Here is a 57,671-nt window from a genome sequence, read left to right on the forward strand (position 1 = left end):
ATTCTGTCACACAGGTCGTCATAGGCATCACAGATGGGCATCGGCTGCATCACCATGCCCGCGCCGCCGCCGTACGGATAATCGTCCACATGCCGGTGCTTGTCCGTCGAGTATTCCCTGATATCTATGGCTTCAATCGAAATCAGGCCATTCTCCGCGGCTCTGCCGATGATGCTGGTGTGAAGGCCGTCTAACACCATGTCGGGAAATAAAGTCAGTATATGGAAGTTCATGTTTTCCTCCTTATAAGTCCAGAAGTCCGTCCATAATATGGACCGTAATCACTCCCGCCTCTAAATCCACGTTCCGGATGCACTCCCGGATGGCGGGCAAAAGGACTTCCTTCCCTTCCGCCGTCTTCACCTCGTACACATCGTTAGCGCCAGTCTTAATGACATCCGTCAGGGTGCCGAACGGTTCCCCGTCCTCAGTCACCACCTTTAAACCGATCAGGTCAACAATAAAATTCTCATCCGGCCCCAGCTTCACCGCCTGGTCTCTCGTGACAAGAATGTCTTTTCCCTTGTACTTCTCTATATCTTCAATTGTGTCATATCCCTTAAACTTCAGTATAACCATATTTTTAAAGAATTTAACACCCTCAATTTCCAGTTTCAGCTGTTCTTTTCCCGTATCCAGAATCACTTGCTTCAGCTTTTTAAAACGTGCCGCGTCATCTGTCGTTGGGAAAACCTTGACCTCCCCTTTGACACCGTGTGTAGAGGAAATAACGCCAACTCTCAGTACCTGTTCCATCATTTTTCTCCCTTGCAAATAACACTTTGCCATGATATAGAAAAGACCGTCTTCCTGACAGGCCGGCGGTCTTCGTTTACGTATTGGCTACTGAATTTCTACAATAACCTTCTTGTCTTCTTTGGAAGCTGCTGCTTTTACTACAGAACGGATAGCCTTAGCGATCCTGCCCTGCTTGCCGATGACTTTACCCATATCGGAAGGCGCTACCGTAAGTTCAAGGACGATTTCGTCGTCTTTCACAGACTCGGTAACAGCAACCTCGTCTGGATTATCAACCAGTGCTTTCGCAATTACTTCTACTAATTCTTTCATATGCTTCACCACTTTCCCCCAAACGGTTGTAAGGGGGACTTTCCTATTAAACTACTGGATGCCGGCGATTTTCAAAAGCTTGCTTACCTTCTCAGTTGGCTGAGCACCTGTTGCTAACCACTTCTTAGCGGACTCTTCGTTGAACTTGATTACGCTCGGATCTGTGTTCGGATCGTAATAACCAACCTCTTCAATGAACTTGCCATCTCTTGGGGATCTGGAATCTGCAACTACAATTCTATAGAAAGGAGCCTTCTTCTGTCCCATTCTCTTTAATCTCATCTTTACTGCCATGTGATTCACCTCCTTGAATATTTGTGTTTTCGCATACTGCGTATCTATAGTCAATGCAGTAAAACTGCCTTGCTAACTTCTCTGATCCAATTAAAACGGCATCTTGAACTTGCCGAATAATCCGCCCTTCTTCTTACCGCCGCCCATCATGCCGGGAAGCTGCTTCATCATCTTCTTCATCTGGTCGAACTGCTTAACGATCCGGTTGACTTCACTGATATCAACACCGGCGCCTCTGGCGACCCTCTGTTTTCTGGAAGCGTTCTTCATGAGGTCCGGATTCGTCCGTTCCTTGTCCGTCATAGACAGGATGATGGCTTCCACGCGGTCCATGGCCTTTTCGTCCACTTCCACGTCCTTCATCTGTCCCATACCAGGCATCATGTTCATAATGCTCGACATGCCGCCCATCTTTTTGATCTGGTTCATCTGATCCAGGAAATCGTTGTAATCAAATTCGGCCTTCCGCAGCTTCTGAGACAGCTCTTTCGCCTTCTCCTCATCCACCTGGCTCTCCGCCTTCTCGATCAGAGAAAGGATATCGCCCATTCCGAGGATTCTCGAAGCCATACGGTCCGGATAAAACTGCTCCAAATCGGACAGCTTTTCTCCCATACCGATGTACAGAATCGGCTTTCCGGTTACAGACCGGATCGAAAGTGCCGCGCCGCCTCTGGTATCGCCATCCAGCTTGGTTAAGATAACTCCGTCAATACCGATCTTGTCATTGAACATACCGGCCACATTGACCGCGTCCTGACCTGTCATGGCATCGACTACAAGAATCGTCTGATGAACCTCCACGGCTTCCTTAATCTCCACCAGCTCGTTCATCATGTCTTCATCGATATGAAGACGTCCGGCCGTATCCAGGATTACTACATTCTGATCGTTCTTTGACGCATGTTCCACCGCCGCCTTCGCGATGTCCGCAGGCTTGTGGTTTTCTCCCATGGAGAACACCGGAACGCCCTGCTTCTCACCGTTGATCTGCAGCTGCTTAATGGCAGCCGGCCGGTAGACGTCACACGCCGCCAGAAGAGGTTTTCTTCCCTTGGCCTTTAATTTGCCGGCTATCTTGGCTGTGGTCGTGGTTTTACCCGCGCCCTGGAGACCTGCCATCATGATGATCGTGATCTCATTCGCCGGTTTTAAGTGAATCTCAGTGGTCTCGGAACCCATCAGCTTGACAAGCTCCTCGTTCACTATCTTTATTACCATCTGTCCCGGAGTTAAGCTGTTCATGACATCCTGTCCAACCGCCCGCTCCTGTACAGCGCTGATAAACTGTTTTACTACCCGGAAGCTTACGTCGGCCTCTAACAGAGCCATCTTCACTTCCTTTAAGGCTGCCTTTACGTCCGCTTCTGTCAAGCGTCCCTTGCCCCTTAAATTTTTAAATACATTCTGTAATTTATCGGATAAGCTCTCAAAAGCCATCTAATGTCCTCCTGATCTACCCTTTCTAATGAGCCTCCAGGTCGATGATTTCGCCCGATATCTCTTCGATGCGCCGGAGCAGATTCCTGTCGCCCGTTCTGGAAAATTCTCCTGCCAGACTCTGGATCTCTCTGGCCAGACGTTTCGTATTTCCGAATTTTTCCATCAAATGAAGTTTCTCTTCATAATCTTCCAGAATCCTGTCACACCGCTTCACCAGGTCATGGACTCCCTGACGGCTGATGCCCTGTTCCTCCGCGATCTCGCTTAAGGATAAGTCATACAGCACCACGTCCTCGTAAACCTGTCTCTGGTGTTCTGTCAGAAGCGCGCCGTAAAAATCATACAGCAGGCCCTGTCTTGCAATCTTTTCCATATCATCACCTGTGCTATCATACACTACTTTTTTATGGGTGTCAAGTATTTTTTCTTTACACCCTGTTTTTTTCTTTACGCCCCGCGCAACAGCCTTTATGGCTGATTTCTGATCACGCGTCCCACGTAACAATCACTGGAAACGGAGTGGATATACCATTTAGGAGTGTCTCCGAACAACCGTCTGATTTCCGGTATCACGGTTTCCTCCCATAAGCAGAGAATCCGTTTTAAATCCTCTGCGTACAATTCCAGATCCGTTAAGGAGCGGCAGATCCTGTCTCGAAAAAGCATCTGGCTGATCGAAAAATTATAACCTGCGCAGTCCAGGGCCACCTGGAGATGATTCTTCTGAAACCAGGGCCGCACGTTAAGTGCAAAATTCCCATGCTCTGTAATCTTTCCAAAATCACAGAGGCCGCCAATATCCGGATGTCTCCAGATGTATCCCATGTTTTCCAGAACTTTTTTGAAAAACCGGCTGCAGGGCGGAACTTTAAAACCAGCTTCCTCTACCTCGGAGGCACAGAGGTATGCGCCCATCCCATAAGGAATACGGCTGGGCATGGAAAGCCGGCCAAACTCCCTGCTCCGCTCCTCCAGAAACCGGTTCATTTCCATAGACGCCTGACAGATACGCTCCATTCTCTCAGGAGAAAAACAGCAGACCATCTGCCGCAGCCCTGCCTGTCCGCCGTACCGTTTCACAAATCGGCAGACTATCTCATCCGCTCTGGACAGGCCATTGGGGGAAATGCCCTCCATACCGGACGGCGGAGTTACCTCAAACCGCAGATGAACCGGATTGCAGGAGGTTCCCCAGTCGAAACGCCGGTCAAGAACGATGCAGTCGGACTGGTAATACGTACAGTCCGCACTGTAATTATTTCCAACGGAATCCAGCGCACAGTCTGCATCTGCCAGCAGGTCCGAAAGCGCCGGGACAGGATTCGTGTTTCCGAACCACGGAATGGAATCCAGAATGACAGCCGCGCTGTAAAACGAATACGGCCTCGGAATCTTCTTCGTCACCGCAGTAAACAGCTCCGGAGTCAGCTCTTCATCCGTTTCCGGAATCCGGTATGCCAGTCCTTTTACAGCCGGGAAATTAGACGTAGTCGTGATATGCGGTTTTGCTAAACCACCCGGCCTTAAATACTTACCTGTCTGCGGAAATGCTTTCCCCATCTTTCCTGTGGCCGTCCGTGCAAAGACAGGGGCAGCCGTGTCCGGCACATCCTGAAACGCAAACATCATCCGCCCGGGAGCGAGCCCCTGTTCCTCCAGGAATTCCAGAAGGCACTTCACCGTCTCCTGATAGGGGACCTGTTTTTTTAAATCCACTGTCACAGACAGAAACGTCCGTATCTGGTCCTGCTTCGCCATCACAGAGCCTCCCGCCTTATTCTGCCAGGGCCGCATCATAGGCCCTCTTCGTCTTTTCGTCAAACAATACCCATAAAATCAGATCGAAGGCATCCGGATACTCTTCAATCCGGCGTCTCACTTCCCTCACCGCCGTCACCGCCGCCAGATCCACAGGGAAACGGTAAATTCCGGTGGAGATGGACGGAAATGCAATCCTTCTGATTCCGTTCTGTTTCGCCACTTCCAGGGAGGTTCTGTAACAGGATGCCAGAAGCTCGGCTTCCCCTTTCGATCCCCCGTTCCAGACCGGTCCCACCGTGTGAATAATATGGCCGCAGGAAAGGCGGTATCCACGCGTAAGCTTCGCCTGTCCCGTCTTACAGCCGCCCAGCAGCCTGCACTCGAACAAAAGATCCTTTCCGGCCGCCCGATGGATCGCTCCATCCACGCCTCCGCCTCCCAGAAGAGACGAATTGGCTGCATTGACAATCGCATCCAGGCCTTCCACCTTCGTAATATCCCCCAGCATGGTCGTGACTTCCGTATTCGCCGTCATGTGCGCCTCCTTCTATTCCTTCACCGGCAGCGTCACAAGCCGCCAGGAATACACGGTATTTCCATGGGCGCTTAAGGGTCTGGCCTCCTTTTCACTGTAGAGCGGATCCATGCATAAGTAGCCATCGTCACCGCTTCCCAGCAGCAGCACCCAGTGCCAGTATCCGTCTCCCAGATTCTTAACCCTGACAAGCGGATACTGCTGTTGATCCAGAGCCGCCTCAATCGCCTGTTCATCTACCGTTTTATAAACCGTTACCGTGGCTTCCGGATATACGGAAGAGATATTTCCCCAGATTACGTCCCCGGATGCGTTGTAAACGCCCTGTTCCGTAAAGAGCCGGTTCAGCTCTCCCGGTGTCACGGACTCTCCATACAGATCAAAAAGTGTGGCCAGACAGGTAACGAGACAGCCGGAGCTGCCCATGGTAAAGCGGGATTCTCCCAGCGGGTCAGCCGCCCACTCCTCATCCTTTTGCAGATAATAGACCGCCTCCGGCAGCGGATGTACCTTTGTGCTCTGAATCGTTGTGCCTTCCCCGCCTCCGCCTCTGTGCCTCCATACCAGAAGTGCTGCCGCAGCCAGGACGAGAATGGCCGCGCCGGTCAGTATCCATATTATTTTCTTTCGTCTGTCCATTCTATTCTCCTGAGCATGAAATACTCATCGCTCTCCTACCACGCGGCACGGAAGCCCCGTCATGCCCTTAAAACGCACAGGGAACGTATAAATGGTGGCCTCCGCGGCCATTTCTCCCTCCAGGAGCCTGGATAAACCGCATAAATTCTCCACCACAAAGGTATTCCGGTCCGCGCAGTACTGATCCTTCGGCGTATGTTCCGCACCGCGCCGGATTCCTGCGCAGTCGATACCGATGATGGATACGCCCCGGTCCAGCAGCCGGTCGATCAGTTCATCCGAAAGCTGCGGATGCTCCTTAAAGTAAACCGGGGTTCCATATCCGGTCCGCTCCAGAAATCCTGTGAAAAATGCCACAAACATTCCCGCCTCCACCCGGTCCAGGAAGATATCTCCGGACTCGATATCACGGCCGGAGATCTGGCTGACATCGAAGACCAGTCCTTTTCGCTTCACGTATTCCAGCGGAAACTCCCGGTCCATCACATCAAAATGAGTCCCAAGATGACCCGTCAGCGCCTTCTTCTCATTGCCCTGGGCATCCGCCGCAGCCTTTGGCGTGACTTCCACCGTCAAATCAATCAGCATGTGCAGTTCCTCCCTGTCCATATTTTCCCGTCAGATCTGCCGGGAACTTCTCTGCAAGAAACTTCTTTATAAGATGGTACAGTTTTCTGCTGTGCACCACATAGCTGCCGTGGTTTTCCCCCGGAAGAATGACGAGTCGGCTGTCCGGTATCTTCGAAGCCAGATAGCGGGTATGCTCTTCCTTGATCATATCGTTCTCTCCGGCCAGAATAAGCACCGGCTCTGCAATCCGTTTTAACTCTTCCTCTGTGATCTGCGGCTCCACCAACATCATCCGGATCTTCGGATCCCTGTCGAAATGGCTGATCAGGCGGAACAGCTGAAACCATTTTTCCTTTATTCCCTGTGGATAGGCATTGCCGCCGCAGAGAATCAGCTTCGACAGCAGGCCGGGATTCTGCTCAGCCACCAGCATTCCGATGATCGCACCGTCGCTGAAGCCGCAGAACACCGGTTTTCGGATGTCCAGCTTCCGAATGAACGAAGCCACATCGTCCGCCATGTTCTGATAGCCCAGCGTCTCCACCGCCGAGCTCTTTCCGTGCCCCCGCGAATCCAGGGCGTAAACGGTATAATCGCAGCTTAGCAGCGCGGCTGTCTCATCAAAAATGGAATGATCTTCCCCATTCCCGTGAACGAGGATCACGGCCGGACCATGGCCCGAAACGCGGTAATATAATTTGACGCCATTGACATGTAGTTCCATCTGATCCCCTCCTCTTTCTATATGATAGCATGTCTGAAAAAATACTCCGCTTATCCCCTGGCCGGAACGATCTCAATCCAGTATCCATCCGGATCGCTGATAAAATAGATTCCCATACCCGTATTTTCAAAGCAGATAACGCCCATTGCTTTGTGTTTCTCATAGAGCGCGTCGAACTCATCCGTGGCAAACGCCAGGTGGAACTCACATTCTCCTAAATCGTACGGTTCCTTCCTGTCCGTCAAATACGTCAGTTCCAGTGTGAAATCACTTTTGCCGTCTCCTAAGTAAACCAGTTTAAAGGAACCGTCGGAGGCCTCCTTCTCACGAACCGGCATGAGGCCCAATGCCTCTTTATAGAATGCAAGACTCTTTTCCAGATCGAGAACGTTGAAGTTAAAATGGTTAAATGCTGTCATATTCTTTTCTCCTTATCCTATTGATTCTGTCTTTCCTGTGCATGTTTTTCCAATCCCGCAATTCTTCCGGCGAAAAAGCCTCTGCGGGATAAAATCAGTATATCACACGAAGCTATTATTCTCTATATATTTGCGCCCATTATTTCAGATTTCAGATTGGACTGCACAACAAAAGCCGTCCCCGGAAGGCTTTTACCCCTGTCCGTCTGACGGCTATAGAAACAAATGCTCCAATTTCAGTTCATGTATCAGGTTCACAATTTCCTTTGTTCTCGTGCAGTTGAATTTTCTCAGCAGGCTCTTGATCTGAGTCTTTACCGTAACCAGTTCAACAACACGAAGTTCGGCAATCTGCCCCACTTTGTAATTCTGCAGCAGCAGGCGCACCAGTTCCCGTTCGACAGGAGTCAGCTGTCCTACATTGGTAATGAAAAACAACAGGCTCTGCTCGCTTCGCCTCAGCCTGGAATACTCGCTCATCAGCATTTTCTGAATTTTGGCCTCCATCACCGGCTTACCGGAAAAGGCACTGCGTATGTGGAAAAGCAGTTCTTCATCCGGGCATCCCTTGACGATATAATCCACAGCTCCAGCCCCCATCGCCGTGTAGATCATCTGATTCGTGTCATGGGCCGTCAAAAATATAATCTGTGCCTCCGGCTTTTCATTCCGTATCTGTTCGGCCGCCTCAATTCCGGAAGTCAAATACTCCATCTCTATATCCATCAGAATCAGATCAAATTCCATCTTCCGCGCCAGCTTTACAATCTCTTCTTTTCCGCCGGCACTGCCTGCTGCCTCCATGTCCTCCTGAGAATCAAGGAATTCACAGAGGTCTTCACGAAGGAGGTCAAAATCCTCTGCGACCAGAATTCTTATTTTCCTTTCCACGGCTTCCACCTCTCTTTCCTGTATCTTCCGTTCCGTAGCTTGGCAGCATGATAAAAAAACTGGTACCCGTCTCCGGATGGCTTTCGATCCTAAGGGTGCCGTAGTGGCTCTTTACAATATTCCGTACATAATAGAGGCCCATCCCCCAGTTATAGCTCGTATTTTTGCTGGTATAAAACGGTTCATAGATCTTCAGCCGGTCGGTTCTGGAAATCCCCTTTCCGTTATCATGAACCTCCAGCACGGTATAAAGGCGCTGTCTCCGGATTGTCAGCCGCAGATCTGCCACAGACTCTCGTCCGGCTTCCGCGATCGCCTCCTGCCCGTTGCAGAGCAGATTATAGACCGCCTCGGCCAGGTGCTCCTTATCTGCCAGTATCAGCCCCTCATCGCAGAGCGCTACTGCGGCAGCCCTGTCCGGATATTTTTGATGAAAACGGCCCATGGCCGCCTCCGCAATCTCACGCACGGAGACAGGTGTCAGCAGAATGGAGTTTGTGCGGATAGCGCGGTACAAATCTTCCATCCGTGTCACCATCGACTCATTGAGCTGATTCAGCTGGGCCGCAACACCCCTGATTTTTTCCAGATCCGGAGAATCCTCCTTAAGCGCCTGCCCCAGTTTCTTATTCAGAATCCGGTTTGCCAGCAGCTGGTTCTTCATACTGTGCACAAACACAGAGGCCCCAAGGCTCGTCTGATCAAATCTGCTCTGCAGCGATACGGTTTCCCGGTTCTCCGCAGAACGGATACGGGGAGAGCTTTCCTTATCCTGATGATAGGTAATCTGTGTATAGCGCAAAAGATTGACGGAACCCAATATGACAAAAAATACAGAGCAGAGAATCAGAGCCGCCCAGGAGATGGAATACATGATTCCCGCCGTATAGCTTCCCCGCCAGATCCACAAAAACTCCAGGCTGTAATACTGGTAAATCTGCGCGGGGTCCTGTAATCCATAGATAATATACAGGAATGCCATACTGATATACGAAAGCAGGATATACCGGAAGTTCTTCTTAAAATACGGAATGGAAATACTGCGGTACTCATGAAGCAGCAGACAGAGCGCCAGCAGAAGGCAGGCCATAATCCACACCATCGCCATCACTCCCATGAAGCGCTGCAGCTTCCACCGCCCCCTCACTCCCATCCGAAAGACTGCCGGATAATAATAGACCAGCCAGATCACCACAAAGTAAACCAGAACCCTTAATTTTCTGATGTGTCTGCGCACCAGGGTGCTCATGGAGTAGTTCAGGGCAATCAGGAGCAGAACGCAGGGAAAGCAGCACCTTCCCACTGCTGCTGCATAGCCCTGCACGTCAAGGGTAATGGGAAGGTACTGCAAATACTGCTGAATATTCGGAAGCAGAAACAAAAGAATCTGCTGGTTCCGCGAGAAGCCGCCGATCTTGGCCGTATAGATCACGATTCCCGCGAGCATGGAGATAAAGCTTCCGCACAGCGCCAGAATAAGAAGAGATATCTTATCCCGGCGCAGCCCTACGACAATCAGTGCTACCGCGCCAATTAAGGCCATCATAATGATTAGCATCGTTTATTCTCCGTTTACTTATGCAGGGATTCGTACGCTTCTTTGGCAAACTGAGGGCAGAACCATTCCTCTACCGGCACGGTTTTCTCCACCTTGCCGTCCTGTACATATAAATTCTGAAGCGCATCATACCATTTTGCCGCCGTTTTGTCGGTCATAACCTGGTAACAGTAATCCGCATCGAACAGATCGATGTCGTTCATCTCCGCCACAACACCATCGAGCGGCGCATCGATAAACTCAGCTACGTTTTCCGCCGTTTCCTCCGGGTGTTCCTTGCGGTAGTCCATCGCCTTCAGCATGGCCCTTGAAAATCGTACCATGACATCCGGATGCGCGTCCATATATTTAGGCGTTACCACCCAGTGGCCCGGGAATGCAAACTGGTCTCTGAAATCGCCGATCGTGGTCAGTCTTACAACATTCTCTTCCCCCATGGTCTTTCGAACTTCACTGGTCTGCGGCGGCCAGAGTGTACAGGCGTCCACCTTCTTGGCCACAATTGCAGCCACCATGCCAGCTGCGTCCATATTGACGATTCTGACATCATCACGGCTTAAGCCTGCTTTCTCCAAAGCCAGCTTTAAGACCGTTTCCCCCGATGTCCCCGGCGCTGTGGCAATGGTTTTTCCCTTTAAATCCTCCAGCGATGTGATGCCGGATTCCTTATACGTTAAAAGTTCATCTCCATTTCCCAAAAACTCCGTCAAAAAGACATTTACCTGACGCTGTACGGCCAAAAACGTGGCGCCGTGGCCAATATAACCGATATCCACATCTCCGGCCACCATGGCAGCAATCTCCTGCGGACCAGCCGTAAATTTAACCGGCTCCACTATGAGCCCTTCTTCTTCAAAAAAGCCGTTCTTCTCCGCGGTGATATAAAGGTTGTTTCCCCCAAAATTCGGATGGTACGCGACTCTCAGCTTTACCGTCTCCGGTTTTGCTGTTTCCTGGCCTTTTGCCGCTTCTGCAGCGGCTGCTTCTGTCGTCGGATTCGCTTCTGCCTGCTGCTTTGCCTCTGTCATTGCTTCCGGCGCCTTCGTCTCCGCATTCTGCTGCGGTCCGCCATTTCCGGAGCATCCCGCCAGTAATCCGCAGAGCATCACGGTCAGAAGACCGATTGGTAATTTTTTCATATTCTTTCCTCCTTCTCCATCTTAGCTTTCTCGTGAATTGTTGTAAACCCTTATTTCCGTACTTCCAAAAATTCCCTGTACACCTGTCCCCAGACATGAACCTTTAAATCCAGAAATTCCTTCGTCATCTTCGTTTCCTGCGTTCTTGGATAGGGAATATTTACCGGCACAATTTCCTTAACCCGTCCGGGACGGGCGCTCATGATAACCACCCGCTGGGCCAGTATAATCGCCTCCTCCACATCGTGTGTGATAAAAAAGCAGGTCTTCTTCTCCTTCTCCCACGTCTCCAGCAGTTCCGTCTGGAGCTGTGTTCTGGTCTGGGCGTCAAGCGCTCCAAACGGCTCGTCCATTAAAAGGATCTCCGGATTCACCGCGTAGGCCCTGGCAATCGCCACCCGCTGCTTCATCCCCCCTGACAGTTCCTTGGGATAGCTGTCTCCAAACTCCTCCAGGCCTACCAGCCGGATATATTTATCAGCAATCTCAGACAGTTCCGGCTCCTTCACACCTCTTAACTTCAATCCGAATTTGACATTCTTTTTTACGGTCAGCCACGGGAACAGCGCGTACTGCTGGAAGATAACGCCCCGCTCGCTCCCCGGATTTACCACCTCTTTTCCCTTCACACAGACCCGGCCTGACGTCGGTCTTTCCAGGCCCGCGATGATATTCAAAAGCGTCGATTTTCCACAGCCGGAGGGGCCTACCACGCAGACGAATTCATTTTCTCTGATCTCCATGTCCACGCCGTTTAGGGCCACTACCTCGCCGCTCCTGCCCTGATAGATTTTCTCCACATGATCAATCTTTACAATCACGTCGCCTGATGAGTTTCCTGCCATCCTGTCAGCCACCTTTCCAGAATATGTACGATCTTGTTAAGCACCAGACCGATGATTCCAATCACCATGATTCCCATGATAACAACGTCCATCCGGAAATACATGCTGGCTTCCTGAATCATTGTCCCCAGCCCCTTGCTGGCTCCCGTCAGTTCCGAAGCGATCAGTGTGGTAAGCCCGGCAGAAAGACCGAGGCGTATAGCGGTCAGCACAAACGGAAACGACGCCGGTACCACGACATGGAAGAAGATATCCCTGTCGTTAGCCCCCAGAACTCTGGCCGCCTTTACCAGTGTGGAATCGACATTTTTAACTCCCTGGTAAATCGTAATTACCATGACGAGAAATGTAGCAATGAAAATCACCATAATTTTGGAGGACTCGTCCACACCAAGCGCTACGATAACCAGCGGAATATAGGCAATCGGCGGAATCGTCCGGATGAACTGCACCACAGGCTCAAGCAGATACTGCACAGTCTTATACCAGCCCATCAGGAATGCAATGGGAACAGCGGCGGCCAGTCCCAGTAAAAAACCGGTGATGACCCGGAACAGGCTGTAACCGATATGAACCCAGATTGCCCCGCTTTTCGCCATGGTGATAAATGCCATCAGCGTCTTTTTCGGAGAGGCGAACACGGCTCCCGCCTCCGACACGGAGATCAGCTGCCAAACCATCAGGCACATAATCAGGGAAATGAGAGACCAGACCCTCTTGTTTTTTATTTTGATCCATTTCATGGCCGCTCCTCCTTTAATAGCACGGAGCTATGGCATTGGGAGAGCAGACGATGGCGGCGTTCGGATGATTCTGCAGCAGGGAAGCCGGAAAACCGGATGACACGGTGCCGCATCCAGCCCGTCTGATTGCCCCGGAATGCCAGTCCCTGAAGCAGTAAACGCTGACCTTATCTGCACACAGCATCTCTCTCATACCGACCGTGATTCCATAAAACGGAATGTCCTCCATCGCTCCGTTCACACCGGTGGAAGCCTTGATCGTCCTGGTGGTTTCCGATATTCTCACAACTCTGGTAGGCAGTTTTGCAAATTCCTCCGTGCTTACATCCGCAGGCTCATTGAAGCCCAGATGACCGTTGATGCCGAATCCCGCAAAACAGATATCCACTCCCCCCAGAGCTTCAATCAAATCAGGTATTCTCTCCAGCCAGCCGGGATCCGGGTATATCCTCTGTTCTTCCGGCATCACCAGGCCCTTGTCGATTTTCGAATACAGGACCTGATTCATCTTCCGCCTCAGCGAATGGATGTTGTCCAGTCCCACCAGTCCGCCGTCGCTGTCCAGCCAGTCATCCATGGTAATCAGCCATACCTTCTTTAAGCTGATTCTCCTGGTGTTGACCAGGTCCACAAAAACGGGATACTGCCCGGTCGGTCCGAACGGAATGATAAACACCGTCCGTTTTCCCTGACGGTTGTTGTCCTCAATCTTCTCCGCCATCTCCAGTGCCATGCGGCTGAATACGGATGTCTGGTCCTCCAGACAGGTGATCGGTATTCTGGAAATCCTTCTCACTTCTTCTGCCGGAATACGATACTCTTCCCATTGCTTCATAAGCTTTCCCCCTCTCTTTTCATGTCTTAAGCATACCACCTGCCTTCTCTTCCTCACAGTATGATTTTTTTTCATACTTTTATGGTAATCCTGTGAAAACCCAACGAATTATATGTGCAAAAAGAAAAAGGAAACAGCAAGAGCGTTTTTCTCTGCCATTTCCTTTAGGGTAACTATAAGAAACGCAGCTGGTGTGCGGTTCCGAAAACCGGCCACATCTGCTGCGTTATATCATGATCTCTTTACTTTTTATCCTTCGGAACAATCGCTTCCATTCCGCCCATATACGGTCTTAAAAGCTCCGGAATTCTTACGCTTCCGTCCGCCTGTAAGTTGTTCTCTAAAAATGCGATCAGCATTCTCGGCGGTGCCACTACCGTGTTGTTTAAGGTGTGGGCGAAATACTTTCTTCCGTCCTCCCCATTGACACGGATCTTAAGCCTTCTGGCCTGGGCGTCGCCCAAGTTAGAACAGCTTCCCACCTCGAAGTACTTCTTCTGGCGCGGGGACCATGCCTCCACGTCCACGGACTTCACCTTTAAATCAGCGAGGTCACCGGAGCAGCACTCTAAAGTTCTGACCGGAATATCCAGGGAACGGAATAAATCCACCGTGTTCTGCCATAACTTATCGTACCATTCCATGCTCTCCTCCGGCTTGCAGACAACGATCATCTCCTGCTTCTCAAACTGATGGATGCGGTAGACGCCGCGCTCCTCCAGGCCATGGGCGCCCTTCTCCTTGCGGAAGCACGGAGAATAGCTGGTAAGTGTCTTCGGAAGGGATTCCTCCGGAATAATGGTATCAATAAACTTTCCGATCATGGAATGCTCGCTGGTACCGATAAGGTATAAATCCTCACCCTCGATCTTATACATCATGGCGTCCATCTCAGCAAAGCTCATAACGCCGGTCACTACCTCGCTGCGGATCATGAACGGCGGTACACAGTACGTAAAGCCGCGGTCGATCATGAAGTCACGTGCATAGGAGATTACGGAGGAGTGAAGCCTTGCAATATCACCCATCAGATAGTAGAAACCGTTGCCCGCTACCTTTCTGGCACTGTCCAAATCGATTCCGTCAAAGCGCTCCATGATGTCGGTGTGATACGGTATCTCGAAATCCGGTACCACCGGTTCGCCATATCTCTGCACTTCCACGTTCTCGCTGTCGTCTTTTCCAATCGGTACGCTGGGATCAATGATGTTCGGGATGGTCATCATGATCTTTTTGATCTTCTCGTCCAGCTCCCGTTCTTTTTCCTCCAGCTCTGCCAGATGGTCGGAAGCCGCTGTCACCTGCTTCTTAAGCTCTTCGGCCTCTTCTCTCTTTCCCTGGCCCATCAGCCCGCCAATCTGCTTGGAAAGTTTATTACGTTCCGCTCTGAGCGCATCGCCTTCCTGCTTTGCGGCGCGGTTTAACTCGTCCAGTTCAATAACCTCATCCACCAGCGGCAGCTTGTTATCCTGAAATTTATTCCTGATATTCTGTTTTACAGCCTCAGGATTTTCTCTTACAAACTTTAAATCTAACATGGTATTCCTCCTGGTTTCTCCTCAATATGATAATCTGCCGTTGATTATACTACAAATTACAGTGAAAGAAAAGCCCCTTATTTCCATTTTATCAATTCCGACAGCACTTCCTCAAAGCATACCCCGTTCTGAACCGGAACATTTAACTCCTCCGATTTTAGAATACAGCGCTTTACAAACCGTGCCGCCTTCTTCGCCGCATCGGTCAGCGAAGCGCCTTTTACCGCCTCCGCCGCCACGATGGCCGAGAACACATCCCCTGTGCCCGGCCGTTCCCGTCCGACCCGCATCGAACGGCAGAACGCGCCTTCCTTCCCCCGCTCTGCGATGACATTGGTCAGATACGCACCTTCCTTCACTCCCGTTATGATGACTCCGGAAGGTCCCATCTCCCGGATCTCCTCCGCCATCGCTAAAAGCTCCGTCCTGTGCCAGCCTTCGTCCCGGTATTCCCGGCCTGTCAGAATGCATGCCTCGGTCAGATTCGGCGTGACGATATCACCCAGGCACACCAGCTCCTTCATGCGGCTGCACATGGCCGGCGTGTAGGTCTGATACGCCTTTCCGTGGTCTCCCATGATCGGATCGATCACCACCAGCGTATCCTTTCCCTGAAACTGCCGGATCATGGACATGACAATCCCGATCTGTGCCTCCGAACCGAGAAAGCCGCTGAAAATACCGTCGAACTCCAGCCCCAGTTCCGTCCATTTTTCTAAATAAAGCCCCATCTTATCCGTATAATCGTCAAAGAAATACACCGGAAATCCGGTGTGATTAGAGAGAATGGAGGTGGGAACCGGACAGCACTGAACCTTCAGCGCCGACAAAATGGGAATAGCCACTGTCAGCGAACAGCGGCCATATCCCGATAAATCATTAATTACTGCAATTTTTTTCTGATGTCTTTCTGATATCATATCCGTAAAATTCCTCCCATTCCTGACCGGAGAAGCGCGTTCCGCAGCGGCATGTAGATGACGACGGAAGCGATGGCCGACGTCACCGCGTTGATGGTGGTCGAGGTCACATTCCATACGAGCGCCAGCTCCGCGGCCGGTTTTCCCAGGATCAGCAGCTTGTAGTAGTATCCCACAAGCGGATCGAAAATAACATTGAAAAGCAGTCCGCCAACAGAAGCGATCAGGACCCATTTGAAAATGTGTTTCTGATCATGGGATTCATTGATCTTTCCTATTCTGTGAGCAAGGAAACCGGTAATCAGGCCGATACACAGCTTCAAAATAAAAGTCTTAGGCGCATAGACCACATACACCGGATCGAATAAGTCGCCGATCGTCATACCGATGGCTCCGCCCAGGCCGCCGTATACGCCGCCCAGTAAAAGCGCTCCCAGCACACAGACCGCATTTCCCAAATGAATGGAAGTCGCGTCTCCTCCCGGAAGCGTAATTTTAAACTGCAGGAACGTGAAGACCACGTACGACATGGCCGCGAATAATCCGGTCATGGCAATTTTGCTGATTTTACTGTCTGTTCTGTTCATTTCTTTTTCCTCCCTTGATGCCAATGCTTTCTTGTCCCCTATCTTAGCATGAGGGTGGAGTGATATAAATATCCAGTTTTGTTTTTTTAGGCCATACCAGTTTAGTAATTACAGTTCACGGTACCACAGGCCTCCGCTTTCCGGTCTGCCCCGGCTGGCTCATGTGGCCTTTCCTGTGACTTTGCAGGGTATTAGCAATTCTTAACGCGCGGGATTTTTCGTTCAGGGGAAATGCCCACTTGTCTGAGCGCAGCGAGTTTGGGCATTTTCTCTGGTTTTTAGAAAAATTCTGCACGTTTAGAAGGGCTTATGCCCGAAACCGGAACTGGAAAGGCCGCATGAGCCAGCCGGGGCAGACCGGAAAGCGGAGGCCTGTGGAACCGTGAACTGCAACACTTAGTCGTGAGACTCCACGCAGATCAGCACCCCATCCCGGAATGTGATAGTCCCCGTCTCCGCCTCCAGTTCGTTGCTGATACAGAGACTGGTACCGATCCGGATATCCCAGTTAGTCAGGGGATACTTGAAGCCTTTCAGCGTGATCCCGTGAACCTCCTCGGTAAGGGGGAGGAAGGAAATATATTTTCCCCAGGTTTCAGAGGAACGGTAAGTCTTTCCCTGATCCAAAATGTAGAGCCGGTTCTTCTCATCGACGATGGAAGCCTTCACGCCTTTTTGCAGGCACGCGTACAGCAGATGGATATTGCCGATGGAGTGGTCCAGCCTGCCGCCGGTGGCGCCCAGGATAACCATATCGCTGACGCCGGCCTCCATGGCGGTGCGGAGAGCAAGCTCCGTATCGGTCTCATCCTTTTCCGGCTGGTGCTGTTCGAAGGTTATGCCCTCTATCTGACCGTATTCCTCCAGAAGCTCGCCCTTCACCGTATCGAAATCACCGACAATGGCATCCGGCCTGATATCCAGCTGTTTTACAGCCGCCAGGCCGCCATCCACGGCAATCACCATGTCAAATGTCTTGTCCTTTAAAAAAGCACCGGCGAATGCACAGTCTATGCTTCCGCCGGTGATAATAAGGCCCGTCATTCCTGTTCCTCAAATATCTTCAAAAATGCCTTCGTGTTCGCCGTCACATCCCCTTTAAAGATCGCGGAACCGGCGACAAAGACGTTGGCCCCCGCCGCCATCAACTCCCGCACATTATCGCAGGTCACGCCGCCATCCACTTCAATATCCATGGACAGCCCCCGCATGTCGCATTTTTTCCTTAAAGCACGAATCTTTTCCAGAGTATAAGGAATGAACTTCTGTCCGCCGAATCCCGGATTCACGGTCATGAGCAGCACCATGTCCACCTGGTCGAGGATGCAGTCCAGCACGTCGACAGGCGTAGCCGGATTCAGCACGACTCCGGCCTTCAAACCGGCCTCCTTAATCTGGTTCACGGTGCGGTCCAAATGGGTACACGCCTCCACATGAACGCTGATGATGTCAGCTCCCGCTTCTTTCATGGCATCGATATAGCGGCCTGGCTCCCGGACCATCATATGGACATCAAATACCTTATCTGTACAGCTTCTCAAGCTGGCTATCACAGGCATGCCGAAGGATATGCTGGGAACGAAGTCGCCATCCATCACATCAAGATGGATGTACTGTGCTCCCGCGTCCGCGGCCTCGCATACCTGCTGCTCCAAATGTTTAAAATCTGCTCCCAAGATGGAAGGTGCTAATAGGAACATATCAATATCTCCTTTTATCTTTTAATTCCTGGTACAAAAGCTTGTAATTGTCATAACGGCTTTCGCTTATCCCCCCCTGGCGCACGGCCTCCTTGACTCCGCAGACCGGCTCGCCCACATGGACGCAGCCTAAGAACTTACAGTCTTCCTCGTAAGCCGCAAATTCAGGAAAATAATCCTTTAAGTTTCCGCACTCCAGTTCCTCTAAGTACATGGAGCTGAAGCCCGGGGTGTCCATCATGTACGTGTCCTTCCCGATGGCAAACAGCTCGCTGTGCCTCGTCGTATGCTTTCCTCTCTGGATCTTCTCGCTGATCTTTCCAGTCTCCATGCCTGCCTCCGGAAAGAGGAGGTTCGTGATGGAAGATTTCCCGACGCCCGAAGGGCCTGCCAGAACCGTTGTCTTTCCCTCTGTCAGCTCCCGAACCGCTTCCAGCCCTCTGTTTTCGTAGGTACTTGTAAAGTAGACGGGATAGCCCGCCGAGGAATAGATATTCCCCAGACGGTCCCTCTCCTCGTCTCCCGTTAAATCCGTCTTATTAAAACAGATCTTCACGGGAACATCCTGTACCTCCATCATCACGAGGAAGCGGTCCAGAAGGTTTAAGTTGGGCTCCGGATGGGTGATGGAAAAGATCACCAGCGCCTGATCGACATTGGCCACAGCAGGCCGGACCAGCTCGTTTTTGCGTGGAAGGATCTTGTCGATGTTGCCTTCCTTCTCCGCCTCGCTCAACACGGTAAATTCCACATTATCCCCTACCAGAGGTTTAATCTTTTTATTGCGGAACACGCCCTTTGCCTTGCATTCATAGACGTCTGTTCCGTTATCCACATAATAAAAACCTGCAATTCCTTTTATAATTTTTCCTGTCATACAATAGCCCTTATGACTGTGGAATGGGGACAAACGTAACCGGATAGGAATTGATTACTTCTCCCGTGTCCACATTGACAATCTGCACTTCACCGCTGGTCACGCCATAGGCGCCCTCAATGTTCTTGAAGACGACCGGAAGCTGCTGGTCTCCCGTGATCGTCACCGGCCCCATCAGATCCCTGACCTCGTCTTTTCCGTTTACCGTCTGCTTCAGCTGGATCTTTATATTCAGCTGGGTGCTGGCGGATCCCGGTCCTATTAAATTCTGGAGCGGATACGATTTCTCGATGGATGCCAGGTACTTGTATTTGGCCTGTTCCGCCGATCCGCTGCTGACCACGTAATCGATGGCCGTTCCGCCCTCTACCTGGGTATTGGGCGCAATGGTCTGACGAATGATGGTGCCTGCCGGCACCTCTTCCGAGGTTTCCTTCGTTACCGTTCCGGAAACCAGGCCCAGATCGGCCAGCATCTCCTCTCCGACCTCTTCCCCTTTGCCTGTAATATCAGGAACCGTTACCGGATTGGTCAGTGCCGGGCCTGTGCTGGCGATCACGCTGATCACAGCCCCTTCCTTTGCCTTATCCGGGCTGTAGCTGATGATCTTGCCGGACTCTACCGTATCGCTGCTCTGGTTCTGCACATTCACGACAAAGCCTTTGCCCTCCAGAAGCGATTTGGCCGCCTCCGCTGTAAGGGAATCCAGGCCCAGGGTGGTTAAATCGATCTCCGGATGCTCCGGTCCGTTGCTGATGACCACGGATACAGCCGAGTACTTATCTACAATCTCTCCCGCTTTCGGAGTCTGGGTAATGACATCTCCCTTTTTCACGGTATCAGAGAACTCATAATCGCCGATCTTCATGTCCAGACCGCCGTTCTCACGAAGCTTCTGCCGCGCAATATCTTCTGCCAATCCCTCGACCTCAGGCATGGTGGTCTGTTTTTCACCCAGAGTCGTCTCCTCCTGCATCGTAGTCTCCACAGTGGTCTCCGTCTCCTTGGGTGTTCCGGAACGGAACAGCCCGCCAAGTCTGGTAACCAGGAAGATAAGGACGATGACGATAAGAACCGCCACCACGATGCCCGCTGCCGTCAGAAGCTTTTCGATTCCCGGATTGATCTCCTCATCCGGTTCCCGCCGCTTCGTTCTTCCCGACGGGCCTCCGGCGTTTCCGGTATTCCGGCTGCTCCTGTGCTCCGGCTGGCGTTCCCGCACCGGTTCATTGCCATAGCGGCTGTTCCGGTTCTGCTGCGGTTCCGGCTGATTCCTGCGGCCGGAGCCGGAACGGATCTGCTCCAGCTCCGGCGCTCCGATGATCACCGTCTGGGATGTATCCATGGACGGAGCTGACGCCTGCACAAAATTCTCATCGGGCGTCACAAGGGCGCGCCGCAAGTCGGCGATCACCTCCTGCATGCTCCCGTACCGGTACTCCGGCTTCTTCTCCGTACATTTTAAAATGATGTTCTCAAAACCGACCGGAATCTCCTGATTGTAGTAGCTGGGCGGTGTGATCGGGTCTTCTAAGTGCGCCAGAGCCACCGTGACGGTGTTCTCCCCTTCAAAGGGCACCCGTCCGGCCGCCATCTCGTACATGGTGATACCCAGTGAATAGATATCACTGCGGGCGTCGCTGTATCCGCCTCTCGCCTGTTCCGGTGAAATGTAATGAACCGATCCCATAGCCGTAGCACTGAGCGTCTGAGTGGATGCGGCGCGGGCAATCCCGAAATCCGCAACCTTCACCTTTCCATCCCGCGCGATTATGATATTCTGCGGTTTGATATCCCGGTGAACGATTCCCTGCTCATGGGCGGCTGCGATCCCCTGCGCCACCTGGATTGCGATCCCGATGGCCTCCTTGCTGTCGAGACAGCCCTTTTTCAGGATGTAATTCTTAAGAGTGATGCCCTCGATCAGCTCCATAACGATATAATGAAGAGTTCCCTCATCCACGACATCATATACGTTTACAATGTTCGGATGGGACAGTCTGGCCGCAGCCTGGGCTTCCATCTTAAACTTGCTCACAAATCCGCTGTCTGAACTGAATTCCTCCTTCAGTACCTTAATGGCAACCTGCCGTTTCAGCTTATGGCACAGGGCCTTGTACACATCTGACATCCCGCCGGAACCGATCTTATCCAGTATTTCATATCTGTCCTGTAAAAATGTCCCTGGTCTCAAAATCATAAGCTTACCTCCCTGCCAATCTGCGGATCAACGAGTACCACTGCTATATTGTCCTTACCGCCATTGTCATTGGCTACCGTGATCAACTTCTCCGCTTTTTCCTCCAGCTCCAGATCAGAGCCGACAATCTCCTCCATCTCCACGTCCTCCAGCATATTGCTGAGTCCGTCAGAACACATGAGAATAAAGTCGCCCGGCTCCAGTCCTACCTCGAAGAAATCGACCAACAGCTTATCTTCTGTCCCAACTGCTCTCGTAATGATATTCTTTTTATCCTTATAATCCTTGCTTCCGCGCTCCAGACGCCCCAGGGAAACCAGTTCCTCCACATAGGAATGGTCTCTTGTCACCTGTCTGATCCTGTCTCTCACTAGATAGAGGCGGCTGTCTCCCACATTGGCCACATAAAGGGTATTCTCATCGGCCACCGCAGCCACCAGAGTCGTTCCCATACCGGAAAGTTCCGGTTTCTCCTTCGACTCCTGGTACAACATGGTGTTGACCTTTAATATGCCCTCCCGCAGAAGCGGAACAATCTGGGAATTTTCCGTATACTGAAGATACGACACCAGATTCTCTACAATATATCTGGAGGCATAGTCTCCGGCCTGATGACCGCCCATCCCATCCGCAACCACGAATAAGTTCGGCAGGCTCCCGACCGGCTCCACGCTGGCATATACGTAATCCTGATTGGCCGTACGCACTCTTCCCGTATCCGTCAATGCACAAGCTTTCATAGCGTCTTCTCACTCCCTTTTTGTTCCTGACATAAAAAACTCTTTCTAAGCTGGCCGCAGGCACCATGGATGTCCCGGCCCATTTCCCTTCTTATAGTAACATTAATTCCATTTTTTTCAAGCAGATTTTTAAATGCCTCTATGGCCTTCCTGTCCGACTGCACGTAATCCCGTTCCTTGATGGGATTCACCGGAATTAAGTTCACGTGGCCCTGCTGGTCCTTGATCAGTGCCGCCAGCGCCGCCGCTTCCTCCAGATTATCATTGACACCGGAAACGAGACTGTACTCAAAGGTCAGCCGTCTTCCCGTCTTCTCAAAATATGTATGACAGGCTTCCAGCACATCGTTCAGCTTATAGCGGTTCGCCACAGGCATCAGAGTCTTTCTCACCTCATCATCCGGCGCGTGGAGCGAGAGGGCCAGGGTGATGGCGAGCCCCTCATCAGCCAGCTTAAGGATTCCCGGAACAATGCCGCAGGTGGACAGTGTAATGTTTCGCTGGCTGATGTTCAGCCCATGCTCATCCGTCAGCAGGCGGATAAACTTCACCACATTGTCATAGTTATCCATAGGCTCTCCCGAACCCATGATCACCACATTGGAGATCCGCTCCCCTGTGAGATACTGAATCCGGTAGATCTGGTCCAGCATCTCCGCCGGCCTTAAATTCCGTTCCAGGCCATCCAGAGTGGAGGCGCAGAACCGGCAGCCCATACGGCAGCCGACCTGGGAGGAAATACATACGGAATTGCCGTGTTTATACCTCATTAAGACACTCTCGATAATATTGCCGTCTGAAAGGCCGAATAAATACTTTCTCGTCCCGTCAATGGCGGATATTTTCTCGTCCACAGTCTGAAGCGACGTATAGTCACACGTCTCCTTCAGCCGTTCCTTAAGGGACTTCGGAAGATTCGTCATCTCCTCGTATCCGGGGGCCAGCTTTTTGTGCATCCACTCGTAGAGCTGTTTTGCCCGGAACGCCTTCTCGCCGGAGGCTGTGATAAACGCCGTAAGTTCTTCTAAATTCAGAGATTTAATATCTGTCTTTTCCATTATCCTTATTTTTTCTGAAATGCCGCGATGAAAAATCCGTCACACGGGTGGATTCCCGGTAAGAGCTGGATATTCCCGGACCTCAACGAGGCCGCATTCAGTGTTTCTCCTAACTTTCCTTCTAAATTCATGGCGTCAAACGGATAATTCTCCAAAAACCACGCCGCATTCTCTTCATTTTCTTTCCGGTCAATGGTACAGGTGCTGTAAATCAGCTTTCCTCCTGGCTTCACGTAAGACTGAACCACAGAGAGGATCTCTCGCTGCAGAGCTGCCAGCTCCTCCATCTGTTCCATCGTCATCCGGTACTTGATATCCGGTTTCCTGCCTATGATCCCAAGCCCGGAGCACGGCAGATCGGCCAGAACAATGTCTGCCCTGCCTTCCCACGCCAGATCCGGCACAAGGGCGTCGTGCACCTCGGCACGGATGTTGGTAAAGCCCGACCGAACAATATTATCTTCGATAAGGGCCACCTTCTGCTCCGTCAAATCACGGACGATTACCATTCCGGTTCCCTTCAGTTTATCCGCGACGTGAAGGCTCTTTCCGCCGGGAGCGCCGCAGACATCGAGGCAGAGATCGCCTTCCTTCGGGTCCGCAATCTCGCCCACAAAGCTGGAGCTCATATCCTGAACTGAAATCAGGCCTTCGGCAAACGCATCAAGGCTCTCTAAATAATCGTACTTCGATAAATAGAGAACCGCTGCAGACAGCGGCGTCTCCTCCACCGTAACGCCCTGATTTTTCAGGCTTTCCATAATCTCCTGCTTCGAAGCCCGGTTCAAATTGCAGCGAACCGCCGTCCTGCTGGGCTTTAAGAAGGCTTTTACCATGGAAACCGCCGTCTCCTCTCCGTATGTACCCTTCCACATATCCAGAATCCAGGAAGGCATGGAGTATCGGACAGAATCATCCGGCCATTTCAGTTGTTCTTTATTTCTGGAAATATTGCGCAGAACGCCGTTGACAAAGCCCTTTAATCCGGTGAATTTCCGTTTCTGCGCCAGCTTTACCGCCTCGTTGCAGACAGCGGAGTCCGGCACACGGTCCATATAGAGAATCTGATAAACGGACATCCGCAGCAGTGTGCGGATGACCGGTTTCATCTTTTTTACTTTTACGCTGGAGTAAGAATTAATGACGTAATCCAGCTGAAGGGTGTATTCCACAGTACCTTCCACGGTGCGGGAGATAAAGGCCCGCTCCTGTTTGTCAAGATACTGGTATTTGCTCAGCGCCTGGCCCAGCACGATATGGCTGTAACCGCCCTTTTCCAGGATCTCGAGCAGTATATCCAGGATGATTTCCCGGCTGCTGTTTCCGTTAGTCATTGTCTCTGCGTCCTCCAAATAGAATCACGAGACGGAGCAGCTGGAGCACGGAAGCAGCCAGCGCGGCCACGTACGTGAGCGCCGCAGCGCCCAGCACCTTTCTCGTCTGATTTACTTCCTGGCCGCCAAGTATACCGACCTGGTCGAGCAGCGTAATCGCTCTCCTGGAGGCATTGAGCTCCACAGGAAGGGTGATGAGCTGGAAAATAACGGCCAGTGAAAAGAGAATCAGGCCGATATTCACGAGAGGCGATCCCATACCGCCGATCAGCACACCGATAATAATAAGCGGAAACGCCGCCTGCGAGCCGATATTGGCCACCGGAACGATCGCTCCGCGCAGCTTTAGGGGAACGTATCCCACGTTATCCTGCATGGCATGGCCGCACTCGTGAGCCGCCACGCCGATTGCCGCCACAGAGGTGGAATGGAATACCGACTCCGATAAATTGACGGTCTTCGTCCTCGGATCGTAGTGGTCTGTCAGCTGCCCCTTTACGGGACGGACGGTCACATCGTAGATGCCCTGTGAGTTTAAGAGGCGCTTTGCCGCGTCCTCCCCTGTCATTCCCGTCATGCTCCTGACCTTTGAATATTTGTTGAATGTGCTGTTCACCTTTGCGGATGCTGCCATAGACAGCACCGCACCTATAATTACAAGAATCCATGTGGGATCAAAATAATATCCCATTAAGCCGCCATAATACATGAATCAGACGCTCCTTTCGAAAACGGTTCCTTCTGCAATCTGGTATCCGCGCAGAAACGCGCCGGTATCCATACGCTTCTTCCCCTGAAGCTGCAGTTCCTTCACCGCAAGTGTTCCTTTTCCTGTCTTTACATACAGACAGTCTTTTCCTGTTTTCACAACCTGACCGCAGGCTCCCTCATACTCTTCTTCCAGTGCATCGGCCTCCCAGAGCTTGATCGTCTTTTCTTCCCAGCTCGTGTAAGCACTGGGCCACGGGTTTAATCCGCGGATCAGACGCTCAATGGAAGCCGCATCCTGATTCCAGTCGATATCTCCCATGGATTTCTTAAGCATTCCAAAGTAAGTCATCTTTTCTTCGTCCTGCACAGTCCGCACGGCGGTTCCGTCTTCCAGCTTCTTCAGCGTTTTTATAATCAGACGTCCTCCGATCGCGCTCAGCTTATCATGGAGGCTTCCGCCCGTCTCTTTTTCATCGAGAGCAACAGACTCCTGATCCAGGATATCTCCCGTATCCAGTGTCGGCGCCATCATCATGGTTGTGATTCCGCTGACGGATTCCCCGTTGATCACCGCGAACTGAATCGGAGCTGCGCCGCGGTACTTGGGAAGCAGGGAGGCGTGGATGTTCACACAGCCATATGGGGGAATATCGAGGATGGTCTTTGGAAGAAGCTGGCCGAAGGCCGCCACAACCATGGCGTCAGGCTTCATCTCCTTTAGCAGACTGACGAATTCCGGATCCCTCGCCTTCACCGGCTGGTAAACGGGAATTCCATACTCTAAAGCCTTTTCTTTAACGGGAGTCATCTGGACTAATTTTCCACGTCCTTTTGGCTTATCCGGCTGGGTCACCACCGCAATCACATCATGGCCCGCTTCCACCAGCGCCGTTAAGGCCGGCACTGAAAAGTCGGGCGTTCCCATAAATACGATCCGCATTTTACTCTTCACCTTCCTCTGTCTCATCCTCTTCCTGGTCCACATCGGTCAGCTCGCCTTCCACCTTGTCGACGAAGAGATCGCCGCTTAAATGGTCGCATTCGTGGCAGATGGCACGCGCCAGGAGACCTTCTCCAACCAGTTCGAATTCCTTCATCTCACAGTCAAACGCCTTTACCTTAACGTGGTCAGGACGGGTAACGACACCGGATTTTCCCGGTACGCTTAAGCAGCCCTCGCTGCCTGTCTGGCTTCCGCTCGTCTCGATGATGACCGGATTGATGAGTACGTACTGGTTCCCGTCCTCTACGTCGATCACCACGATCTGCTTCAGCACGCCTACCTGGGGGGCTGCAAGGCCTACGCCACAGGCTTCGTACATGGTTTCGAACATATCTTCAATTAAATCCTGGAGGCGCGGCGTTAATTCTTTTACCGGCTTGCAGTGTTTTCTTAAAATATCGTCTCCGATTGTTCTTATTTTTCTGATTGCCATTGTTGTTTATCCTCTCATTTTTTAAAGTTTGATTGTGCGTCCCGGGAGTCCGCAGTGCACCACCTCACGTCCGCTGCGCTCCCGTTCGGTGACGGGCTTCGCCCTATAAAAAGTGTCACTAAGATATTTTCTTATGTGCGAGCACAACGAAAATATCTTAATGCCACTTTTTGCACTGCTCATGAAAAATCATACTGTACCACAACCCCTTTAAATATCTCTGATTTCTCCTGTTGGAAGCAGTCGATATTATCCCTGATTTTAATTAGTATATCATAATTTTCTTGTTTCAAATATAAAATTTTTCTATATATATCATTAATTTTGTAAACGGAGGCGTCTACAGGCCCTATCATCTGGACTTTTTCCTCGTCTGCCTGGGGCGTTATATGGGCTGCGAGGCGATCCGCTGCCTCCACCAAAGCTGCCTCTGATTTCGATGCCATCTGCACGGTGAACAGCACATTGACCGGCGGATACTTCATCAGACGGCGATAGGCCATCTCCTGATGGTAGAAGGTTTCATAATCCTGCTCTGCGGCCGTGACAATGCTGTAGTGCTCCGGATTGTATGTCTGAATTATGACATCACCATGCCTCGCGTCACGCCCTGCACGGCCTGCGGCCTGGGTGAGCAGCTGAAAGGTCCGCTCGGCAGCCCGGTAATCCGGTGTGTACAGCGATAAATCAGCCGCCAGCACTCCCACCAGGGTGACATCGGGAAAGTCGTGGCCCTTTACGATCATCTGGGTTCCGATCAGAATATCGGCGTCCCCCTCCGCAAAGGCCGACAGGATCTCCTCATGGCCGCCCTTTTTTGAAGTCGTATCGAGATCCATGCGCAAGACCCTGGCCTGCGGAAACATCTTTTTTGCCATCATCTCAATTTTCTGGGTCCCTACTCCGAAATTGGCGATGTAAGGGGAACCGCAGCTGGGACATTTATCCGGCATGGGAATCGAATAGCCGCAGTAATGGCACACCAGACGGTTGTCCTTATGAAGCGTCAGCGTCACATCACAGTGGGGACACTTGATGGCCTCTCCGCAGGAACGGCAGGACACAAAGTTGGCATAGCCCCTCCTGTTGATGAACATCATGATCTGTTCCTTCTTCTCCAGACGGTCACCGATCATCTGCTGAAGCCGTCTGCTGAAAATGGACTTATTCCCATCCTTTAACTCTTCCCGCAGATCCACGACAGCCACATCGGCCAGCCTGCTGTCCGCCTTGGCTCTGGTATGCAGGCTGAACAGCCGGTATTCACCGCGGAGTGCCTTCGTGTACGCCTCCAGGGAGGGCGTCGCCGATCCCAGAACTACGGAAGCGTTCTGCATCTGCGCCCGTTTCACCGCCACATCCCTCGCATGGTACCGGGGCACTACCTCGCTCTTATAGGCGCCTTCATGCTCTTCGTCTATGATAATCAGTCCCAGCCTGGAAAACGGAGTAAACAGTGCGGAGCGCGGACCAATCATAATATCGATATCGCCGCCTCTGGCCCGCTCAAACTGATCGTACCGTTCCCCCGCCGACAATCTGGAATTGATGATGGAAACCCGGTTTCCGAACCGGCCGTAGAAACGCATGACCGTCTGGTAGGTAAGCGCGATCTCGGGGATCAGGACGATAACCTGCATTCCCTCACTTATGACTCTGGAAATCATCTCCATATAGACCTCGGTCTTGCCGCTTCCGGTAATGCCGTGGATCAGATACGTCTCCCGTTTTCCCGCTTCATAATCCTCACAGAATGCGTCTGCAGCCGCCTGCTGCTCCCCGTTTAAGTCCACAGCCTTCACTCTGCTGCCCGCGTCCTTTACGGGATTCCGGAAGATTTCCTCCGATTCCAGTGCCACATAGCCTTTTTCAATCACCGGCTTTAAGGTTGCCGCTGATAAGTTCATCTGGCCTGACGCCACCTCATACGGGATCAAAGGGTTCTCCTTCAATGCCTTGAAGAGCCGCACTCTCGCCTTATAGCTTTTTTTCTCCGCCTCCGCCGTCAATGCCTCCAGCTGTTCTTCCGGGATCAGGAGGCGCAGGACCTTCTTCTCCTTCGGCTTCACCTTCTGTTTCACCGGGAGCACCGTCTTTAATGCCTGGTTCATGGTGGAACCGTACTGTTCCTTCAGCCACCACGCCAGCATAATCAGCTGCGACTCTGCGGAAACACTGCCTTCCACGATACTGTCGATCTCTTTTATCTTATCCGCATCATAATCCGCGTGGTCCGTGATGCCGACCACATAGCCCTTCCTCAGAGAATTTCCCTTTCCAAACGGAATCTTCACCAGAACGCCTACGGAAATCCGGTCCTCAAGCTGGGGCGGGATTCTGTAATCAAAGGTGCGGTCCACTTTCTCATGAGAAATATCGATGATGATCTGGGCAAATCGTTTTGTCATTGCGTCAACTTCCTGTCTTCTTAATTTTGGCAGCCCTTCAGACGGCTGCCGCGTTTGTAATGATTCAGCCGTGCGGCAGTCTGCACCTCCGAAACGCTGCCGTTTCGAAATGAAATGACCCGACTTAGGCGCATCATATCGAAGCAAGTCGGGTTTGTATGTTACTAATTATAGGATTCTAAGGAAGAAAAGTCAACGCCGGATTACCCTTCCATCTCCCCATAGAAGTCCAGAAGCCGATAAATCCAGGTGTCAAGGCCGGAAAAATGATACCCTGCGCCTTCCGCCTTCTCCGTATTTATGGAAAATCCCGGAAATCCATTGTAAGGAGCTTCTTCCCCCTCCGTTGACAGGACTGCCTTCTTCCCCGTCTTTTCTTCCGTATAGCGGATGATCTCTCCGATGGTGATCGTCCCCGACGCAGCCGCATTCACAGGGCCTTCTAAGGTTGAATCGGCCAGAAACGCCAGGAAACGGCCGCATTCCTCCGCGGAAATGAAGCTTACGGGACAGTTTTCATTTTCCACCTGCATGGCAATCCCCTTCGCCGTATGGGCAGCGTAAAACCGGAGACGTTCCGTGTAATCATCCCTTCCAAGAACCACGGGGAAGCGCACCATCACGGACTCCTGTTCCGGAAATGCCTGCACCAGAGCTGCTTCCGCCTGCCTCTTTCCCGTTCCGTAATCGAATGCACTCCGCCCACCCCAGATGAGCGTTTCCCGGTACGGATCATAATCCGTCTCTCTCGTATTTTCCTTCAGTTCATAAACCGAGATGGAGGAAACCATGACATACCGCCTGCACCGGACTGTCTCAAGCGCAGTTTTCACGTCATTGGAGCAGTAGGCCAGATCATCATATACCACATCGAATTCTCTGCCGGAAAATGCGGCGCGCATGGATTCCTCCCGGATGCGGTCCACCCGGATTTCTTCCACCGGGGCGATAAAGCGCGGTTTTGCGTTTCCCCGGGTAGCCACAGCAACCTCATGCCCCTGTAAAAGCAGTGTATTCACCAGATGAACTCCGAAAAAACGTGTGCCGCCAAGAACCAGTATTTTCATAATTTCATGTTTCCCTTCTTAGCCGCAGATATCCTCGTAAAGGTTATCATAGCGGCGGTGAACCGGCAGCTTTTCTCCGATATTCCACAGAAATCTGCCTTCCAGCGAGTAAGCATCTATGTTGTCTTCTTCCCGATCCATAAGGACAAGGACTTCCTCCTCCAGCCGCCGCATATCCAGCGCCTCCCCTTCGATTTCAAACGAAAAAGCACCGCTGCTGTCCCCGTCTTCCAGAAACTGCGGCTCCAGCCGGATTCTGGAATGGTCCGGCTCTTTTGCCGGTTCGATGCGGTACAGGTATTTGGAATCCGAATACTCCCTCGATTCACTGATCTCAATGATACGGCTGATCTGGTAGTCGTACTCCCAGTGAGGACGCGCAAACCAGCGGTTCAGCAGTTCGATGTACCGCTCGGCGCACTGTGCAAAAAACGCCCAGTCCACAGCCGGCGCCAGCCACTCCAGAGCCTTTCCGAACCATAGTCTGCGGTAGTCGTACCGGCAGTGGTACTTCCAGAAGGCCTCTTCCTGCTCTGAGACCTTCACTACCCATTCATACGCCTTTTTTTCAATTATAAAAGCCAGAAAGCGGTTTTTCGCCGCCTCCGCCTCTTCCTCCAGGATCGTGATGGAGCTGGAGCCCCGGTCGCCGCAGGAAACCATAAAGTATCCGTAGTCCCGGTGGTATCCGCAGGCCTGCCGGTACGGCTCAGACTCAGTGTAAGTCTCCGCCTTTGCCCCGCATCCGGAAGCGTCCAGTTCCTGGTTCAGCAGCGCTAAGAAGGAGGCCCAGATCTTCTGCTCCTCCGAGCGCCCCTTCCTCTGTTTTTTCACGGAAAATGCAGAATCATACAGCAGTTCTGCAAGTGTCTGTTCTTCCATCTCTTCCTTCCCATCCTGTCATTATTATTTCCGCGGCCAGTGAGCCGGGCGGGCATGCCGGCATGTCCATCCGGCGGCTGCCGCGGTCAGCAGCCCAGCAGACCCAGCACCGCTTCCGCAGGCATCAGATCGGCAAATCGGCCGGCCCAGATTTTCTCTTCATAAAACCTCACAGTCGCTTCCCCGGACATGAACTCGTTGTCATACGTGGTCGTGGCGCCTGTCGGTATCACCACGCCGTACCCCAGTTCGAAAGCGGCCTTACAGGTGGCATCGATGCAGTATTCCGTCTGCATACCCATGAGAATCAGGTCGGTAATCTGTTTTTCCTTTAAATACTCCTCCAGATCAGTCTCCAGGAACGCACTGTTGAAGCTCTTATCAAAAATCCGTTCTCCCGTTTTCGGTTCCACCGCCTCATGAATCTTCCAGCCTTCCGTTCCGCTCTCCAGCTCGTCTCCTGCACCGCCGTCGTGTCTGACATAGATAATTTCAGTTCCGGCCTTCCGCGCGCTATCCGCCAGATTCTCCAGTTCCTGTAAAAACTCCTCTTCCCTGTATGGATGTGCCTCCACCAGTGCTTTCTGTACATCAACAATCAATACGGCCATTTTCCCCATATTATTTTCTCCTTTCCTGTATCTCAGAATTTATTTCCGCCCAGAAGCTCCATCTCATCCCGCATCGCAGTGAATCCGAAGGCTTCATAAAGCGGCCGTCCCGCAGCAGTGGCTTCCAGCATGACAGCATCAATCTGTCTCATCTCTGCTTCCGCCGTCAGCAGCTCCAGCACCCTGCGCGCAATCCCCCGCCGTCTGTAGTCCGGACGGGTGTACATGTTCATAATATATGCCTTTTTCCCGGAAGGATTATGGTAAGTGGGCATCACCTGGTAAAAGCTGACGGCTCCCGTTCCAACCACCTCTTCCCCGTCAAAGACCAGCCATGCGGCGTGACTGTCTTCCGGAAAACACGTCTCGTAATAGCGGCGTGATTCCAGCTCTGTCCGGGACAGATCCACGTCTTCCTCAAGGCCGTTAGCGGCACGCAGCACCTCCAGCCGCAGCCTGGTCAGAAGCTCTCTGTCATGGCTTCCCGCCCTTCTGTACAGAAGACTTTCCGTCTTTTCCGCACAGATCATCTTTTTCCCGGAGATCAGCCGCTTCTCCGGCGCCTTCGCACTGCTGTCACAGCCCTGTTCTCCGCCCTGCTCCTCCGCTGCCGCGGCCTGACGCAGATGTTGAAAAAGCAATGGCTGAATCTCCGGATAGGTCCAGTTATCCGGCGGTTTCTCGAAACACTCAATTTTTTCCATCTCAAACGCGGGAGGAAGCTGGTCAAAACGGCTGATCTCCGCATAAAACAGCATTCCCAAGGATTCCGCCTGCTTCTCTCCGGACTGCGCCTGGTCAGTCACAGAATACACAGAAACCGGAACCATCCGGTACTCCGCGGCTCCCGTTTCCTCGTACAGCTCCCGCACCGCTGCGGCTTCTATCGTCTCTCCCGCTTCCCGGTGCCCGCCGGGGAACTCCCATGTGCTGCGCTCTTTATGCTTGCAGAGTACCCACCGGCCCTGATATTTCGCAGCGATTACTGCAAACTGAAGCAGCTCGTCATCTGCCTTTTCATAAAATGCCACCTGTTTCATATCATGCCGCCTTTTATCAGATTTTTCCTCTTCCAGTTTCCGGTATTACCGTTCTGGCTGTGCATCACCGGTTCTCATCAATCGGCCGGCCTAATTTTTTCTCAAGCCGCCATCCGGGAGCCGGACCGTCGTCTCCCCAGTATTCCTCCAGGGATGCGATTTTCTCCCCATCGAACCGGTAAAAGGAGACTGCGTGAAAGGAAGTGCCGTCTTCCGTGCACCAGACTCTGGCAGCGGTAACCGCGGTATCCTCCTTCTGCTCCATACGTTCTATGTTTCCTTCCCAGCGGCCCGGATATTCACAGTTCGCCCGGATATATTCCGAAACTGTAAACTGCTCGTTGGTGCAGTGCCACCGGATCACGGCATCTTCCCGGAACCACCGCTTCAATCCGGCCTCATTCTGCTTGATCACATCCTGAAAAAATTGTCTGATCACTGCCTCTCTGTCCATATCTATACTCCGTTTTCCGTTGTCTGTTTTTCCAAAAATACAGCTGCCACTTTTCCCAGTTCCATGCTGTTGGAGCCTTTAAAGAGCACCGTATCCCCTTCTCTGAGTTCCGTTTTCAGCCATTCAATCAAGGACTCCCGGTCCATAAACTCGTAGACGCGGATCCCGGGCGCCTGTTCCCTGACGCCGCGCGCAATTTCCCTGGCCAGTTCTCCGAGAACAGCCAGCTTATCGACGGGATTTTCGGCGATATAAGTCCCGATTTCATAGTGGAACCGCGGGGAATCCGGCCCCAGCTCCTTCATATCCGCCAGGACAGCCACCCGGGCTCTCGAACCTTCGATGGAATTTAATACCTCCAGGCCGGCCTTCATGGATACCGGGCTGGCATTATAGGTATCATCAATGATTGTCATGCCGCCCACATGGTATATCTGCTGCCGGTTCTTAAACCCGGTAAATTCCGCCAGCCGCTCCGCAGCGTCCCTCATCGGAATTCCGCAGACAGAGGCCACCGCCAGCGACACCATGGCGTTTGCCACGTTATGGCTTCCCATCACCTTTAAGCGGACCGGTACACGCTCTTCTCCGCATACCGCCGTAAATACCGGATAGCCGTTCTCCAGATGGACATCGACTGCGCGGTAATGACAGTTTTCTCCAGTTCCGTAGTAGATGGTTTCAAAACCGTCTCTCGCCGTCGTCTTCTTTAAGAGATCGTCGTCTCCGTTCAGGAACAGAATTCCGTGCTCCGTCAGACCATCCTGAATGCTCAGCTTCTCACGGTAGATATTTTCCTGGGATCCCAGCTGTTCGATGTGGGTGATTCCGATATTGGTGATAACCGCCATCTGAATCTGGGCGATGTTCGCAATGATCGTCAGTTCTCCAGGTTCACTCATCCCCAGCTCGATCACGCCGATCTCGTCCTGACTGGAGATCTCCGTCATGGTGATCGGAACGCCGACCTGGCTGTTGTGATTCGCCGGGGTCTTGTAGACGCGGTATTTGGCAGACAGGGCGCAGGCCACCATCTCCCTCGTCGTCGTCTTGCCCACACTGCCGGTGATTCCCACCAGAGGAAGATTCAGGCGGCGTCTGTACCAGGCGCCCAGGGCCTGTAATGCCCTCTTTGTATCAGCCACGCGGATCCATGGCCGGCTATCATCCATCACGTCGTGTTCACTCGTAAATGTTGCCGCCGCGCCGTTATCAAACGCCTGCCCGATAAAGCGGTGGGCATCCACCTTTTCTCCCACCAGGGGAACGAATAAATCATTTCCTTTCATGGTCCGGGAATCGATGCTTAAATGGTCCAGCGGCGTATCCGCACTGCCGCAGAGCAGCCTTCCTCCTGTGGCCTCCAGAATTTCCTTAACCGTGATATGTTCCATCTTCCTGTCTTCCTTCCTGTCTTCACTTAGAGTGTGCCTGAATCAGCCATACTCCAGCAAATGCCGGAAGGGATCACCACTTCCGGCATCTTTTTTTCATCACTCTATTCACTTTATTCCATCACTCTATTCACTTTATTTCATCACTCTATTCGCTTTTTTCCAATTCTGCCGCAATCTCCAGCACCACTTCCCGGTCGGAAAAATGGTGGCGGACGCCGTTCACTTCCTGATAATCCTCATGACCCTTGCCGATGACCGCAATCATATCTCCCGGTCTGGCGTGGATCATGCTGTAGGCGATCGCTTCACGCCGGTCCGGAATCTCAATAAAGTCACCGCCGGTCTTTTCGATTGAGGAGCGGATATCCGCGATGATATCCTCGGTCTTCTCAAATCTGGAATTATCGGCCGTCAGTATGGAGAAGTCGGCCAGCCTTCCGGCGCTGTCGCCCATGGAGTACCGTCTGTCCTTCGAGCGGTTTCCCCCGCATCCGAACACGCAGACAAGCCTTGCCGGGTGATACTCGCGCAGCGTTTCCAAAAGGCTCTCCATGCTGACCGCATTGTGGGCATAGTCCACAATCACCGTGCACTTCTTCGACGCATACACGATCTCCATGCGCCCGTTGACGCTCAGATGCTCCAGCGCATGGCGCACGTTTTCCTTGGGAAGGTCTAAAAAGCTGCATACGCTGATGGCTGCCAGCGCATTATATACATTGAATCTGCCGGGTATATTCACCCGGGCCTCCAGCGCATACCGCCCCGCCACATTGAATTCAAGCCCCACAAATTCCGGCTCGCTCACGTAGTGAATCTGCTTTGCCATGAAATCCGCTTCCTGCTCCAGGCTGAAGGAGGTCAGTTCGCAGGAGGCGTCTTTGATAATCTCGTGGTAATGCTCGTCATCCCGGTTCACAATGCCGATCCGGCAGCGGTCCAGCAGCTGTGATTTATAATATAAGTATTCATTAAAATCTGCGTGCTCATCCGGTCCGATATGATCCGGAGAAATGTTGGTGAACAAGCCGTAATCAAAACGGATGCCATCCACACGGTGCATCTTGAACGCCTGGGATGATACCTCCATCACCATATATTCACATCCGGCCTGCGCCATGCGTTCAAAGCTCTCAAAAAGCTGGTAGGATTCCGGCGTCGTGTTCATGGTAGGCGTCACCTCACTGCCGATCACAATACCGGTCGTGCCGATCATGCCCACCTTCTTCCCACAGCTTTCCAGAATCGCCTTTATCATATGGGTCGTTGTCGTCTTCCCTTTCGTCCCCGTCACCCCGATGGTGATCATCTTCTCCTGCGGATAGCCGAACCGGGCGGCGGACAAGAGCGCCAGCGCCTCCCTGGAACTATGTACACGGATCGCGGTTACACCGGCGGGAATCTCGGCCTGGCGTTCCACCACCAGAACCCTTACCCCCGCCTTCACCACCTCCGGAATAAACTCGTGGGAATCAACCTTCGTTCCCTTTGTGCACACAAACACCACATGCTCCCTGGCTTTCCTGGAATCATAGATGACATCCTCCACTTCGATGTCCAAATCCCCAGAAATTACGTCATATTCCAGCTCTTCAAGCCACTCTCTGAATTTCATAGATCCTCCATCAGAATAATCCGGTGATTACTCCGTCGTTATTTACGTCAATATTATTAGCCGCCGGTACCTTCGGAAGACCCGGCATGGTCATGATTGCTCCGGTCAGTACTACCACGAAGCCGGCGCCTGCCGATACATAGGCGTCTCTCACATTAATTAGGAAACCGCTTGGACGGCCTAATTTCGTCTGGTCATCCGATAAGGAATACTGGGTCTTCGCCATGCAGACAGGAAGTCCGCCAAATCCCATATCCTCTATTTTCTTTAATGCCTTCGAAGCCGCCGGTGCAAAGGACACGCCGTCTGCTCCGTAGATTTCCTTCGCTACGGCTGCGATCTTCTCCTTTAATCCGGCTTCGTCCGGATACAGCGGTTTGTAGTGGCTCTCCTTGTTTTCCAATGTATAGAGCACCTTCTCCGCAAGGGCGATACCGCCCTCTCCGCCCTTTTCCCATACCTCGGAAAGTGCGAACTCACAGCCTCTGTCCTCACAGAATTTCTTCACAAACTGATATTCCGCTTCGGTATCCGTGATGAAGGAATTAAGGGTCACGATAACCGGCACATCGTACTTCTGCATGTTTTCGATGTGCTTCTCCAGGTTCACGATTCCTCTTGCAAGAGCCTCTAAATTCTCTTCCTTCAGCTGATCCTTCGGAACGCCTCCGTTATACTTGAGAGCCCTGACCGTAGCCACCAGCACGATGGCATCCGGCTTTAAGCCCGCCATACGGCACTTGATATCCAGGAATTTCTCTGCGCCCAAATCCGCGCCGAAGCCCGCCTCCGTCACGACAATATCGGCCAGCTTTAAGGCCGTCTTCGTGGCGCGCACGCTGTTGCAGCCGTGAGCGATATTGGCAAACGGGCCGCCGTGTACGATCGCTCCCGTGTGCTCCAAAGTCTGGATCAGATTCGGCTTTAAGGCGTCCTTCAGCAGAGCGGCCATGGCGCCCACCGCGTTTAACTGGGCGGCCGTCACCGGCTCTCCCGCATAATTATATGCGACAATAATTCTTCCTAATCGTTCTTTTAAGTCGTTCATATCATCGGCCAGACATAAGATCGCCATGATCTCAGATGCGACGGTGATGACAAAATGGTCTTCCCTCACGAATCCGTCCGCTTTCGCGCCCAGACCCACTACCACATTTCTTAAGGCGCGGTCGTTCATGTCGAGGCAGCGTTTCCACAGAATCTGACGGGTATCGATTCCCAGAGCATTGCCCTGATGGATGTGATTGTCCAGAAGCGCGGCTAATAAGTTATTCGCCGAGGTGATAGCGTGGAAATCTCCGGTAAAATGAAGGTTTAAGTCCTCCATCGGCACAACCTGGGCGTATCCGCCGCCGGCAGCGCCGCCTTTGATGCCGAAGCACGGTCCTAAGGACGGCTCACGCAGCGCGATGATGGCCTTTTTGTCCATCTTTCCAAACGCTTCGCCCAGTCCGACCGTGGTCGTGGTCTTTCCCTCTCCGGCCGGAGTCGGGTTGATGGCTGTAACCAGAACCAATTTTCCATCCGGTCTGTCCTTCACCTCTTCCCAGAGCTCATCGGTCAGTTTTGCCTTATACCTGCCGTAAAGTTCCAGATCCTCCTCACTGATTCCGTAGGAAGCCGCCACCTCCTTAATCGGAATCATCGCTGCCTCCTGTGCGATCTCAATATCTGTTTTCATCTGTGAATGTCCTCCTTCTATGTAATTAATACCCCTGTTCCAGCAATTCCTCAAATTCCTCTGCACTCATCAGCACTTTTCTGGGCTTCGTGCCCTCCTCTTCACCGACCACGCCGGCCTCCGCCAGCTGGTCCATAATGCGGGCCGCCCGGTTGAATCCAATCTTGAACATCCTCTGAAGCATTCCGATGGATGCCTTATCCTTTTCAATAATAAATTTACCTGCCTGAACGAAATATTCATCCCGGTCATTTCCGCCGCCCTTTGCGTCGCCGGCCGCCGGTGCTGATGCAATCTGATTCTCCACTTCCGGGTTGTAATTCGCCGTCATTCCCTGTTCTGTCAGGAAATCCACGACAGCAGAGACCTCCGTATCCGATACAAAGGCGCCCTGCACACGCACAGGCTTCGGACAGCCGGATGGATAGAACAGCATATCGCCCTTTCCAAGAAGCTTCTCCGCCCCGTTCATGTCGATGATCGTCCTGGAATCCACGCCGGAAGAAACGGCAAATGCGATTCTGGATGGCACGTTGGCCTTGATCAGGCCGGTGATGACGTTAACCGACGGACGCTGGGTCGCGATTACCAGATGTATCCCCGCGGCTCGCGCAAGCTGGGCCAGACGGCAGACGGAATCCTCCACCTCGCCCGGTGCAACCATCATCAGATCCGCAAGCTCGTCGATGATGATGATGATCTGCGGCATCTTCTTCGGTTTGTTTTCATCCTCTATATCTTTAATATTCTCGACCTTCGCATTATATCCCTTTAAATCCCGGACATTATACTGGGCAAATTTCTTATAGCGGTCATCCATCTCGGCCACCGCCCAGTTAAGCGCTCCTGAGGCCTTCTTCGGATCCGTGACCACAGGGAGAAGGAGGTGCGGAATACCGTTGTAGACGCTTAACTCCACCACCTTCGGATCCACCATGATCAGCTTGACGTCCTCGGGGTCCGCCTTATAGATAATACTCATGATCAGGGTGTTGATACAGACGGACTTACCGGAACCGGTAGCGCCTGCGATCAGTAAATGGGGCATCTTTCCGATATCGGTTACCACGACCTGGCCGCCGATGTCCTTGCCCACTGCAAAGGCAATCCTGGACGCATGATTCTTAAACTCCTCCGCCTCCAGAATATCCCTCAAGTATACCATGTTGTTCTCTTTGTTCGGCACCTCGATGCCGACCGCCGATTTCCCTGGAATCGGGGCCTCGATACGGATATCCGCGGCCGCCAGACTCAGCTTGATGTCGTCGGCCAGTCCCACGATCCGGCTCACCTTCACGCCCTGCTCCGGATGGAGCTCATACCGCGTGACAGAGGGACCGCAGCTGATATTGGTCACAGTTACGCCCACACCAAAATTCTGCAGTGTCTGCTGCAGCTTGATAGCGGTTTCCCGGTATTCCTTATCAGAGAACGGGCCGGAGCTCTTTCCTTTTTTCAGAAGTGTGACAGGCGGGAAGACGTACTCCTTCTTCACCACTTCCTCCTTCTGCTTGATCTCCTGGACCACGCTGAGATCTCCTGCTTCCTCTTTCTCTTTCTCGGCCTTCTCGGCCTTCTTTTTTTCGACCTTCTTCTGAAGCGCTTCCGTATCGGTCTCGATCACCTTGCCGGAAGCGGTAACGACGCGTTTCGGTTCCTCCGGTATGGAGAAGGTGTCGCTGTAATTAACGCCCTTGTCGTCCTCGTCGGTGGGATACAGCTCTTCCCGGGCGACCTCCATCTCTTCCAGCGTCTTCGTTTCTTTTTTAACAAACAATGTCTCCGACGTTCCGTAATCGTCAGACTCGTCAAATGCCCCGGCGTCACTTTCTGCTGAACGCAGGTGAGCGGTACTCTCCCAAAGGTCTTCCGTCACAAACGGAACGGCGTCATCGGCATCGAACGGAACGGAATCCTCACTGGCAGAATAGACGTGCGGCAGATCCGCATCCACTGCCTGAGCAGCCGTCTGGAACGCGCCGGCTGCTCCCATGTTTTCGCCGCGCTTTCGTTCCTCTGCTGCGGCTTCCGCCTCACCCGGCTTCGGGAAAATGCTGCCGCGGAAAATATCCGCCGGATTCGGCCGTACCTCCGGAGCCGCATTCTTCCTGTTCTCCGTCACTTCCACGGCAGACACTGCGGCAAGCCGCCTTGCGTGGACATCGATGTCCTCTTCCGCCTCCGCGCTGTATGCGGCCTCGTCTTCCATATCATAGTCGTACTCGTCCGGCGCCTCCAGCTTCGTCGCATCTAAATTAACGCCCCGCAGCTTCTGCTCCTCGCGGATTCTCCGCCGTTCCTCCTTGCGTTCCGCATGGATCTCTCTCTGAATATCCATGTTTTCCTTGGCATGGTGGTATGCCTTGCCGCTGCCGCTCTTTACGAGGTTCACAAAGGATTTCTCCGTAATGCATACCGCGGAGATGATAATCAGCACCAGGATCACCAGATAAGCGCCCACGGTTCCGATAATGGAGATCAGGCCTTCCGCCAGAAGGCCGCCGATCAGGCCGCCGCCCTTTCCGCTGGCCGCGGCTGTCACGTAGATATCCATGATCTTTCCGCCGGCGCCCAGCCTTGTCCCAAACAGGAGCTCGCCGAGTCCGCAGAGCGAAATAAGCGCCAGGATCACCGCCGCCAGTTTAAATGTTGCTCTGGGATTTCCCCGGTTGGAGATATAAAAGCACGTTCCGGCAAACATCAGGACCGGCGCCACGTATCCGATTCCTCCGAATATACCCAATTGCAGACTGCGAAGGAAATCTCCCACCACTCCGCACAGATGGAAATTGCTCAAAAAAAGAATGGCCGCAGCCGCAAATGATATGATGATGATAACTTCTGACCGGATAAATTCTGGTTCTGGTTCCGCCGCTTTCCGCCTGCTTGTCGTATTTTTCGGTCTTCCGACCTTCCCGTTAGTACCTTTTTTTGCTGTCGTCTTGGATGTTGTCTTCTTCTTTGTTGTCTCAGGCACAATACTTCCCCCTTTTATCCATTGGTAACAGTATACAAAAAAATCGGGAGAATTGCAACGACTAACCTTCTACTTCATCCATCATCTCATACAATTTTCTGAGAGCGTCCTTAATTCCGCCCACCTCGTCGATCAGCCCCTCTTTCACCGTTTCCTCGCCTACAAGCACGGTTCCCAAGTCCCTCGTCAGCATCTCCGTGTTTAACATCAGGCGCTTTAACTGGTCGTAAGCGATCGTCGCGTGGTCCGAGACGAAGCTTAAGATTCGGTCCTGAATCATCTCGAAATATTCATACGTCTGGGATGCACCGATGACCATGCCCGTCATACGAACCGGATGAACCATCATGGTTCCGGTCGGCACGATAAAGGAGTAATCCGTGCAGACGGCCAGAGGTACGCCGATGGAATGGCTGCCGCCCAGCACGAGGGACACGGTGGGAATACTTAAGGAAGCGATCATCTCCGCAATTGCCAGACCGGCGTCCACGTCACCGCCCGAGGTATTGAGTATCACCAGGAGGCCTTCCACAGAATCATCATCCTCGATTTCTGCCAGCTTTGGAAGGATATGATCGTATTTCGTCGTTTTGCTGTTTCCCGACAGGTTCTCGTGGCCCTCCACCTCCCCAATGATGGAGAGCAGATGAATTTTCCTCTTTTTGGAATTGTCATCCAGGGTCATCTGGCCGTACTCTTCCAGCTTTTCGTCCTCTTTCTGCTCGATATCCTTTTCCGTCTTCTTCTCATCGAGGCGGTCTTTTCTCGTATCTCCGGAAGAGGTATTTTTCTCGTCTGATCCGCCATTTCCGTTCTGGTTTTCTGCTCTGTTATCCGTTTCGCAGTTTGTTTCACTGTCTCTTTTATATTCTCTCATTCTGATTTCCTCCTGCATGGCTGTATTTTCTGCATCATTATATTGGTAGCTTTCTTATGATGTGGAAGGAACCAATATTTTATGCTTTGTACCGGCACAAAAAGAAGCACAGGAAGCGGAACGCATCACCGCGCTCTTCTTCCTGTGCTTCATTTATCCATTCTTTTTCATTTTTTTATAACAGAAGAAACAGCTCAAGCTTCCGAGAATGCCGGTACAGAGAAACATGACCGCCATCCCGGAGCCGGCTCCATACCCGGTCAGCCGGTGAAGAACCGTCTGAATGCCCCCGTCCGCGCGCATAAACGGTTCAAACACGTAGTCCGCCAGAAAACCGCCCAGGAGAATCCCGGTCGGAATCGTCCAGTACTGGATGGCATTTCGCACGGCAAAGATGCGCCCCTGCATATTCTGCGGAATCGTCCGGTAGAGAATCACATTCTGCCCCGCCATAATAAAAGGAATGGGGATGCTGGCCGCTATGCCGGCAATGCTCCATACGAGAATATTCTGCCCTGCTCCCATCAGAAAATCGCCCAGCAGAAAGGAGATGCCTCCCGATATAAAGATTACCCGGACGCTGTCCTTTGGAAGCTTTACGAAGGAGACGATCAGACCGCCCGCCATGCCTCCGATCCCCAGAATCCCGCTGACAATGCCGAGCGCGATCTGGTTCTGGCCGCTCCGCGCCAGAATCATGGGAGAAAGAATATTTTCATAGGTCAGCCGTGAAAAAAAGTTCATAAGCGCCATGCTGATCATCAGATACCAAAGCTGTTTGTGTCCGCGGAGAAATTGAAGCCCCTCCCTCCACGATTCCTGAAGTGAGATCTTCTCTTTCTTTTTCCCTGTCTCCGTCCCTCCCGCATTCTCCGGTATCTTAATCCGAAACAGCAGGACAGAAAAAGCAAACAAAAAGGTCGCCAGATCAAAGACGATGACACCCTTTAACCCTGCAAATGAGGATAAGGATGCGGCCATCACCGGGGTTACCACCGTGAGTAAGGATGATGTAAAGGAATTTAAGCCGCTGGCCTGGCTGTACTTTTCCTTCGGAACCAGCATCCCCACCGCCACCGTCTCCGCCGGAAACTGAAATGCATTCATGAAGCCGGTGATTCCATTGACGATAAAAATGTGCCAGACCACCAGATTCCCGGAGACCGCAAGCGCCGCCACGGTCAGAGAGCAGACCGCCGCAAGGAGGTCCGCGAGAAGCATGATCGTTTTCTTATGGTAACGGTCGATTACCGGCCCGGCAACGATGCTGGCCGCAATATTGGGAAGCCATGTACAAAATGTCATAAGCGACACGGACGTGGCGGAACCGGTTCTGCCGTAAGACCAGATGATTAAGGCAAAGGAAGTCATGGAACTCCCCAGCTGTGATACGGACTGGCTGAACCAGAAAATGATAAAGTTACGGTATTGTCTGTCTTTCATAGATTCTCTCCTTATAAATTAAAATAAAAGTAACTCATTCCATTTATAAGTGCAGAATCCACTCAGGCGACATCTGTTTCATAAAATCAAGCGGTATTTCTGCCGCTTACAATTCCTTTTATACGCTCTGTGCCAGATTCGCCTGTCATGAAACTCTGCACAGAGCCGCTGCATTCATTCTGATCACTGGTGCCATGGTTTTCCCTCCCTTTCAGGTATTGAGCACAAGGAGTTTCCGTGAGTACTCGTACTGCGCGGCAGATCTGCTCCCACAGGCCGCCTGCCCTGCTGTCAGTATACCACATTCCTTCTCTTCTGTCCCATATTTCTAACCGAGTCTTTATCGGCGGAGTCCAAGAAACATTCCGATCCCGGGAAGTAAAAACAGCGCAGGCGCCGTTACGAGCCGAACAATAAATGAAAAAACAAAGGGCGGGCGGCGGATCCACCCAGACACAGCTCCCGGGTCAGGCAGAAATGCGGGTACCAGATTCTGCACCACGGGTACCAGACACAGAAACGCTGCCGCCAGATACAGGAAAAGGAAGGCCATGGCCCCCCCTAAAACCGTTCTCCTGATCCAGTTCTGCCTGATCCGGATATCTCCGATGAGGCAGAGCCCGTTCATAAATGCCACAGCCGAAGCAAAAACACATAAGGGTCTCACAAGCAGCGCAAATAAATAAACCGGGACCGTGTAGCAGAACCGGTAATACCAGTCCATAATTTTATCTTTGACCATCAGGTGAACCACAAGCCCAGCGAGGGCTATGGCTCCCCACATCAGACAGTTTCTCACACAGCGCTTTCTCTGTGCCCCCTTCTCCTCCCCGCTTTCCTCCAGTCTGGATCGTCCGTATAAGACCATCAGAATATCCGTGTCAAATACCGCGGCAATGGATTCCAGCGTCTCAATATCCGGCTGATTCTTACCGGTTTCCCTTAGTTAAAAATATTACTCTTGTTGATTACTCAACTCTTCCAATAAATCGGTAATATATCTCAATTTCCTGTATTCTTTCGTTATCCTCATTCGTTGTTGCTTCATGTATGAGGATTTTTTCTATCATGGCATTTAATAATGGTGCTGTCAGTTCCTTTGGTACGGAATATTCCTTGATTAACTCAATCCACTTTTCAGCACCTATCATATCCTGTTCCATTTTACTTAGTTCTTCTCTTAGGCTTGTTATCTGCTGTTCCAGTTCTATCTGTTCTTTTTGGTACTTGCTGGACAACATCACAAAATTTCGCTCTGTTATCTTCTCACAGGCTCTATCTTCATACATTTTCGCAAATAAACGGTCAATCTCATTTTGTCTGTTCTCGGCTTTCTTCAATGTACTTGCCTTTTTCTTCTTTTCCCGTATTCTCTCTGCATTGCCAGCTTTCTGTATCTTGTTCAATACCTTTTCTTCGTCCTGCTGTACTGCCTTAGCCCAATACTGCAAGCGTTCCAATACGGCTTGATACAGCACATCATAACGAATGTAGTGCATAGAACAATTACCTTTGCCAAACTGCCCGTAGTAACTGCAAGCATAATAACTGTAAGGCGTTTTATTTGTCTTATTCGTTCCAAATCTCATAGACCAACCACAATCCGCACACTTGACAAGCCCTGCAAAAATCGGCGTTGCCTTTTCCTTTGTCTGTCTGCGTCTTGATTTTATCTGCTCCTGCACACGATAGAACACTTCCTTGTCAATAATCGGCTCGTGAGTGTTTTCTACTCGAAACCATTCACTTTCGGGCTTACGCACTTTCTTTTTGCTCTTGAACGATACCGTAGACTGCATATTGTGAACACTGTTTCCGATATAAACCTCACTTTTCAATATCGCCTTGACATGAGCAATCGTCCACTCATAACGCTTACTTTCGGGTTTTCCCTCAAAGATATGTGCAAAAGTACCGTATCTTGTAAAATTTAGCCATGACGCTGTCGGAACTTTTTCTGCTCTTAACTGCTTTGTGATTTTTGCACTTCCGTAACCTTGATAGGCTAGGGAAAAGATTTTTTCAATAATCCATTTTGTTTCATCATCAACCAACAGTTTTCCTTTGATGTCAGGGTGTTTCTTATATCCTAACGGAGCATAAGCACCGTAATGAGCCCCCTCCGCAAACTTTGTCTTAAATGCTGATTTGACTTTACGGCTTGTATCTCTTGCCACCCATTCATTGATGATGTTCTTAAATGGTGCAATCTCACTTTCGCCTTTTTCGCTGTCTACACCGTCATCAATCGCTATGTAGCGGACATTATGACTAGGGAAATACAATTCTGTATATTGTCCTGTCATAATATAATTTCTGCCAAGACGGGAAAGGTCTTTCGTTACAACACAGTTGATTTTTCCTGCCTCTATATCCTCAATCATTCTTTGAAAACTCGGTCTGTCAAAATTTGTTCCCGACCAGCCGTCATCAATATATTCATCAATGACATTCAAATGATGTTCTTTTGCATATAAACGCAACATACTTCTCTGTGTGGTAATGCTGGAACTTTCGCCCTGTAATTCATCATCTCGGCTTAACCTAAGATAAAGTGCAGTATTGTAAATCTGTTGTTTCATTGTCAGTTATCCTCCTTTATAACTAACCCGTGTTTACAATACCTGCTTGCAAGTAAAGTATAACACGGGTACTTTTTGTCATTCAATCTATTTCTTACAACTGCACCGATTTTATGCGATTGTCTGCTTTGCTTTTTCCAGCATGACATCAGTTAGAAGTTCTTCCATTGTTTTGCCCTTTTCGGAAAAATGCTCTTTTACTACAATCTTTGTCTTTCCTCTGTTGCCAATGCCACACTTGCCATTTTTCTTTTGAATTGTTTTTACAGCATTATCAATAACACATACCCCCTTTCTGTAAAATCTTTCTAAGCAATTCAACGGCTTTTGTCATAGCCCACAGGAGTTCCACCTCTGCATAGTTCTTATGTAGCCGTACCCATTGCGTGCGACGCTCTTAATGCTCAAGCTGTGGCTGTACGGGAGTATCATTATCTGACAGTACAGGTCATGGCGATAAAAGAGGACAAATCTTTTACAAGAACACAAATAGGTTTTCGCTCGCTCTTGCAGGGGAAAGGTCGTGGCGTATTTGTTTCAACGGCTAGCTGTCTGTCAAACGTATTGAATAGCTTTATTCAGTTGTCAAAGAACGATTGAAAGAAAAAAATCGTCTTTCCTATATATCGCGTTGGAAAAGAGGAGAAACGTAACCAAAATCCAAAACTTTTTCCATTATTAGTACAAATGGAACGGTTCATTTTGGCAATCAACGGTTGATTTTCTCCTTTTTCACTACTATCTGTACAGCAAACGTCCATTTGCTAAGTTTAAATGGAAAAATTTTAACTTCTTTTCATGCACCATATAGGGATAGAAAATGTCATTTTGCTAAGTTGATGATGAAAAAAGAATATTTTCCTTTTCACACCCTAACTACCCAAACCATACCGTTACTGCCAACAATAGAATGAAATATTTTCTTTGCACCATATAGGGAACGGAAACCTTAAATTGTTAAGTTGAGAACAAAGTATTTTCATCTTTTCACATCAACACTCAACTGCTAATGCCTGTTTGAATACAAAATGATGATGTTTTTCCTCTTTTCACAGAAGACTGTCCACTAATCACGAATTTCCGTCATTTTTTCAAAACTTTTTTCTTCTTTCACTTCATATAGGGACAGCAAGCCCCGATTTAATGACCTATTTTCAAAAAAAGTTTAGATTTCCTTTTCTCGCACCATATCTGTACGCAAGTAGCCATTTTGTTGCAGATTTAATAAAAAATTTATTTTTCTTCTTTCACTTCACATAGGGAATGAAAACAGCTCTTTGCTGACTAAATCTGAAATTTTTCAATTACATTAAAAAATACCGTCATTCTCTTGTGGAACAGCGGTATCTATACGTTCTTCTATGGTTGATTTCTCTAATTGTAATAAATGTTTATGCTTGTCTTTTAGTTCTGCCTGCTCAATCATATCTTTCAGTATCGTTGTACGATTTTCTCTGTCTAATGCCTGTACCATTTTTATGGTTGGTGCGACTTGTCTTTGTAGCCAATGCAACGCTTTTTGTAAAGTGTAAGGCTCTGGCTTTGTGGTTAAGCGTATCGGCTCTCTGTTTTCCCCTACAAACCATGCCCAATCATCATTTGTTATCCATTGACTTTTTGGCTTGTCGTCCTCTCTGTCAACAAAGCGGACATAATGATTGATGATAGAAAAAGCGGTGCGTTCAGCGTCCCGATAGGTCAGTAAATCTACAACCGCATAATAGGCTCGTTCGTTCTTCATGCGTATTTCAAAACGGTTCTTAATCTCCGTATCTTCAATTTCTGTGCCATTCTTGACATACTGCTCATAATTTTTCTGATAAGCACACATATATAATTCGCTACTTGTTGAACCGAGATATAAGGTTTCTCCTGTATTCTTTGGTAAATCGCTACCGCATTTTTCTGTACCGCTGTAATCTTTCTGCATACGGAAGTAGGACATACATTCGCCAGCCTTGTATTTTTCCTTTAACTTTGGAATATCCAATATTCCTGCTTTATCATTGATAGCCAAATCAAGCCGTTTCATCACACCACCAGCCGTCATACAATCCAGCATGAAGTCATACCATGAGCGTTCCTGTGCCAGCAGATAACATTCCATTTGCCGACAGCCTTTGCCTTTCAGTTCCAATAAAACACCTAAATGCTCCTGCATGGAACACATGATATTGATGTCGCCAAGTACATATTTGCTTTCATATCCGTATTTTCCATAATCTTCATAAAGCATGTAATTAGATTTCAGTTGTAATACATCACGGATAATCGCCAATGCGTCCGTAGTAGGAAAGCGGACACGAAAGTAATCAATCAATAAGAATAGTGGTTCTTGCGGATTGAAACGCTCAATCTGTTTTTCTATGATTTCTCTTAATTCGTCATTCAATGGCTGTTTTCCTTTTTCAATGCGGTTGTAATATTCACGGCTGATACCACAGGCAACAGCAAGCCTTGTTTGTGTTACTCCGTATTCCTCACGCTTTTGTCTTAGTTCTTCAATAAAGTTTTTATCATTCATTCTTCAATTCCTCCAATCAAAAAAGGCAACTACCATAATTGATAATTGCCTGTCATTAAAAATCTGTATAGAAAAAGCAGTCAATCCTAAGACTAACTGCTTTGTGTGTATGGATATAAAATTGCTTCTAATCTTGAATAGGTATCCAAATTTCAATAACTGAATTATCACTATTCCAATGAAAACGATAATCGTATTTTTCAAAGTGTAGGATAATATCTTTTATAGGAATATACGATGTACTAGGAATAATTTCTTCATAAATCTTGCCATAAGTTTCATATATTTTATCCATAGCACCAATATGCTCCACAACCAAATATTTATAAGACGGTATTTCTTTATACAGAAAGCCCTCTGGGGTAATGGTTCTTTGGGGAATAGAACAGAAATAATAAAGTTTTCCATTTCTTCTTTCCATAAAAGCATATTTTACCCAATTTCCTGATTGTGAAAGATACGCTTTTTTCAAACTACTGTTAAACTTTCTCCAAAACTGTGTACTAATCTGAATATTCTTTTTTTGATAATTAGTCAGTTCTACTTCCTGCCCAATAACTGCAAATGCGTTTAATTCCTTTATAGAAAAATTTATCATTTTACCTTGTGAGCAGTGATAACGGTATAACTGTACGCATTTACCGTTATAATACAATTATCAATCGTTATATACCAGTTTTTTCCTTTTCTTGTGATTTCCGCATTAGAAAGGCTAATTTTTTCTTTGCACCATTCAATTACATTTTCTACATTCAAAGATAAGTTCTTTTTAATTCTAATAACGCCAAGTTCAGTTGTGTGAAGTCTTCCTAAGTTTTCCAGTAATTCATTTTCCATATTTTGATACCTCATTTTTCAGCAAATTTATTTGTATGTTTTATACCCCAATTATAACATTCTCATATCAGCACTACAATAAAAATAATTAAGCACCAATAATCTTATTGAACATCTCCAACCGTAAATCTTTCACACCATCAGTGATAAACACTGAGCTGACAGCAATTACGACAACTACCATAATTGCCTGCACTTAAATTTCTGCAAAAGAAAACGACAATCAATTTCTTATTTTTTGAAATCAACTGTCTTTCTCATATTTACTATTCAATTTTCATAGTGATATAGGTACAATTTATATCACTACTGTAAAAATGGGGTTTTGCCTTATAAATACAGCGTTTTCCGCTTGTTAGTGTATAGTGTTTCTTGTTTTTTGTGCCCCCCTTGTTAGATAACGGGGGCTTTGAACGGCTCGCAAGCTCGCCGAACCGCCGAAGCGAACCGCCCCCTTGCAAGCATGGCGGAAAAATCTTAAGGATTTTCCCGCCAACGTGGTCGGATCGCTCCGTCGGTTTAACAGCTTTTCTGTTTCTCTCTAGTTATCTACGCATATAAATCAAATCGGTTATTCCGTTATAAGTCTGTGTTTTACAAAGCCTTAACTTTATTTCCCTGTCTATGTTGCCCAAAAGACGAACCCCATTTCCTAACAGAGTAGGAATAACAGAAATGTAATATTTATCAATCATATTTTTGCTTACCAACTGCTGAACAAGATTTGCTCCGCCACAAATCCAAATATCCTTTCCTGCTTCTTGTTTTAGCCGTTCCAATAATAAAACAGGATTTTCACTTGTAAAATGAATTTGTTGGGAAGAATTGCACTCTTTATGTGTTAATACATAAGTTGTAAATTTATTATATACCCATTCTTGCGGAGAAAGTTCAGTAACAACCTGATGAGAAGTATTCCACCCCATTAAGACAGTATCTATATCTTTGGTAAATTCTGTATAAGTGTCGATGTTTTCATTGTCATTTCCATGACCATTTAGCCAAGCTACTCCACCATTACCGTCCGCAATATATCCGTCAAGGCTCATGGCAATAAATAAAACTACTTTTCTCATTTTTTCTCTTTTATAAATACAAACAGGAATTTATTTCTCTTTTTTACTCATAAGGGAACAACTGATTGCTACAAATAAACCCATTAAAATCCATGGAAATGCTGCTCTTATAAAATCACTAACCATACTTTATTCCTCCTTAAATTCCAATTTCCTTAGTTCTACAAACTGAAATTTTTGCCTATGAATGTATCTTGTTCTTTATACGCAAACAGGCTTCTGTGTGCATAATCCAATGTCTTGAAAACGGCATTTGAATTAGTCCACAAATATCTTTATTACACCAATAATCAATCAGCCAAATTGCTTTTTCATTGTCGTTTACTACATTCAACGATTCTAAGTATCCTTTTCTTTCTTTCGGTATTTTTCTTTTCAATTCATCATAAGATAACCGTTCAAGCATTTTCTCAGTGCTTTCCCATACTTCGAAAATATATAAATATAATTCTTCCAGATTAAGCTGTTTTGAAAAGTCTGCAATCTGCTGTTTCATGAGTTCATTTCCTGTTGTAATGATAGGTGAATTGATACGCTCTTGATAATTGCCTGCAAAAAATACTTGTTCATCTTCATTTATCACTGTATGCACAACTATATCTTCAATGCGGAAAATATGCCAAATAGAATAAGCAATCGTCTTACTATGATAACCATCAGCGTTTATGAAGGGGATTGAGTTAAAATCTTCTCTGCATAATTCTTCTTTGAAAGATACTAAGGTTTGTATTAACTGACTTCGTAAAGTAAGTAAAGTATCAATACCCCTCTTATAAGTATCTTTCTTTTTTATTTGTGCCTGCATTGTTTTATTAAGTTCAGACCATTCCTTATTCATATTCAATCCTCTCTCAAATTCTGATTTTATCGCCCCATACAAACTGGAATTTGTCTTACAACAATTTATATATGCATAAAAAGCAATATATTTATGAAAACACCCTAAATCCAAAATTTACTCAATTCATTTTTTCCTTACATAAAATGTTCTCGTATATTTCACTTCCTCACCAAGTGTTTCCCCTATCAAAACTTCAAAATCATTGATATCAAATTCTGGAAAGAATGTATCTCCATCTTCAATATTTAAATCTACTTCTGTGATATACATTTTATCTACTATTTGCAAAGCTTCCTTAAATAGTCCATATCCACCAGATATGTATACATCTCGTCCTTTAGCCAATAATAATGCATCTTCTAATGATTTAACTGAAACTAAATTATCTCCTTGATACTCTGTTGTGGTGGAAACAACAATATTCATTCTATTAGGCAACGGATGACCGATTTCTTCATAAGACTTTCGCCCCATAATAACCACATTACCCGTTGTTAACTCTCTAAATTGCTTTTGTTCTCCCTTTATTTTCCATGGTATATTACCATTCTTGCCTATAACATTATTCTTTGACCTCGCAACAATCAAACCTATCATCTATTTCATCCTCCATAATATGATGTCGTACCTGTGATTCCATCAAGTGCACCACATCTTAACAAACTCAAAATTATCTCGAACTAACCAGCTCGACAAATTCCTTTTTTGTCTTCATCTGCATTATATCATATTGTTATAAGCATTGCCATTTCTTTTCTGCTTTTGAAAAGTTACTTATCAGCCTATGTTTTGTAAAGGGTGATATTCAGCATTTCTCACGCAACAAGCCCTTGACAAACCATAGACTAATAAGTTTTAAGGTAATCAAGCAGAAATGAAATAGTCTGCTGTTTCACGGCAACAAAAAAGAGATACCAACACACTTATGTAGTATCTCTTAGTCTAGTAGCAATATTCTTTTGTTTGCAAGCAGGTAAACATGGGCTGTTTCTTAATATCTTTTTGTTTGGGAAACACCTGTCTCCCAGCTGGAGACAGCCTGCCTCGTCACATGCAGCCGCTCAGCCAGCTGTTCCTGTGACAGCGCGCGCTCTTTCCTCAGCTTCTTTATGTTTTTTCCGATCCCGTTCATACGCGCTCCTCCTTCTCCATCTCTAAAAAACATACCACAGACAGCGCCGCACTGTCACGCAACAAATCGTTGCATCCCCCATTTTCAAGCAATTTCCGTTGTTGCAAATAAATATTGACCACTCAGTCTATTTGTGGTATCGTAATAATAGACCATATGGTCAATATTTGTTTTCAGGAGAACGGAATCATGAAACGAGAAGAAAAAAATCAGCAGACCAGACGGCGCATTCTGGAAAGCGCGCTGGCAGAATTTTCAGAGCAGGGCTATGGAGCCAGCTCTGTCAATACCATCAGCAACGGGGAGGGGCTTTCCAAGGGAATTATCTACCACTATTTTCCGACAAAAGACGATTTATACTTAGCCTGTGTGGAAGAGTGCTTCCAGATGCTGACCGGCCACTTACAGAGCCACACTAACATGGAAGGCCAAACCGCCGAAGAGCGGCTGGAGCAGTATTTTCGTGTAAGACTGGACTTTTTTGAACAGAATCCCCAGTACCAGAGGATTTTCTGTGATGCCGTCATTATGCCGCCTGCTCATTTGGAGGCTTCCATTCAGGAGAAAAAAGCCCCGTTAGACCGTTTCAATATCGACAGCTTAAACCGGATGCTGGAGCCGGTATCTCTGCGCTCCGACTTATCGAGGGAAGATGTGGTGGACACCTTCCGCCAGTATCAGGACTATATCAATGCCAGATACCAGATGACCGGATCGGAGAAAATCGATATACGCGACCACGAGGAAAGCTGCCGCAGGGCGCTGCGCATCCTCCTGTACGGCGTTGTAGAGAGAAAGGAGTAATCCAATGGACAGTCAAAAAACAACGAATGCATCTGTTTTGGGAGAAATGAAGCCTTCGAAGGCCATCATCAAGCTGGCGGTGCCCGCCACTCTGGCCCTTTTAGCAAAGGCAGTCTATAATATCGTCGATACCGCCTACATCGGCATGCTGCATTCCGACACGGCTCTGGCCGCCGTCGGCGTGACGCTGCCCCTGCTTCTGATCATGGTTTCGGTTGAGAACATCTTTTCCGCCGGCGCCGCCGTGCTGGCAGGCCGTCAGCTGGGGGCGAAGGACCAGGAGGGGGCCAACACTACGGTGACGACCATCGTCGCCCTGTCGGTAGTCATCGGTATGATTCTCTGTGTCAGCGGACTCTTCTTTATGGAGCCGCTGCTCCGTTCCTTCGGCGCCTCGGACGCGGTTCTGCCCCAGGCTAAGGACTACGCGTTCTGGATGTTTATCGCCGCGCTGGCCAATCTGCCGGCCCAAAGCTTGAACTGTGCCGCCAGGGCGGAATCTTCCGTCAAAATTTCTTCCATAGCCGTCATCACAGGCGCCGCCCTAAATGTGGTTCTGGACCCTGTTTTCATGTTCGACTGGGGCTTGGGTATGGGCGTGCAGGGAGCCTCCCTGGCCACAACGGTCTCTCAGTTTGTCACATTTTCCATCCTGCTGTGGTTCTACTTAGGCGGACGCTCCATCATTAAAATCAAGCCGCACTATTTTAAGCCCGACTTTCACATGATAAAAACGGTCACACTGATCGGAATTCCCTCCGCGGTTATTCAGATCTGTCTCGCAGCGGCCACATCGCTGACCAATATCGCCGCAAAGCCCATGCCGGACGCCGATTTAATCATTGCGGCCTACGGTGTCGTCCAGCGTCTGATTCTCATCGGCTGCTACGTCATTATGGGATTTATGCAGGGATATCAGCCGGTCGCTTCCTACGCCTTCGGTGCGAAGAACGAAGACCGTTTTCATGAGTCTGTCCGTTTCTCCCTCACCGCCTCCCTGCTGCTGACAATCGTGGTGGCCGCGGTTTATATCGCGCTGTCCCGGCCGTTCATCCGGTTATTTAACAGCAATCCCGCCGTGATCGAATACGGTTCCCGGCTGCTGATATCCCAGGTTGCCTTATATCCGGCGTTTGGGCTCTGCTATATGATGACCATCACCTTTCAGACCATCGGCGCCTCAAGGTTCGGCCTCTTCCTGTCCATGATCCGCCAGGGTCTCTTTTACGTGCCCTTTATCCTGATTCTGCCGAGGCTTCTGGGCGTGACCGGCATCTATTTTGCCCAGCCTGCGGCCGATGTTCTTACTATATTAATATGTATCCTTTCGATCCGTCCCATGAAACGGACGGCTTCCAGGAATATGAAGGAAACCCGCTGATCACCGCCTAAACAGCTCCGGCTGCGTCCATGTCTCCATGGCGTCGTGAATCGTCTTTAAAAACTCGTCTGTATAACCGGGGCCGATATAGCACACTGCTGCTACCTTCTGTCCGTCGGAGACGAAGAGATAATGCATACTGTCGTTTATCACGGCCACAAAGGCGGTGTCAAACAGCCCGGAAGATACCGCCTCCGGCTCAGCGCTGCTCCACTGCAGCTGATCCTTCATCATATTCTTGAAGACCGGCTTCACCAGCCTGGGAAAGCGGAGTTCCATATAATCCATACGGAGCATCTGGGCATCCGGTCCATCCTGGACGATCTGAAACTGTACCGGTGCAACGATGGAAGAATGATAGGTGACCGTTCCGCTTATGGGGCTGCTCTCCGGCGAAACCGCCGTAATGGGCGGAACCGGAAGACTGGTATAAACCTCACTCAGTTCCTTATGCCAGGACTTCTGCTCTCCCGCCCATATAAACACGAGGCAGATGCAGGTTACCGCGGCTGCTGAACAGATCGATCTGGCCCGTCCTCTGCCAGGGCGTGTTTGACAATTGCGTTCTGGCAGATGTACGCCACATTTGGTCCCCTTTAAATATCTCCGGATCTGTATGTAATCGGACATTCTCCAGAAGATATTGATTCCAAACAGAAAGACCATCAGGGCACAGAGAAGGAAAGGCGTCGCCATGGTGGCCGTATACCAGAAACCAAATCGGCCCAGGATCATCCAGCACCAGAGCGCCGTCAGTACGCCATCCGCAGCGCACGTCAGAAGGCAGCCATACCCCGTTTTCTTCAGGGACGCCTCGCCTGCACTTCGTATTTCCACGGAAATCTCCGGACTTACAGCCATCTCCCTGACAGCCGAAAATATCAAAAACTTTCGCCACACATCACCGGCCGCCTCCCAGCCTGCCAGACGGTACTGCCCCGTCAGCTCCTTTTCCTGCTCATCCCGGTACTGGTCACAAGGCTCCAGCTTATAGACCAGGCTTCTCGGCTCTTTCCTTTGAAAATTTGCAAAATAATACCCGGTCTTCCTGACAAACAGCCCCTGTCCGGCCAGCTCCGAAAACCAGGCCTCCAGACCGGCGCTGTCGTAAGGACTGACCGGCATCAATTTTCTGATTGTTCTTTTTCGTTTTTCCATCTCTCATCCTCGTGTCCGTTTGACTCGTTGCTCGCGGGAATAAATCCCTCTCTATGACTCCAGAGGTCCCCTCTCAAAACTGAGATACCTCGTTCCCTGAAAGGTCAGCCTGCCCATGTCGCCTTCCGCCAGCATCCCATACTCCGTTCCCGATACGCCCAGCTCCATGCGGTCGCCGCTCTCGACCTGAAACGTTGCATAATAAGACGTAAAATTTGTATAAGTATCCATCGTGTTCTGATTGCTGTGCCGGTGTGAAACCTCCTGACGCTTGGAAGTCACCATCGCCTCCACAGTCAATACCGGAGAGTGGTTATTGGAATTCCACTGCGAAATCCCCCGAATCAGGGTAACTACGATCATTACTGCCACGATCAAAAATATAACTCCGAATAAAATCGGAAATAACTGCGTAAATCCTCCGTAAAAGCCAAAATCACTGTACATGGCGCCGCTCCTTTTCCCTGTGGCTGTTACCACTCTTTTCTTTCTATTATAGTATGTTGTCAGAATCTTTTCCTTTCTTTTTCCTTAATATTATTGATTCATTTTTATTTCAAAAAATTAAGGCCGTCTATCGCACACATTTGTATGGTTAATACAAACATATCTTGTACGCATCACAATATTTTGATTGTGATTACAACAAGGTATTGACTTTGATACTTTTCCATGGTAAACTACTGAACAATATAAAAACGGTCACTTCAGTAATGCCAATGGGGCAGCGTGGAGATCACTTCGCGCTGCTTTTCTGCAAAATTATGCAGGCCGTGACTGAATCTAAAGGAAAAGGAGAGAATATCGCATGAATAACTTCTTCATCGCACAGACATTTGGTAAATCCTCAAACTATACGGATATTCCAAATCATTTATTCAAGGAACACAACGTAAAAAAGGGTCTCCGCAACGAGGATGGCACCGGAGTCAGGGTTGGCTTGACGCGTGTATCCGATGTTGTCGGCTATGAGATTCAGGATGGGAAAAAGGTCAATGTACCAGGTAAGCTTTTCTACCGCGGAATCGAAATCGGCGATCTGGTAAAGGGAAAAGGAAATGCACGGTACGGCTTTGAAGAAACCACATTTCTTCTGTTATTCGGATACCTTCCCTCCAAGAAGGAACTGAACGAGTTTTCCGGAATTCTCCGTCATTTTTATCCGCTTCCCGATGAGTTTCTGGAGAAAAATCTGCTTCGTTCCCCTTCCCGCAATTTAATGAACAGCCTGCAGCAGAGTATCCTTTCTCTCTATAATTATGATGAAGACCCCGACAACGTGGACCCGTACCAGACATTGTTAAAAGGAATCAGCATTCTGGCTAAGCTTCCTTCCATGGCTGCCTACGCCTATCAGAGCAAGATTCACTACTATGACAGAGAAAGCCTGATCATCCACTATCCGAAGGAGGAATACTCCATTGCGGAGAACATCCTCTACATGCTGCGCCGCGACGGCACCTTCACCGAGCAGGAGGCAGACTTACTCGACATCATGCTGATGATTCACGCCGATCACGGCGGCGGAAACAACTCTACCTTTACAAATGTCGTCATCTCCTCCACAGGAACCGACATCTACTCCTCGATCTCCGCGTCCATCGGCTCCTTAAAGGGACCGAAGCACGGCGGCGCCAACATACGCTGCAGCGAGATGATCTCCGCCATCGAAAAGGAAATCGGCTTAAAAGCCACCGATGCACAGATCAAGCAGGTGATTAAGCGGATTCTTGATAAAGAATTTTATGATAATACCGGCCTCGTATACGGTCTCGGCCATGCCGTCTATACAGTTTCCGACCCGCGTGCCGACTTATTAAAAACCTGCTGCGAGAAGCTGGCAAAGCAGAAAAAACGTGAGGATGAATACGAATTCCTGACAAGATTTGAAAAAGTTGCCAAAGAAACTCTCGCCGGAAACGGAAAAACTCTCTCAAACAATGTGGACTTCTACAGCGGATTCGCTTATAATATGTTACAGATACCGGAAGATATGTACACGCCGCTCTTCGTCTGCGCACGTATGGCAGGCTGGCTGGCGCACAATATCGAGAATAAGATGTATGATGGAAAGATCATGCGTCCGGCGTTCAAATACGTTGGTGAAGCAACACCTTACAAAAAGAGAGAGGAAAGATAGCATATGGTTAAATTGTATGATGGAGGTGCTTTCCTGGTAAACGGTACAGAACTGGTGCCGGAACAGGAAGCCGAAAAGCTTGTCGCTCTGACAGGAAAGAACGTAACAAAAGAAGAGGCGAAAAAGGGCACGATTGCCTATTCGATCCTGAAGGAACATAACACTGCGGACAATAT

General features: G+C 49.7%; 58 protein-coding genes and 1 pseudogene (2 of these 59 cut by a window edge). 4 read left to right on the top strand and 55 right to left on the bottom strand.

The window, feature by feature from the left end:
- The 53 genes and pseudogenes from trmD to H8S80_RS16120 form a co-directional block, all read right to left on the bottom strand.
- A protein-coding gene (gene trmD / locus H8S80_RS15860) for a tRNA (guanosine(37)-N1)-methyltransferase TrmD (RefSeq protein WP_002603966.1) crosses the window boundary here: on the bottom strand, positions 1-233 show its start. 562 nt of this gene lie to the left of the window's left edge; 233 of the gene's 795 nt are visible here — the first part of the coding sequence; its start codon is at positions 231-233; its stop codon lies beyond the left edge, outside the window.
- Positions 234-243: 10 nt separating this feature from the next.
- Complete coding sequence (gene rimM / locus H8S80_RS15865) at positions 244-756, bottom strand: ribosome maturation factor RimM (protein WP_002603965.1); 513 nt, start codon at positions 754-756, stop codon at positions 244-246.
- An 87-nt stretch (positions 757-843) separates the two neighbouring features.
- Complete coding sequence (locus tag H8S80_RS15870) at positions 844-1,071, bottom strand: KH domain-containing protein (protein ID WP_002603964.1); 228 nt, start codon at positions 1,069-1,071, stop codon at positions 844-846.
- Positions 1,072-1,122: 51 nt separating this feature from the next.
- The gene (gene rpsP / locus H8S80_RS15875) at positions 1,123-1,365 is read right to left on the bottom strand and encodes a 30S ribosomal protein S16 (protein ID WP_002603963.1); all 243 of its coding nucleotides are present in this window, start codon (positions 1,363-1,365) and stop codon (positions 1,123-1,125) included.
- Between the two features lie 90 nt (positions 1,366-1,455).
- Complete coding sequence (gene ffh / locus H8S80_RS15880) at positions 1,456-2,805, bottom strand: signal recognition particle protein (protein ID WP_002603962.1); 1,350 nt, start codon at positions 2,803-2,805, stop codon at positions 1,456-1,458.
- 25 nt (positions 2,806-2,830) lie between these two features.
- Entirely contained in the window at positions 2,831-3,181 is a 351-nt protein-coding gene (gene ylxM, locus H8S80_RS15885) for a YlxM family DNA-binding protein (protein WP_002603961.1), read from the bottom strand.
- A 95-nt stretch (positions 3,182-3,276) separates the two neighbouring features.
- Entirely contained in the window at positions 3,277-4,566 is a 1,290-nt protein-coding gene (locus H8S80_RS15890) for a hypothetical protein (RefSeq protein ID WP_147338567.1), read from the bottom strand.
- 16 nt (positions 4,567-4,582) lie between these two features.
- Positions 4,583-5,104, bottom strand: a complete 522-nt coding sequence (locus H8S80_RS15895) for an O-acetyl-ADP-ribose deacetylase (protein WP_025529305.1) — start codon at positions 5,102-5,104, stop codon at positions 4,583-4,585.
- Positions 5,105-5,116: 12 nt separating this feature from the next.
- Positions 5,117-5,743: a hypothetical protein gene (locus H8S80_RS15900; RefSeq protein WP_117633317.1), complete on the bottom strand. Its 627-nt coding sequence runs from the start codon at positions 5,741-5,743 to the stop codon at positions 5,117-5,119.
- 24 nt (positions 5,744-5,767) lie between these two features.
- Positions 5,768-6,331, bottom strand: a complete 564-nt coding sequence (locus tag H8S80_RS15905) for a cyclase family protein (RefSeq protein WP_025529303.1) — start codon at positions 6,329-6,331, stop codon at positions 5,768-5,770.
- Positions 6,321-7,037: an alpha/beta fold hydrolase gene (locus H8S80_RS15910; protein WP_117633316.1), complete on the bottom strand. Its 717-nt coding sequence runs from the start codon at positions 7,035-7,037 to the stop codon at positions 6,321-6,323. The genes H8S80_RS15905 and H8S80_RS15910 overlap by 11 nt, the downstream gene beginning before the upstream one ends.
- Before the next feature lie 50 nt (positions 7,038-7,087).
- The gene (locus tag H8S80_RS15915; RefSeq protein ID WP_117633315.1) at positions 7,088-7,456 is read right to left on the bottom strand and encodes a VOC family protein; all 369 of its coding nucleotides are present in this window, start codon (positions 7,454-7,456) and stop codon (positions 7,088-7,090) included.
- A gap of 213 nt (positions 7,457-7,669) precedes the next feature.
- Positions 7,670-8,347 carry a response regulator transcription factor gene (locus H8S80_RS15920; RefSeq protein WP_002603954.1) on the bottom strand — a complete coding sequence of 226 codons (678 nt, stop codon included), beginning with the start codon at positions 8,345-8,347 and terminating at the stop codon, positions 7,670-7,672.
- Complete coding sequence (locus tag H8S80_RS15925; protein WP_117633314.1) at positions 8,307-9,905, bottom strand: sensor histidine kinase; 1,599 nt, start codon at positions 9,903-9,905, stop codon at positions 8,307-8,309. The genes H8S80_RS15920 and H8S80_RS15925 overlap by 41 nt, the downstream gene beginning before the upstream one ends.
- Positions 9,906-9,919: 14 nt before the next feature.
- A complete protein-coding gene (locus tag H8S80_RS15930) occupies positions 9,920-11,044 on the bottom strand; it encodes an ABC transporter substrate-binding protein (RefSeq protein ID WP_117633313.1) in 1,125 nt (374 codons plus the stop codon).
- Positions 11,045-11,094: 50 nt separating this feature from the next.
- The gene (locus H8S80_RS15935; protein WP_117633312.1) at positions 11,095-11,889 is read right to left on the bottom strand and encodes an ABC transporter ATP-binding protein; all 795 of its coding nucleotides are present in this window, start codon (positions 11,887-11,889) and stop codon (positions 11,095-11,097) included.
- Entirely contained in the window at positions 11,862-12,632 is a 771-nt protein-coding gene (locus H8S80_RS15940; protein WP_025529298.1) for an ABC transporter permease, read from the bottom strand. The genes H8S80_RS15935 and H8S80_RS15940 overlap by 28 nt, the downstream gene beginning before the upstream one ends.
- Positions 12,633-12,645: 13 nt before the next feature.
- A complete protein-coding gene (locus H8S80_RS15945; RefSeq protein WP_117633311.1) occupies positions 12,646-13,467 on the bottom strand; it encodes a sugar phosphate isomerase family in 822 nt (273 codons plus the stop codon).
- 242 nt (positions 13,468-13,709) lie between these two features.
- Complete coding sequence (gene serS / locus H8S80_RS15950; RefSeq protein WP_002603948.1) at positions 13,710-15,005, bottom strand: serine--tRNA ligase; 1,296 nt, start codon at positions 15,003-15,005, stop codon at positions 13,710-13,712.
- Positions 15,006-15,082: 77 nt separating this feature from the next.
- Positions 15,083-15,922 (bottom strand): pyridoxamine kinase, encoded by an 840-nt coding sequence (locus tag H8S80_RS15955; RefSeq protein WP_038258613.1) that lies wholly within the window; start codon positions 15,920-15,922, stop codon positions 15,083-15,085.
- Positions 15,922-16,512 carry an ECF transporter S component gene (locus tag H8S80_RS15960; RefSeq protein ID WP_002603946.1) on the bottom strand — a complete coding sequence of 197 codons (591 nt, stop codon included), beginning with the start codon at positions 16,510-16,512 and terminating at the stop codon, positions 15,922-15,924. The genes H8S80_RS15955 and H8S80_RS15960 overlap by 1 nt, the downstream gene beginning before the upstream one ends.
- Positions 16,513-16,908: 396 nt before the next feature.
- Positions 16,909-17,556: a thiamine diphosphokinase gene (locus H8S80_RS15965; RefSeq protein ID WP_117633310.1), complete on the bottom strand. Its 648-nt coding sequence runs from the start codon at positions 17,554-17,556 to the stop codon at positions 16,909-16,911.
- A complete protein-coding gene (rpe, locus tag H8S80_RS15970) occupies positions 17,553-18,212 on the bottom strand; it encodes a ribulose-phosphate 3-epimerase (protein WP_117633309.1) in 660 nt (219 codons plus the stop codon). The genes H8S80_RS15965 and rpe overlap by 4 nt, the downstream gene beginning before the upstream one ends.
- A 1-nt stretch (position 18,213) precedes the next feature.
- Positions 18,214-19,089 (bottom strand): ribosome small subunit-dependent GTPase A, encoded by an 876-nt coding sequence (gene rsgA, locus H8S80_RS15975; protein ID WP_117633308.1) that lies wholly within the window; start codon positions 19,087-19,089, stop codon positions 18,214-18,216.
- A gap of 10 nt (positions 19,090-19,099) precedes the next feature.
- Complete coding sequence (gene pknB / locus H8S80_RS15980; RefSeq protein WP_117633307.1) at positions 19,100-21,289, bottom strand: Stk1 family PASTA domain-containing Ser/Thr kinase; 2,190 nt, start codon at positions 21,287-21,289, stop codon at positions 19,100-19,102.
- Positions 21,286-22,029 (bottom strand): Stp1/IreP family PP2C-type Ser/Thr phosphatase, encoded by a 744-nt coding sequence (locus H8S80_RS15985; RefSeq protein ID WP_002603941.1) that lies wholly within the window; start codon positions 22,027-22,029, stop codon positions 21,286-21,288. Before H8S80_RS15985 ends, pknB begins: the two co-directional genes overlap by 4 nt.
- Positions 22,026-23,087 carry a dual-specificity RNA methyltransferase RlmN gene (rlmN, locus tag H8S80_RS15990; protein WP_029466339.1) on the bottom strand — a complete coding sequence of 354 codons (1,062 nt, stop codon included), beginning with the start codon at positions 23,085-23,087 and terminating at the stop codon, positions 22,026-22,028. The genes H8S80_RS15985 and rlmN overlap by 4 nt, the downstream gene beginning before the upstream one ends.
- Before the next feature lie 5 nt (positions 23,088-23,092).
- Entirely contained in the window at positions 23,093-24,421 is a 1,329-nt protein-coding gene (rsmB, locus tag H8S80_RS15995) for a 16S rRNA (cytosine(967)-C(5))-methyltransferase RsmB (protein WP_117633306.1), read from the bottom strand.
- Entirely contained in the window at positions 24,414-25,130 is a 717-nt protein-coding gene (locus tag H8S80_RS16000) for a zinc metallopeptidase (RefSeq protein WP_002603938.1), read from the bottom strand. The genes rsmB and H8S80_RS16000 overlap by 8 nt, the downstream gene beginning before the upstream one ends.
- Positions 25,131-25,133: 3 nt before the next feature.
- Positions 25,134-26,072, bottom strand: coding sequence for a methionyl-tRNA formyltransferase (gene fmt / locus H8S80_RS16005; RefSeq protein WP_181988042.1), 939 nt, complete (start codon positions 26,070-26,072; stop codon positions 25,134-25,136).
- A 1-nt stretch (position 26,073) separates the two neighbouring features.
- Positions 26,074-26,568: a peptide deformylase gene (def, locus tag H8S80_RS16010; protein ID WP_025529292.1), complete on the bottom strand. Its 495-nt coding sequence runs from the start codon at positions 26,566-26,568 to the stop codon at positions 26,074-26,076.
- A 179-nt stretch (positions 26,569-26,747) separates the two neighbouring features.
- Positions 26,748-28,976 carry a replication restart helicase PriA gene (priA, locus tag H8S80_RS16015; protein WP_117633304.1) on the bottom strand — a complete coding sequence of 743 codons (2,229 nt, stop codon included), beginning with the start codon at positions 28,974-28,976 and terminating at the stop codon, positions 26,748-26,750.
- 203 nt (positions 28,977-29,179) lie between these two features.
- On the bottom strand, positions 29,180-30,043 hold the full coding sequence (locus tag H8S80_RS16020) for an NAD-dependent epimerase/dehydratase family protein (RefSeq protein ID WP_117633303.1): 864 nt from the start codon (positions 30,041-30,043) through the stop codon (positions 29,180-29,182).
- Between the two features lie 18 nt (positions 30,044-30,061).
- Positions 30,062-30,925, bottom strand: coding sequence for a cytosolic protein (locus H8S80_RS16025; RefSeq protein ID WP_117633302.1), 864 nt, complete (start codon positions 30,923-30,925; stop codon positions 30,062-30,064).
- Positions 30,926-31,011: 86 nt separating this feature from the next.
- Entirely contained in the window at positions 31,012-31,545 is a 534-nt protein-coding gene (locus H8S80_RS16030) for a cysteine hydrolase family protein (RefSeq protein WP_055652858.1), read from the bottom strand.
- 23 nt (positions 31,546-31,568) lie between these two features.
- Complete coding sequence (locus tag H8S80_RS34855) at positions 31,569-32,576, bottom strand: GNAT family N-acetyltransferase (RefSeq protein ID WP_117633301.1); 1,008 nt, start codon at positions 32,574-32,576, stop codon at positions 31,569-31,571.
- 64 nt (positions 32,577-32,640) lie between these two features.
- Complete coding sequence (locus H8S80_RS16040; RefSeq protein WP_002603930.1) at positions 32,641-33,030, bottom strand: nuclear transport factor 2 family protein; 390 nt, start codon at positions 33,028-33,030, stop codon at positions 32,641-32,643.
- A gap of 2 nt (positions 33,031-33,032) precedes the next feature.
- On the bottom strand, positions 33,033-34,424 hold the full coding sequence (locus tag H8S80_RS16045) for a UDP-N-acetylmuramoyl-tripeptide--D-alanyl-D-alanine ligase (RefSeq protein ID WP_117633300.1): 1,392 nt from the start codon (positions 34,422-34,424) through the stop codon (positions 33,033-33,035).
- Between the two features lie 148 nt (positions 34,425-34,572).
- Positions 34,573-36,042 (bottom strand): UDP-N-acetylmuramoyl-L-alanyl-D-glutamate--2,6-diaminopimelate ligase, encoded by a 1,470-nt coding sequence (locus H8S80_RS16050; protein WP_117633299.1) that lies wholly within the window; start codon positions 36,040-36,042, stop codon positions 34,573-34,575.
- A 10-nt stretch (positions 36,043-36,052) separates the two neighbouring features.
- Positions 36,053-37,723 (bottom strand): formate--tetrahydrofolate ligase, encoded by a 1,671-nt coding sequence (locus H8S80_RS16055; protein WP_117633298.1) that lies wholly within the window; start codon positions 37,721-37,723, stop codon positions 36,053-36,055.
- 25 nt (positions 37,724-37,748) lie between these two features.
- Positions 37,749-40,700 carry an FtsK/SpoIIIE family DNA translocase gene (locus H8S80_RS34305; RefSeq protein ID WP_117620630.1) on the bottom strand — a complete coding sequence of 984 codons (2,952 nt, stop codon included), beginning with the start codon at positions 40,698-40,700 and terminating at the stop codon, positions 37,749-37,751.
- A gap of 61 nt (positions 40,701-40,761) precedes the next feature.
- Positions 40,762-41,577, bottom strand: a complete 816-nt coding sequence (locus H8S80_RS16065; RefSeq protein ID WP_002603925.1) for a ClpP family protease — start codon at positions 41,575-41,577, stop codon at positions 40,762-40,764.
- Positions 41,578-41,730: 153 nt separating this feature from the next.
- The gene (locus tag H8S80_RS16070; protein WP_117633297.1) at positions 41,731-43,020 is read right to left on the bottom strand and encodes an MFS transporter; all 1,290 of its coding nucleotides are present in this window, start codon (positions 43,018-43,020) and stop codon (positions 41,731-41,733) included.
- A 340-nt stretch (positions 43,021-43,360) separates the two neighbouring features.
- Positions 43,361-43,888 carry a hypothetical protein gene (locus H8S80_RS16075; protein WP_117633296.1) on the bottom strand — a complete coding sequence of 176 codons (528 nt, stop codon included), beginning with the start codon at positions 43,886-43,888 and terminating at the stop codon, positions 43,361-43,363.
- A gap of 100 nt (positions 43,889-43,988) precedes the next feature.
- Positions 43,989-45,602: a recombinase family protein gene (locus tag H8S80_RS16080; protein WP_002303255.1), complete on the bottom strand. Its 1,614-nt coding sequence runs from the start codon at positions 45,600-45,602 to the stop codon at positions 43,989-43,991.
- A gap of 111 nt (positions 45,603-45,713) precedes the next feature.
- The gene (locus H8S80_RS16085; RefSeq protein ID WP_002303258.1) at positions 45,714-45,923 is read right to left on the bottom strand and encodes a hypothetical protein; all 210 of its coding nucleotides are present in this window, start codon (positions 45,921-45,923) and stop codon (positions 45,714-45,716) included.
- 988 nt (positions 45,924-46,911) lie between these two features.
- The gene (locus H8S80_RS16090) at positions 46,912-48,126 is read right to left on the bottom strand and encodes an XRE family transcriptional regulator (protein ID WP_002303260.1); all 1,215 of its coding nucleotides are present in this window, start codon (positions 48,124-48,126) and stop codon (positions 46,912-46,914) included.
- A 127-nt stretch (positions 48,127-48,253) separates the two neighbouring features.
- Positions 48,254-48,724 (bottom strand): GyrI-like domain-containing protein, encoded by a 471-nt coding sequence (locus H8S80_RS16095; RefSeq protein ID WP_002303261.1) that lies wholly within the window; start codon positions 48,722-48,724, stop codon positions 48,254-48,256.
- Entirely contained in the window at positions 48,721-48,963 is a 243-nt protein-coding gene (locus H8S80_RS16100; protein ID WP_002303262.1) for a DUF3781 domain-containing protein, read from the bottom strand. The genes H8S80_RS16095 and H8S80_RS16100 overlap by 4 nt, the downstream gene beginning before the upstream one ends.
- Before the next feature lie 545 nt (positions 48,964-49,508).
- On the bottom strand, positions 49,509-50,039 hold the full coding sequence (locus H8S80_RS16105) for a dihydrofolate reductase family protein (protein ID WP_002303421.1): 531 nt from the start codon (positions 50,037-50,039) through the stop codon (positions 49,509-49,511).
- Positions 50,040-50,220: 181 nt separating this feature from the next.
- Positions 50,221-50,877, bottom strand: coding sequence for a hypothetical protein (locus tag H8S80_RS16110; RefSeq protein ID WP_002303420.1), 657 nt, complete (start codon positions 50,875-50,877; stop codon positions 50,221-50,223).
- A 104-nt stretch (positions 50,878-50,981) separates the two neighbouring features.
- Positions 50,982-51,477 (bottom strand): annotated as a pseudogene (gene dfrF, locus H8S80_RS16115) (trimethoprim-resistant dihydrofolate reductase DfrF).
- A gap of 394 nt (positions 51,478-51,871) precedes the next feature.
- The gene (locus H8S80_RS16120; RefSeq protein WP_117632627.1) at positions 51,872-52,012 is read right to left on the bottom strand and encodes a helix-turn-helix transcriptional regulator; all 141 of its coding nucleotides are present in this window, start codon (positions 52,010-52,012) and stop codon (positions 51,872-51,874) included.
- 189 nt (positions 52,013-52,201) lie between these two features.
- Here H8S80_RS16120 and H8S80_RS16125 point away from each other — a divergent pair, with 189 nt between their 5' ends.
- Entirely contained in the window at positions 52,202-52,816 is a 615-nt protein-coding gene (locus tag H8S80_RS16125) for a TetR/AcrR family transcriptional regulator (protein ID WP_117632626.1), read from the top strand.
- A gap of 4 nt (positions 52,817-52,820) precedes the next feature.
- Entirely contained in the window at positions 52,821-54,197 is a 1,377-nt protein-coding gene (locus H8S80_RS16130; protein ID WP_117632625.1) for an MATE family efflux transporter, read from the top strand.
- On the opposite strand, the gene H8S80_RS16135 is transcribed toward H8S80_RS16130, so the two are convergent.
- Together H8S80_RS16135 and H8S80_RS16140 are read right to left on the bottom strand one after the other, a co-directional pair.
- Positions 54,198-55,355 (bottom strand): DUF2812 domain-containing protein, encoded by a 1,158-nt coding sequence (locus H8S80_RS16135; protein ID WP_117632624.1) that lies wholly within the window; start codon positions 55,353-55,355, stop codon positions 54,198-54,200.
- Positions 55,356-55,406: 51 nt separating this feature from the next.
- Positions 55,407-55,802 carry a DUF2500 domain-containing protein gene (locus H8S80_RS16140; RefSeq protein WP_002603919.1) on the bottom strand — a complete coding sequence of 132 codons (396 nt, stop codon included), beginning with the start codon at positions 55,800-55,802 and terminating at the stop codon, positions 55,407-55,409.
- A 361-nt stretch (positions 55,803-56,163) separates the two neighbouring features.
- Here H8S80_RS16140 and H8S80_RS16145 point away from each other — a divergent pair, with 361 nt between their 5' ends.
- Entirely contained in the window at positions 56,164-57,495 is a 1,332-nt protein-coding gene (locus tag H8S80_RS16145; protein WP_002603918.1) for a citrate synthase, read from the top strand.
- A 3-nt stretch (positions 57,496-57,498) separates the two neighbouring features.
- Positions 57,499-57,671, top strand: the start of a protein-coding gene (locus tag H8S80_RS16150) for a hydratase (protein WP_117632623.1). 2,140 nt of this gene lie beyond the right edge of the window; only the first 173 of its 2,313 coding nucleotides appear in the window; its start codon is at positions 57,499-57,501; its stop codon lies beyond the right edge, outside the window.

The organism is Hungatella sp. L36, from assembly GCF_014288035.1.

Excerpts from the sequence above, each read along its gene's own strand:
- H8S80_RS16030 (WP_055652858.1), bottom strand. The coding sequence starts at position 31,545 with ATGGGGAAAATGGCCGTATTGATTGTTGATGTACAGAAAGCACTGGTG.
- priA (WP_117633304.1), bottom strand. The coding sequence starts at position 28,976 with ATGACAAAACGATTTGCCCAGATCATCATCGATATTTCTCATGAGAAA.
- serS (WP_002603948.1), bottom strand. The coding sequence starts at position 15,005 with ATGTTAGATTTAAAGTTTGTAAGAGAAAATCCTGAGGCTGTAAAACAG.
- H8S80_RS34855 (WP_117633301.1), bottom strand. The coding sequence starts at position 32,576 with ATGAAACAGGTGGCATTTTATGAAAAGGCAGATGACGAGCTGCTTCAG.
- rimM (WP_002603965.1), bottom strand. The coding sequence starts at position 756 with ATGGAACAGGTACTGAGAGTTGGCGTTATTTCCTCTACACACGGTGTC.
- H8S80_RS16020 (WP_117633303.1), bottom strand. The coding sequence starts at position 30,043 with ATGAAAATACTGGTTCTTGGCGGCACACGTTTTTTCGGAGTTCATCTG.
- pknB (WP_117633307.1), bottom strand. The coding sequence starts at position 21,289 with ATGATTTTGAGACCAGGGACATTTTTACAGGACAGATATGAAATACTG.
- H8S80_RS16075 (WP_117633296.1), bottom strand. The coding sequence starts at position 43,888 with ATGGTCTTATACGGACGATCCAGACTGGAGGAAAGCGGGGAGGAGAAG.
- H8S80_RS16130 (WP_117632625.1), top strand. The coding sequence starts at position 52,821 with ATGGACAGTCAAAAAACAACGAATGCATCTGTTTTGGGAGAAATGAAG.
- H8S80_RS16125 (WP_117632626.1), top strand. The coding sequence starts at position 52,202 with ATGAAACGAGAAGAAAAAAATCAGCAGACCAGACGGCGCATTCTGGAA.
- H8S80_RS16065 (WP_002603925.1), bottom strand. The coding sequence starts at position 41,577 with ATGAGAGAATATAAAAGAGACAGTGAAACAAACTGCGAAACGGATAAC.
- H8S80_RS16145 (WP_002603918.1), top strand. The coding sequence starts at position 56,164 with ATGAATAACTTCTTCATCGCACAGACATTTGGTAAATCCTCAAACTAT.
- H8S80_RS15940 (WP_025529298.1), bottom strand. The coding sequence starts at position 12,632 with ATGAAATGGATCAAAATAAAAAACAAGAGGGTCTGGTCTCTCATTTCC.
- H8S80_RS16070 (WP_117633297.1), bottom strand. The coding sequence starts at position 43,020 with ATGAAAGACAGACAATACCGTAACTTTATCATTTTCTGGTTCAGCCAG.
- H8S80_RS16120 (WP_117632627.1), bottom strand. The coding sequence starts at position 52,012 with ATGAACGGGATCGGAAAAAACATAAAGAAGCTGAGGAAAGAGCGCGCG.
- H8S80_RS16140 (WP_002603919.1), bottom strand. The coding sequence starts at position 55,802 with ATGTACAGTGATTTTGGCTTTTACGGAGGATTTACGCAGTTATTTCCG.
- H8S80_RS15935 (WP_117633312.1), bottom strand. The coding sequence starts at position 11,889 with ATGGCAGGAAACTCATCAGGCGACGTGATTGTAAAGATTGATCATGTG.
- rpe (WP_117633309.1), bottom strand. The coding sequence starts at position 18,212 with ATGTTCCTATTAGCACCTTCCATCTTGGGAGCAGATTTTAAACATTTG.
- H8S80_RS15900 (WP_117633317.1), bottom strand. The coding sequence starts at position 5,743 with ATGGACAGACGAAAGAAAATAATATGGATACTGACCGGCGCGGCCATT.
- H8S80_RS15910 (WP_117633316.1), bottom strand. The coding sequence starts at position 7,037 with ATGGAACTACATGTCAATGGCGTCAAATTATATTACCGCGTTTCGGGC.
- H8S80_RS15945 (WP_117633311.1), bottom strand. The coding sequence starts at position 13,467 with ATGAAGCAATGGGAAGAGTATCGTATTCCGGCAGAAGAAGTGAGAAGG.
- H8S80_RS15870 (WP_002603964.1), bottom strand. The coding sequence starts at position 1,071 with ATGAAAGAATTAGTAGAAGTAATTGCGAAAGCACTGGTTGATAATCCA.
- H8S80_RS15965 (WP_117633310.1), bottom strand. The coding sequence starts at position 17,556 with ATGACGGGCCTTATTATCACCGGCGGAAGCATAGACTGTGCATTCGCC.
- H8S80_RS15905 (WP_025529303.1), bottom strand. The coding sequence starts at position 6,331 with ATGCTGATTGATTTGACGGTGGAAGTCACGCCAAAGGCTGCGGCGGAT.
- H8S80_RS15890 (WP_147338567.1), bottom strand. The coding sequence starts at position 4,566 with ATGGCGAAGCAGGACCAGATACGGACGTTTCTGTCTGTGACAGTGGAT.
- H8S80_RS15985 (WP_002603941.1), bottom strand. The coding sequence starts at position 22,029 with ATGAAAGCTTGTGCATTGACGGATACGGGAAGAGTGCGTACGGCCAAT.
- H8S80_RS15895 (WP_025529305.1), bottom strand. The coding sequence starts at position 5,104 with ATGACGGCGAATACGGAAGTCACGACCATGCTGGGGGATATTACGAAG.
- ylxM (WP_002603961.1), bottom strand. The coding sequence starts at position 3,181 with ATGGAAAAGATTGCAAGACAGGGCCTGCTGTATGATTTTTACGGCGCG.
- H8S80_RS16090 (WP_002303260.1), bottom strand. The coding sequence starts at position 48,126 with ATGAATGATAAAAACTTTATTGAAGAACTAAGACAAAAGCGTGAGGAA.
- H8S80_RS16055 (WP_117633298.1), bottom strand. The coding sequence starts at position 37,723 with ATGAAAACAGATATTGAGATCGCACAGGAGGCAGCGATGATTCCGATT.
- H8S80_RS16080 (WP_002303255.1), bottom strand. The coding sequence starts at position 45,602 with ATGAAACAACAGATTTACAATACTGCACTTTATCTTAGGTTAAGCCGA.
- ffh (WP_002603962.1), bottom strand. The coding sequence starts at position 2,805 with ATGGCTTTTGAGAGCTTATCCGATAAATTACAGAATGTATTTAAAAAT.
- rlmN (WP_029466339.1), bottom strand. The coding sequence starts at position 23,087 with ATGGAAAAGACAGATATTAAATCTCTGAATTTAGAAGAACTTACGGCG.
- H8S80_RS16100 (WP_002303262.1), bottom strand. The coding sequence starts at position 48,963 with ATGGAAAATGAATTACTGGAAAACTTAGGAAGACTTCACACAACTGAA.
- H8S80_RS16040 (WP_002603930.1), bottom strand. The coding sequence starts at position 33,030 with ATGGACAGAGAGGCAGTGATCAGACAATTTTTTCAGGATGTGATCAAG.
- H8S80_RS16095 (WP_002303261.1), bottom strand. The coding sequence starts at position 48,724 with ATGATAAATTTTTCTATAAAGGAATTAAACGCATTTGCAGTTATTGGG.
- rsgA (WP_117633308.1), bottom strand. The coding sequence starts at position 19,089 with ATGACAGGAAAAATTATAAAAGGAATTGCAGGTTTTTATTATGTGGAT.
- H8S80_RS15915 (WP_117633315.1), bottom strand. The coding sequence starts at position 7,456 with ATGACAGCATTTAACCATTTTAACTTCAACGTTCTCGATCTGGAAAAG.
- H8S80_RS16110 (WP_002303420.1), bottom strand. The coding sequence starts at position 50,877 with ATGAATAAGGAATGGTCTGAACTTAATAAAACAATGCAGGCACAAATA.
- H8S80_RS16135 (WP_117632624.1), bottom strand. The coding sequence starts at position 55,355 with ATGGAAAAACGAAAAAGAACAATCAGAAAATTGATGCCGGTCAGTCCT.
- H8S80_RS16025 (WP_117633302.1), bottom strand. The coding sequence starts at position 30,925 with ATGGAAGAACAGACACTTGCAGAACTGCTGTATGATTCTGCATTTTCC.
- H8S80_RS15960 (WP_002603946.1), bottom strand. The coding sequence starts at position 16,512 with ATGAACAGAACAGACAGTAAAATCAGCAAAATTGCCATGACCGGATTA.
- H8S80_RS16000 (WP_002603938.1), bottom strand. The coding sequence starts at position 25,130 with ATGTATTATGGCGGCTTAATGGGATATTATTTTGATCCCACATGGATT.
- def (WP_025529292.1), bottom strand. The coding sequence starts at position 26,568 with ATGGCAATCAGAAAAATAAGAACAATCGGAGACGATATTTTAAGAAAA.
- rsmB (WP_117633306.1), bottom strand. The coding sequence starts at position 24,421 with ATGACTAACGGAAACAGCAGCCGGGAAATCATCCTGGATATACTGCTC.
- H8S80_RS16050 (WP_117633299.1), bottom strand. The coding sequence starts at position 36,042 with ATGAAATTCAGAGAGTGGCTTGAAGAGCTGGAATATGACGTAATTTCT.
- H8S80_RS16045 (WP_117633300.1), bottom strand. The coding sequence starts at position 34,424 with ATGGAACATATCACGGTTAAGGAAATTCTGGAGGCCACAGGAGGAAGG.
- fmt (WP_181988042.1), bottom strand. The coding sequence starts at position 26,072 with ATGCGGATCGTATTTATGGGAACGCCCGACTTTTCAGTGCCGGCCTTA.
- H8S80_RS15925 (WP_117633314.1), bottom strand. The coding sequence starts at position 9,905 with ATGCTAATCATTATGATGGCCTTAATTGGCGCGGTAGCACTGATTGTC.
- rpsP (WP_002603963.1), bottom strand. The coding sequence starts at position 1,365 with ATGGCAGTAAAGATGAGATTAAAGAGAATGGGACAGAAGAAGGCTCCT.
- H8S80_RS16105 (WP_002303421.1), bottom strand. The coding sequence starts at position 50,039 with ATGAGAAAAGTAGTTTTATTTATTGCCATGAGCCTTGACGGATATATT.
- H8S80_RS15930 (WP_117633313.1), bottom strand. The coding sequence starts at position 11,044 with ATGAAAAAATTACCAATCGGTCTTCTGACCGTGATGCTCTGCGGATTA.